Origin of the sequence: Lentzea sp. NPDC051208, from assembly GCF_040682435.1 — a bacterium.
In the GTDB taxonomy this organism is placed as follows: Bacteria; Actinomycetota; Actinomycetes; order Mycobacteriales; family Pseudonocardiaceae; genus Lentzea; species Lentzea kristufekii.
In genome coordinates, this window is the sequence record NZ_JBFBAW010000005.1 from 170171 (window position 1) to 225308 (window position 55138).

A 55138-nucleotide genomic window follows, 5' to 3' on the forward strand; every position below is an offset into this window, starting at 1 on the left:
GCCAGGTCGTCACGTCGTCCAGCTACATGCAGGAACCGTCGATGTGGAAGCGGTACCGCGGCGGCACGGCGGGCAAGCTGTGGGTCGACGCCGACGGCTCCGGTGACTTCACCCGGATCCTGTCCGAGCTCAAGTCGACGCTGTCGAACCCGATGTGGGTCGACGGGCGGATCGTGTTCCTCTCCGACCACGAGGGCGTCGGCAGCGTGTACTCGGTGCTGCCGGACGGCACCGATCTGCGCCGCCACTCGGAGGGCGAGTTCTACGCGCGCAACGCCTCCACCGACGGTTCGCGGGTGATCTTCCACCAGGCCGGCGAGCTGTGGCTGCTCGACGGCCTGGAGGACCTGCGCAAGCTCGACATCAAGCTCGGCGGCCCGCGCACCGGCCTGCAACCGCGCCACGTCAAGGCTTCCGGCAACGTCGAGTCGTTCAGCGTCGACCACACCGGCCGCGCGTCGGCCGTCGAGGTCCGCGGCTCCGTGCACTGGGTGACGCATCGCGACGGCCCGGTCCGGGTGCTGGCCGACCGTTCCGACGTCCGGGCACGGCTGCCGAAGGTGCTCGGCGAGACCGGTCACGTCGTGTGGGTGACCGACGTCGAGGGCGAGGAGGCGCTGGAGATCGCGCCCGTCGGCGGCGTCGAGCCGGGCAACACCGCTCGTCGCATCGCTTCTGGTGCGTTGGGGCGCGTCATGTCGTTGGCTGCCGCGCCTGACGGTGCACGGGTCGCCGTTGCCACGCACGACGGCCGCTTGTTGTTGGTGGACATCAGTTCCGGTGAGGTGCGCGAGGTCGTCCGCGGGGCGAACGCGCACGTCACGCATCTCGCGTTCTCGCCGGACTCCGCCTGGCTGGCCTGGTCGCACCCCGGCCCGACCCCGTTGCGGCACATCAAGATGGTGAACGCGGCGGATCTGTCCGTTGTGGACGTGACGCCGCTGCGGTTCGCCGACTTCGCGCCGACGTTCACCGAGGACGGCAAGTACCTGGCGTTCCTGTCGATCCGGACGTTCGACCCGGTCTACGACGCGCACGTGTTCGACCTGTCGTTCCCGACCGGCTGCCGCCCGCACCTCGTGCCGCTGGCCGCCACCACGCCGTCGCCGTTCGCCCCGATGCACGGCGGGCGCCCGGTCGGTGACGAGGACAAGGACTCGGAGGACGACGACGACAAGGCCCCGGTGACGAAGGTCGACCTCGAAGGCCTCGCCGACCGCGTCGTGCCGGTGCCCGTCGCGGCCGCCGACTACGTGTCGTTGAAGGCGGCTCGCGGTGGTCTGCTGTGGCTGCGCCGGCCGTTGCTCGGGGTGCTGGGCGACAACCTGGCGTCACCCGAGGCGCGCCCGCCGCGGACCGTGCTGGAGCGCTACGACTTCGGCAAGCGGAAGACCGAGTGCCTGGCGGACAGCGCGGAAGCGTTTGCGGTGTCCGGCGACGGCAAGCGGATGCTCGTCGAGGACCGCGGTGACCTGCGGGTCGTGCCGACGGACAGCAAGGCCGACGAGGACTCGGCCGACTACGTGGAGATCGACCTCGCCCGCGTGCGGGTCGTCGTCGACCCCGCGCTGGAGTGGGCACAGATGTACGCCGAGAACGGGCGTCTCATGCGCGACCACTTCTGGCGCACCGACATGGGCGGCGTCGACTGGCAGGGCGAACTCGACCGCTACCGGCCGCTGGTGGCCGAGGTGGGCAGCCACGACGACCTGGTCGACCTGCTGTGGGAGGTGCAGGGCGAACTGGGCACCTCGCACGCCTACGTCTGGGGCTCGGCACCGCACGTGCCCGCGTCCCGTCGTCAGGGCCTGCTGGGCGCCGACCTGGTCCGCTCCGGTTCGGACTGGATCGTCGAGCGCGTGATTCCCGGCGAGACGTCCGACCCGCACGCCCGTTCGCCGCTGTGCGCGCCTGGCGTGGCCGTGCGCGCGGGCGATGCCCTTGTGGCCGTCGACGGTCGTCCGGTCGGTCTGGCCGGCCCCGGTCCGTTGCTGGTCGGGACCGCGGGGAAGCCCGTCGAGCTGACCGTGCGGCCCGGTGGTGGTGGCGAGCTGCGTCGGGTCGTGGTGGTGCCTCTGGCCGATGAGGAGCCCCTGCGGTACCACGACTGGGTCGCCAACCGCCGTGCGTTCACGCACGAGAAGTCCGGCGGCCGTGTGGGCTACCTGCACGTGCCCGACATGATGGGCGCCGGCTGGGCGCAGCTGCACCGCGACCTGCGCGTCGAGCTGACTCGCGAGGCACTGGTCCTGGACGTCCGCGAGAACGGCGGCGGCCACACCTCGCAGCTGGTGATCGAGAAGCTCGGCCGCAAGGTCATCGGCTGGTCGGTCGCCCGCGGGTACACGGCGTCCGAGTCCTACCCGCAGGACGCGCCGCGCGGCCCTGTCGTGGCGGTGGCCGACGAGTACGCCGGTTCCGACGGCGACATCGTCAACGTGGCCATCAAGGAGCTCGGGATCGGCCCCGTCGTGGGAATGCGCACGTGGGGCGGCGTCATCGGCATCGACATGATGTACTCGCTGGTCGACGGCACGATGGTTACCCAGCCGAGGTACGCGTCGTACTTCAAGGGCCACGGGTGGGCCGTCGAGAACTACGGCGTCGACCCCGACATCGAGGTCGTCATGACGCCTGCCGACCGCGTGTCCGGCCGCGACCCGCAGCTGGAGAAAGCCGTGTCGCTGGCCCTGGAAACACTTTCATCTTCGCCAGCCGCTCACGCTCCGGAGTTGCCGCCGCTGGCATGAACACCCCATCGTGTGACTAAAGAACTGTGACGGACTGTTCCATGTGGACGATTGACCAAGTGGAACAGTTCTCACCGTTCGGGGGTGTGCTGGAGATGAGTCATCGTGAAGAGCCGCGCAGTGGCCGTGGATGCTTCGGGGCCGTGGTCGTCGTGCCGTTCCTGGCGCTGGGCGGCATGTTCGCGTTGATCGCGCTGACGGGATCGCCTTCGGAGGCGCCGCTGGCCGCGCCTCCGCCTTCCCGGCCTACTTCTCAGTGGTGGACTGAGCCTTTCGAGACTGGGGCTGCGTTGTCCACGGTTACTGAGACCGTGGTGGTGCAGGGGGCGGCTCGGGAGGTTCGGACTGCTCGTACGGCCACGCAGACTCGGGTGGTCGGGACTACCGTCACGGAGACTGTTCGGGTTTCTGCCAAGCCTGGGGCTGTTGGGCGGAATGAGCCTGGGGGGCCTGGGGAGCCTGGCGCGGAAGAGCCTGTGTTGCCTTCTGGTTCGGCTTCTTCGCCTGTGGTTACGAGTTCTGCTGTTGTGTCCAGTGTGGAGCCTGCTCCTCCCGCTGAGTCGACTGTCGAGGCTCCGCCTGCGTCTGCGCCTCGGGCTGAGGATCCGGTTCCGCCTGTTGTCACGCCGCCGGTTTCCTCGCCGGCTGAGCCTCCTGTTGAGCGGTCGTTGCCTGGCTCTGAGCGGGGCGAGGTTCTGGTTTCGGTTTCGTTGGTTTCTCCTGTTTTGAGTTCGTAGGTGGTTGGGCTGCGGGCGTTCGGTTGCGTTGCTTTGAGAGTGGCGGTGGTGGGGTGGTCACGAGCCGAGCCGAGAGCGGGCCATACAGCAGGAGCTATGGCGCGACTCGTGACGGGACCACCCCCACCCTGACCGCATGGTAAGGACGGCTCGCCTTCGGCATCGCATGCGATCGGCCGTCACTGGGTGCGCTATTGCGGGATGCTTGCCCGTGCGTAGGCGTCGGCGCCGCTGAACACGTTTTGGCCGTACTCCACCGAGTTGTTGTACGCGAGTACGGCCGCCCACCAGCCCTGGCCGGTGCCCAGGTCTCGCGCTCCGCCGCCGCAGAGGTAGCGGGCCGCTGTCAGGGCGGCGTCGTCGATGTTCTGCGGGTCTGCCGGTAGGCCGTCGCCTGCCGCTCGTTTCGCCCAGCGGTTCCAGGTGCCCGGGATGAACTGCATCGGGCCCACCGCGCGATCCCAGGTGGTGTCGCCGTCCAGGCGGCCGCCGTCGGTGTCCCTGATTGCTTTCACGCCTGGGCCGCCGTCCAGGGGGATGCCGATGATCGGGCGGGACGGCAGGCCGTTTTCCTGCAGGCGGGCGCCGTTGATGTTGCCGTGGTGCGACTCGATCCGGCCGATGCCCGCGAGCGTTGCCCAGCTGATGCGGCAGGCCGGGGCCTCTTGTTGCATCGTCAGGTCCGCTTGTGCGTAGGCGTGCAGGGCTCGGGGTGGGATGTCGGTCTTCGACGCCACTCGCGTTGCCCATTCGGCCAGCGGGTTGGCGGTTGCCGTGGTGCCTGGGGAGGCGGCGCTGCCCGGGGCCGCTGCGCCCGGTTCTACCTGCTGTAGCGGGACCGGGAACGGGGGTGGGCTCAAGGGGGCCGCGTCCCTGCGGTTCAGGGCGCCCAGGCCCCAGGCGCCTGCTGCGACCACGACTATCAGCAGCAGCACCAGGACGATGCGGCCGAAGATGTTGCCGGAGCGGTTGCGGCGGGCGGGTTCCTGGACTGCGGGCGGCGGGACCACGGAACCCAGGCTACGTGCTTCGCGCCAGTGGCGACCGGGTTAAGCGTGATGGAACCCGATGATGGTGCCTGGAAGGTCGAGTGAGCTTTATGGTGAACAAGACTGCCTGATTCGTCGAGGTAGGCAGAAGATATGCGCCCGGATCGGTTCAGCAGTTGATTTCGTCATCGGAATGAATCTGACTGTGGAGGGCGGGTGTTGTGCACAAAGGATCAGACGATGGAGTACGTGCGGCACAACCGATTCGGGCACTTCGCGGTGCCGTCGGGACGGAGTAGGCGGGATTCCGTTCCGGTGATCAGTTTCCCAGGGCGAGCCGGGCTTTGACCTCTCCGAGCGCTTCCTGGTACTCCGGTGACGGGTTCATCGCGACCGCCATCCGGAGCTGGGCGAGCGCCTCGGGGAGGCGGTTCTGCCGTTGCAGCGTCCTGCCGAGCGCGAAACGCGCGTAGTGATCGCTCGGATCGAGGTCGAGGACCTTGCGGAACGCCTCTTCGGCCCTGTTGAGCTGCGCGGACCCGAGGTAGGCGCGGCCGGCCAGCAGCTGCACGGACGGCGCCTCGCCGGCCTCGTCCAGCACCTGCTTCAGTTCACGCAGCGCGTCGAGAGGCCTGCGCTGTGCCATCAACGCCTCGGCCTTCCGAAATGCTTCGAAGGTGCCGTCCGTCATTCGATCAACGTTACCTACCGTCTGCCGGTTCTTCGACTGCCGTCCGGGCGACAGAACTCGAATGAGTGGCCGTGCCGCGCCGAACCCGGGCACAGACGCCGACGAGCAGCAGGTCGGCGGCCTGCACAGGTCCAATTCGGACACGGAACACCCACTACCAGCCGGACGGTCGCGGAGCGGGCTTTTCGTGCCATGCCTCGGTCATCCGGTGGACGGCCTCGGTGATGATCTCCGGCGAGGTCGCCAGGTTCATCCGGACGAAACCGGCGCCGCCGGTGCCGAACGGGATCCCGGAGTTCAGCGCGACCCTGCCCCGCTTGAGGAACGTCCTGGCCGGGTCGTCACCGAGTTCGCGGCAGTCCAGCCAGGCGAGGTAGGTGCCCTGGCCGGGGGAGTAGCGGACGGCGGGGAGGTGCTCGGCGAGCAGGCCGGTGAGCAGTTCCCGGTTCTCCCGCAGGCCCTCCAGCAGGGCGTCCAGCCAGTCGACGCTCTCGGCGTACGCGGCGGTGTGGGCGAGGATCCCGACGTGGCTCGGGCCGTGGCCCACCTCTTCGGGCAGCCTCTTCAGGTCGTCGGCGGAGTCGGGCCCGGCGATGGCGAGCGCGGCCTTGAGGCCGGCGAGGTTCCACGCCTTCGACGCGGACATCAACGACAGCCCGTCGTCCGCGACGCTGAGGTACGGCACGAAGCCCGCGGTCGTGAGGGGTGCGTGGATCTCGTCCGCCACCACGCGGATGCCGTGCACTCGGGACAGCCGCGCGACCTCTTCCAGTTCGGCGGCGGTGTGCACGGTGCCGGTCGGGTTCTGCGGGTTGCACAGCAGGTACACCGCGCCCCGGCCCGCCCGCACGAACGCCGCTTCGAGCGCGGCGAAGTCGATCCGCGCGTCCGCGCCCAGCGGCGCCTCGACCGCCTGGCGTCCCAGCGACTCGACGAACTGGTAGAAGGGCGGGTAGACCGGGCAGTTGACGACGACGGGCGCGTCCCGGTGCGAGACCAGCCGGAACATCTCGACCACGCCCAGCATCACGTCCGGCACGATCGCCGTGCGTTCGACGGCGGGCTCCCAGCCCCAACGCCGCTTCGCGAACCCGGCCAGCGCCTCGGCGTAGGCGGTTCCGTTGGGATAGCCGGTGTCGCCCCGCCGCACGGCGTCGATGATCGCCTCGGCGACGGGTTCGGCGAGCGGGACGTCCATCTCGGCCACCCACACGGGCAGCACGTCCTCGGGGTAGTACCGCCATTTCATGCTGGTGCGGCGCCTCAGTTGGTCCAGGGTCAGCTGACGTAACGGATTCGCGCTGCTCATGGGGCAAAAGCTAGGGGAACCCACGGGCAAGGTGTTTGCGTTCTTTGCTCATGGACGCCGTGGACCGCAAGATTCTTGCTGAACTGCAGCGCGACGGACGGATCACCGTCACCGACCTGGCACAGCGCGTGCAACTCAGCATCTCGCGCTGCCAGCGCCGCCTGCGCGAGCTGGAACGCGACGGCGTCATCCGCGGCTACCGGGCGGTGGTGGACGCGGCGGCGCTCGGGTTCGGTTTCGAGGCCCTCGTCTTCGCCAAGGTGCGCCTGGACGCCATGGCCGAGTTCGACCGCGCCCTGGTCGACGTGCCGAACGTCGTGGAGGCGCAACGGTTGTTCGGCAGCCCCGACTACCTGCTGCGCGTGGTCACCGCGGATCTCGCGTCGTACCAGCGGCTGTACGAGGAGACGCTCGCGAAGCTGCCCGGAGTGCGCGGGCTGACCTCGACGATCGTGATGAAGCAGGTGATCGAGCCGCGCCCGTTGCCGACCAGTTCGTGAGACGGGAAGCGAGGAATGCCCGCGGGCGTTGTCACGTTGCATGAGCCTGCGCTTCTCACTGATGGGTCCGGTACGAGCCTGGCGCGACGACGAGGAGATCGATCTGGGCCCGCGGCAACAACGGGCGGTCCTGGCGGCTCTGCTGCTGAACAACGGCATCCGGCTGAGCAACGACCAGCTGATCGGCATGGTCTGGGACGACCCGACGCCGAGCGCGGTCATGGCGCTGCGGACGTACATGTACAAGATCCGCAAGCTGCTGCCCGAACTGGACCTCAAGTCCAAGGACGGTGGCTACACGCTGCGGGCCGAGATCTTCGACGACTGCCGTGACGAGCCGCTCGAGGGCCTGACCAGCACCTACTTCGAGGCTCAGCGGGTCAGGATCGGCAACGAGCGGTTGCAGTGCCGCGAAGCCCTGCTCGAACGCGAGATGGACGTCCTCGAGCTGCAGAAGCACGTCGCCGCCTTCCCGCTCCGGGAACGGACGCGCGCTCTGCTCATGCAGGCCCTCTACCGCGACGGCAGGCAGGCCGACGCGTTGGAGCAGTTCCATCAGGCCCGCGCCCTCCTGAACGAGCAGCTCGGCCTCGAACCGGGGCCCGAGCTGCGCGAGGTGCACGCGCAGATCCTCCGGGGCGAGCTGAACCTGACGCGCCGGCCCGAGCAGCTGCCGCCCGGCCTGCCCGACTTCACCGGCCGCACGGACGAGATCGCGCTGGCGCTGCGGACCCTCCCGCGCACCGTCGGCATCACCGGCATGCACGGCAGCGGCAAGACCGCGCTGGCCACCCACGTCGCGCATCTCGCCAAGCACGGCTACCCCGACGGGCAGATCTTCGTCCGGGGCAAGGACGTCGCCAACGAGTTGCTGCGCGCGGTCGGCGTCGAGAACCCCCACGGCGACAAAGCCGCGCTGTGGCGGGAGAAGGCGCGCGGCAGGCGGTTCCTGATCGTCGTCGACGACGTCCACGACCCCGCCCAGATCGCGGAGCTCCACACGCCCGGCTCTGCCATGATCCTGACGAGCGTGCGCAGGTGGAACGAGCTGCCCAGCGTGACCTGGGTGAAGGTCGCCGGACTGACCGAGGCCGATGCGAACCAGCTCTTCCGCAAGGTCCTCGACCCCGCCAGGGTCGACGCCGAGGCGGACGTCACGAACGAGGTGCTGTCGCGCATCTCCTACCTGCCGAACCCCATCCGCGTGCTGGGCGGCAAGCTCACCGGCCGCCCGAACTGGACCGTGGGGATGCTGCTGTCCCAGATGAAGCGCGAGACGCGGCTCGGCGACGCCATCCCGTCGGACTGCATGGCCGTGCTGGCGCCGATGATCAAGGCGGAGCAGCAGCTCACCGAGCAGGAACGCCACCTGCTGCGGTGCTTCGCCGGCCGCGACGCGGACGTGATCGACGTGTGCGAGGCGGCGGAGATGTCCGGCGCCGACCCCGGCGCGATCGAGTACGCGCTGGAGTCGCTCGCCGACGTGCACCTGATCGAACCGCTGGTGCTCGGCCGGTACCGGTTGCCGCGGTTCGTGCGGATGTACTTCGGGTGGCGGACACCAGTGCTGACCAGCTGATTCATCCGGAATTTATGGTCTGACGATCCGGCGTCGGCAAGTTGGAAGACATGTCAACCAAGGAACTCGCAGGCAAGAAGGCACTCGTCACCGGCGCCACCTCCGGCATCGGCCGCTCCATCGCGGTCAAGCTCGCGGAGGCGGGGGCCACCGTCTACCTCACCGGTCGCCGCGCGGAGCTCGGCAAGGAGACCGTCGCGCTGATCGAGCAGGCCGGCGGCACCGGGCACTTCATCGTCTCGGACGTCGCCAGCGTCGACGACGTCCGCAAGCTCGCCGAGGAGGTCGGCGAGGTCGACGTGCTCGTGAACAACGCCGGCATCTTCCCGTTCTCGCCGACGCCCGAGCAGTCCGTCGACGGCTTCCAGCAGGTGTTCGACGTCAACGTCCGCGGCACCTACTTCCTCACCGCCGCCCTCGCCCCGGCGATGGTCGCCAAGGGCAAGGGCTCGATCGTCAACGTCTCGTCGATCGCCGCCGTGGTCGGTACGCCGGTCGGCTCCGTCTACAACGCCTCCAAGGCCGCGATGGACGCGCTGACCCGCTCGTGGGCCGTCGAGTTCGGCCCCGCCGGCGTCCGCGTGAACTCCGTGGCGCCCGGCCCGGTCGCCACCGACAAGGCCCTGGCGGAAGCCGGTGAGGTGTTCGACGCGATCGCGAAGGACCTCCCCCTCCAGCGCGTCGGCCAGCCCGACGAGATCGCCGAGGCCGTGCTGTTCCTGGCCTCCGAGAAGGCCAGCTTCATCACGGGCTCGGTGATCACGGCCGACGGCGGCTACGTCGCGGGCTGAGCCAGCACGGCCTGCAGGGACGAGGGCGACTCGACGTGCACGTTGTGGCCCGCGCCGGGGAACATCACCGGCTCGGGCACCAGCTCCCGCAGGTGCTCCTGGGGGCTCATCGGGTCGTTCTCACCCGCCGCCAGCACGACGTGGGCCTGCGCGGCCATGATCAGTCCGGCCATGTCCGGCCGGCCCACGCCGAAGGCCCTCATGTCCAGCGAAGGTGTCCATCCGCCGTCCACTTCGGACACGCCGTGCGCCAGTCGCACGCCCGCCATCTTCGACGCCCGCTCGACCGCCTCCTCCTCGGTGCCGAAGACCTTCCCGGGCTTGGCGGCGAGCGCGGCCGCCTTCTGCAGCTCCTCGTCGGTCCACCGCACCTTGATCCCGACGCCGACGCACGTGGTCACCTCGACCCCGAACCACCCGCTCGCCAGCGCCAGCCCGACCACGCCGCCCAGCGAGTGCCCGATGACCGTCACCGGCTCACGCGGGATCTCCTCCGCCACGGCGGCCGCGAACGAGCCGAACGAGTACCGGTCGATCCGCGCGCTCCGCCCGTGACCAGGAAGATCGGGCACCAGCCAGCTGCCGGGCCAGTCCTGCACGACGTCGTGCCACACCTCGCCGGTAGCGCCCAGCCCGTGCAGCAGCACCAGCAACGGCCCGTTCCCACCACGTTCGACATGAAGCACGTCAGAATCCGTTCTATGCCCAGGACCGATGCCGACCTCATCGTCGACCCGGACACGTATACCTCGGGAGTCCCGCACGACGCACTAAGCCGGCTGCGTGAGAAGGACGTGGTGCGCATCGACGACTTCTGGGCGATCTTCCGCCACGAGGACGTCCGAACGGTGCTGAAGACACCTTCCGTCTTCTCCTCGCACCGCGGCGCCACCCAGATCCGCGACCCGCGGCCGGACGACCTGAAGTACGTCCAGCGCATGATGCTCAACCAGGACCCTCCTGAGCACTCGCGGTTGCGCCGCATGCTGACCAGGGCTTTCACGCCCCGCGCCGTCGCCCGGCTGGAAGACCGCATCCGCGCGAACGCCCGCGAGATCGTCGCCGGCCTGTCCGGTGACTTCGCGGCCGACGTCGCAGACCTCCCGCTGCTGACCCTGGCCGACGTCTTCGGCGTTCCGCGCCAGGACAGAGCGCTGCTCTACGACTGGAGCAACCGCGTGATCGGCTTCCAGGACCCCGACTACGCCCTGTCGTCCAGCTCCACCGCCGGCATGACCGACATGGCCCTCGCCGCGCTGGAGCTCCGCCCCGACGACGGCCGCGATCCACGCGCCCGCGACGGCATGCCCGACCTCTACGCCTACGCGCACGCGCTGGGGGCGTACAAGCGCGATCACCCCTCCGAAGACGTCCTGAGCAATCTCATGCGGGAGGACATCTCGCTGGAGGAGTTCGAGAACCTCTTCTGGCTGTTCTCCGTGGCAGGCAACGAAACCCTCCGCAACGGCATCCCCGGCGGCATGATCGCCCTCCTTGAACACCCGGACCAGTACGAGCGCCTGCGCGCCGACCGTTCGCTGCTTCCCGTTGCGGTGGAAGAGATGTTGCGCTGGTGGACGCCCGTCATGCACTTCCGCCGCACGTGCGTGCAGGACACTTCGTTGTCAGGACAGGAGATCAGGGCGGGGGACAAGGTCGTCGTGTGGTTCTCCTCCGCCAACCGGGACGAGCGCGTGTTCACCGAGCCGCACCGGTTCGACGTGGGACGGCGGGAGGCCGACCACCTGAGCTTCGGGCACGGACCGCACTTCTGCCTGGGTGCGCAGCTGGCGCGGACGCAGATGCGGGCCGTGTTCGACGCGGTGCTGGACCTGCCGGGGGTGCTGGAGCTCGACGGGGAGGTCAGCCGGTTGCGGTCGAACTTCCAGAACGGCGTGAAGCACCTGCCGGTTCGTCTAGCCTGAGCGTTCCTGGGGGAACGAGACCGATGAGATTTCTGATTGCCGTGTGCGCGATCGCGCTGACGGCCTGCACGCCCACCGCGACCGACCCGGTGCTCACGGTGCCCTTCTCGCCGCCGGTTTCGACGCCGGAACTGGTGAAGACGATCGACGTGAAGGTGAAAGCGGCCCTGGTGCCGCCGGAGACCTTCGACGACATCGGTGGCCGGTTCGAGTCGGACAAGCCGAAGTTCACCGCCGAGCCCGTCGCCACCGACGGCGATCTCAGCCGGGTGTGTCAGGGGGTGAAGGTCGACTCCGGTGTCACCACCTCGCGCGTCCGGACGTGGTCGGGGCCCGTGATCATCAATCAGATCGTGTCGGGGCTGGTGGGTGTCGATGCGCAGCACGTCCTGGGCGCGGTGCGGGACAAGGCTCGATCCTGCCGGACGTGGGTCGACGGGATCGGCAAGCCGGAGCGAGAGGTCAAGGCCGACGTCGAACTGCCCGAGCTCGAGGGCGTCGAAGGCTCGTACGCGTTCTGCTCCAGCTTCACCGAGATCTCGCCCCCCGTGTGGGGTTGTGAGGCCTTCCTCGTGCGCGGGGACCTCGTCGTCGGGCTCCGGGTCGCGTCCGGCGACGAGCCGACGGCGAGGCAGCACCTGCCTGAGGTGGCGCGGCGCGCGGCGAGGACTGGCCGAGGTCGGCTGAGCGCTATAGGCAGCACGTAGAGCGTCTGGCACGATTCAGTAGACAGGCGTGGCGGGCCCACTGTGATCTGACGGTGTCGAGCCCCGGCCGGTCACCTGGCCCAAGTAGGCTCGTCGCGAGACGAGACGCAGGAGAAACAGGGAGCGCAAGTGGCGGTCATCGAACAGGTCGGAGCACGCGAGATCCTGGACTCGCGCGGCAACCCCACCGTCGAGGTCGAGGTGGCGCTGGACGACGGCACGCTGGAGCGTGCGGCTGTTCCGTCGGGTGCTTCGACCGGTGAGCACGAGGCGGTGGAGCTGCGGGACGGCGACGCCAAGCGGTACCTGGGCAAGGGCGTCGAGCGCGCGGTCACCGCGGTGCTCGACGAGATCGGTCCCGAGCTGGTCGGCATCGAGGCCGTCGAGCAGCGCATCGTGGACCAGAAGCTCGTGGACCTGGACGGCACGCCGGACAAGGGGCGTCTCGGCGCCAACGCGATCCTCGGCGTGAGCCTCGCGGTCGCGAAGGCGGCGGCGACGAGCTCCGGCCTGGAGCTGTTCCGCTACATCGGCGGGCCGAACGCGCACGTGCTGCCGGTGCCGATGCTGAACATCCTTAACGGTGGCTCGCACGCCGACACCGAGGTGGACATCCAGGAGTTCATGATCGCGCCGATCGGCGCGGAGACGTTCCGCGAGGGTCTGCGCTGGGGCACCGAGGTCTACCACGCGCTGAAGTCCGTGCTGAAGAGCAAGGGTCTCGCGACGGGTCTGGGTGACGAGGGTGGCTTCGCGCCGTCCCTCGGCAGCAACCGCGACGCGCTCGACCTGATCCTCGAGGCCATCGAGAAGGCCGGTTACCGGGCGGGCCGCGACATCGCGCTCGCGCTCGACGTGGCCGCCACGGAGTTCTTCTCCGACGGTGCCTACACGTTCGAGAAGAACAAGCGGTCCGCCGAGCAGATGATCGGCTACTACTCCGAGCTGGTCCGCGACTACCCGATGGTGTCCATCGAGGACCCGCTGTCCGAGGACGACTGGGACGGCTGGGTCCAGATGACCGCCGAGTTGGGCGAGAAGGTCCAGATCGTCGGCGACGACCTGTTCGTCACGAACCCGGAGCGCCTGGAGGAGGGCATCTCCCGCCGCGCCGCGAACGCGCTGCTGGTGAAGGTCAACCAGATCGGCACGCTGTCCGAGACGCTCGACGCGGTCTCGCTGGCCACGTCGTACGGCTACAAGTCGATGATGTCGCACCGCTCGGGCGAGACCGAGGACACGACCATCGCCGACCTCGCCGTCGCGACCGGCGCCGGCCAGATCAAGACCGGTGCCCCGGCCCGTGGTGAGCGCACCGCGAAGTACAACCAGCTCCTGCGCATCGAGGAGAGCCTCGGCGACGCGGCGCGTTACGCGGGCGAGCTCGCGTTCCCGCGCTACACGCCGGAGAGCTGAGAGGCTGTAAGGCATGGCCGAGCGCGCGCGTCGTCCCCGCCGCCCCCGCGAAGAGCGGGAGGCGAGGCCCGCACGCGCGCGCAAGCCACCCCGTCCCAAGGCGCCGTCGCGGCGCAGTGAGGGCACGGGTGGCGCGTTCGGGATGACCGGTACGCGACGGGCCGCGATGTTCGCGATGGTGCTGTGCGCACTGGCGCTGAGCATCGCGGTCCCGTTGCGGACCTACCTCTCGCAGCGCGACGAGTTGCGTGACGTGGGCGCCGAGCAGCAGAAGTTGCGCGAGACGGTCGCCGCGCTGGAGAAGCGCAAGTCGGAGCTGCAGGACCCGGCGTACGTGGAGATCGAGGCGCGCAAGCGGCTGCACTGGGTGCGGCCCGGCGAGACGCCCTACATCGTGCAACTGCCGGGTGACGAGAGTCGCAACACGGAGACGGAGAGGCCGTCGGGCAAGCAGGCGGCAGAAGGGTCCTGGTACGAGGAACTGTGGGAATCGGTGACGCACAAGTAAGTGCTGCTGACCTGGAAACGGTCGCTCAGCAGCTCGGCCGCACGCCGCGCGGGACACGTGCGATCGCCTCGCGGTGCCCCAGCGGGCACCCGAACGTCGTGCAGACGGCGCCGCGGCTGCCCGACGGGACGCCGTTCCCGACGCTGTACTACCTGACCTGCCCCAAGCTGAACTCCCTGGTCAGCACGCTCGAAGGCGGCGGGCTGATGAAGGAGCAGCAGGAGCGCCTGGCCACGGACGCGGAACTCGCGGCCGCCTACCAGCGCGCGCACGAGTCGTACCTCGCGGAGCGCGACGCCATCGAGTCGCTGGGCACCCAGGTCACCGCGGGCGGCATGCCGGTCCGCGTCAAGTGCCTGCACGTGCACGTCGCGCACGCCCTCGCGAAGGGGCCCGGGGTCAACCCCATGGGCGACGAGGCGCTGGCGATCTTGGGCGAGCAGGGCCTGTGGCCCGCAGGTGAATGTTCGGCCAGTTAACGGTCAACGGAACCGAACACACGCTTCACTCCGTCTTGGGTACACCTAGGCTTCGTTGTGGGGCAGGGTGGAACAGGTCACCGACTGGGGCATTCGCCGTAATGGCAGGACGGCGAGCCGCGATGACACACGAGAGGTGAGTATTCGTGGCAATGGCCAAACTGCGTGGTCCGTCGGCGTTGAGTCCTAGGCAAAAGGGCTTCGCCGTCGCCGCGCTGGCTGCGATGCTCGCCCCCGCGATGATCGTCGGCACCAAGCTCGTCGACTGGGTCAACCTCGCGAAGCACGATGACATCGCTGTCTCGTTAGGCCCCGCCGACGTCTTCGGCGCCCTGCACCGCGACCCGTCCGAGCTGGGCGCCACCGGCCGCCTGCCGCTGTCCGAGGAACTGAGCGCCGCGCTGCTCGCCGACATCGAGGACGGCGAACTCGACGACGGCGAGTTCGACGACGACGGCAGCCTGCTCGACGACGTCCCCGGCGTCCATGACATCCCGGGCGTGATGGTGGAGGCCTACCTCCGCGCCGAGGACAAGATGGCCGAACTCGTTCCGGGCTGCAACCTCGACTGGGCGTTGCTCGCGGGCATCGGCAAGGTCGAGTCGAACCACGCCAGCAACGGCCGCGTGAACGCCGTCGGCGACGCCACCCCCAAGATCCTCGGCCCGGTCCTCAACGGCGCCCCTGGCATGGCCGCGATCCGCGACACCGACGGCGGCCGCCTGGACGGCGACACGACCTGGGACCGAGCGGTCGGCCCGATGCAGTTCATCCCAGCGACGTGGGCGAGCTTCGGCGGCGACCTGAACGACGACGGCAACGTCAACCCGAACAACATCTACGACGCCGCCCTGGGCGCCGGCCGCTACCTCTGCTCGGGTGGCGGCGACCTGACCAAGCAGGCAGACCGGGCGAAGGCCGTCTTCCGCTACAACAACTCCCAGGCGTACGTGGCGAAGGTCCTGCAGTGGGCCAAGAACTACAGCGAGAACGTCGACACGCTGCCCCTGCTGCCGGACAACGGCAACAACCAGCAGAACCCGCAGCCGGGCAACCCGAACACCGGTAACCCGCCGAACAACGGCAACGGGAACACCGGCAACCCGACCACGGACCCGACGACGACCACCACCAGCACGACCACCACGACGACGCCTCCGGCGAACTGCCCGACCACGACGACGGGCACCACCTCGTCCACCACGTCGACGACCACGACGACGACGCCGCCGTCCTCGTGCACGACGACGACCACGACGCCGCCGACGACCACCACCACGACCACGACGACCACGACCACGACGACCACGGTGACCAACCCGCCGCAGACGGAGCCGTCGACTCCGCCGCAGCAGTCGTCGTCCTCGACCGGCAGCGGCAGCAGCAGCGCCAGCAGCCCGGCCGCCCCCACGTCGCAGAGCTTGGTCACGAGTACGGCGAGCTAGCCCGGCGTGTCGGGTTGGAACGATTCCAACTCGTACTTCGTTCGGGGCGATTCGGGCAGAAACGTTGGAGTGAAGGGGAGTTCGTCTCCTAGCTTCGTCCGCATGCCGAAGCGCAACTCGAGCGTGGTGGGCCGGGAGTTCGGTCAGGGCGTCCGCGACGCCATCGAACAGAGCGGCATGACCCAACGCAGACTCGCCGAACTGCTGGACTGGCAGGAAGCCAAGATGTCCGACGCGGTGAACGGCAAGGGCGGCATCACCGAGGTCGAGCTGATCCGGCTGCTCTCCTACTGCCGCGTCCCCTACACGGAGGTCGACCGCCTGGTCACGCTCTACCGGGAGTCGCGCGAGAAGGGCTGGTTGCTGTTCCCCGAGGACGGCGTACCGGACCAGGTGCACTCGCTCATCACTCAGGAACGCCTCTCCAGCAAGATCACCGTGTGGTCGATGAACCTCGTGCCCGGCCACCTCCAGATCGCGAGTTACATCCGAGCGGCGAGCGAGAAGTCGGCCAAGATCAAGCCTGCCGACATCGATGCGCTGATCCGGGCGAAGCTCGATCGGCAGTCGATCCTGAGGCCGGGCCGGGAATTCGTCTACTACGTCCACGAGCAAGCGCTTCGGCTGCCTGTCGGCGGTCAGGAGGTGATGCGGGCACAGCTCACGCACATCCACGTGATGCTGGTGCGGCAGTACATCACCTTCCGGATCGTGCCGATCGCCATCGGCGCGCACGCGGGCATGTCCGGCTCGTTCACCCAGCTCAACTTCGACAGGTTCGAGCCTGTCGTCTTCATCGAGAGCCAGAACTCAGGACTCTTCCTCGAGGACAAGGAATCGCTGGACAGCTACTCCGACGTGTTGAAGCGGTTGGATCAGGAGGCCTTGGGTGCGGAAGAATCAAGGAGGTTGATCACAACCTTGCTTGTCTGAGGAGGCGTGCCGAATGTCCGAGTGGCGTAAGAGCAGCTACAGCCCCGAGGCGAGCGACTGCGTGGAGATCGGGCACGGCATCGGCATCCGCGACAGCAAGGCCCCGGCCACCCGCCTCCCCGTGTCGAGGCAGGCGTGGTTGGCGTTCCTCAACCTCGTCAAAAAGACCTTCGAATAAGTCCGGCGGGTTGTCCGATCGGGTCGCCGGCGTTCGTAGCAGGGGTGAGGGTCGCTCACGAGGGGCGGCGCCAAGGCACGAGGAGCCCCGATCATGAAGCTGACGACCGTGACCCACGTGACCATCGACGGCGTGATGCAGGGAAACGGCGGCGCGTCGGAGGAAGACCGCAGGAACGGTTTCGAGCGCGGCGGGTGGACGTTGGGCAGGGGTGACGCCGACACCGTGGCGTTCATCAACGAGGTCTACCGGCGCGCCGACGCGTTCCTGTTCGGGCGGCGGACCTACGAGCTGTTCCTCGAATCGTGGGGTTCGTGGTCGGAGCGGGACGTTCCTGGCTGGGAGCCCGTCCACCAGGCGCTGAACTCGCGACCCAAGTACGTGGCGTCGACGACGTTGACCGATCCGGCTTGGCCGGGCACCAGCGTTCTGCCCGGCGACCTCGCCGCCGCCGTCGCGGAGCTGAAGGCCAAGCCCGGTGGCGAACTGCAGGTGCACGGCAGCGGCACCCTGGTGCGCCGGCTGCTGGAGCACGGGCTGGTCGACGAGATGATCCTGACCGTCGTTCCCGTGGTGCTCGGCCAGGGCGAGCGGTTGTTCCCGCGGAACGGCCCGGACCTGCTGCTCGAACTGGTCGAGTCGCGAGTGGACTCGAAGGGCGTGACGAACCAGGTCTTCCGAACGGCCGGGCGCCCGCAGTACCCGGGAAACTGACGCACGGGGAGATGAGCCACACGATGCAGTACCTGGTTTCCGTGATCTTCGACGGTCCCACCGAGGCCACTCCCGAGGAGCACGCGGCGATCGACGTGTTCAACGAACGGCTCCAGAGCGAGGGGCACTGGGTCTTCGCCGGCGGCCTCGCTTCTCCTGCCGCGGCCACCGTCATCGACAACCGCGGCGGCGAATCGATGATCACCGACGGACCCTTCCTGGAGTCGAAGGAGTACCTCGGCGGCTTCTGGATCATCGAGGCGGCCGATCTCGACGTGGCGCTCGCTCTCGCCGCGGAGGGGTCGAGGAGCTGCAACCGCAAGGTCGAGGTGCGGCCGTTCCGGTGAGCAGCGTCGACGAGGTCGTCACCCGTGTCCACCGCGAGGAGTGGGCACGGGTCGTCGCTGCCCTGACCAGGCGGTTCGGTGATCTCGACATCGCTGAGGAGGCGGCCGCCGAGGCGTTCGCGACCGCCGTCGAGCGGTGGCCTGCCGACGGCGTGCCGCCCAGCCCCGGCGCCTGGCTGACCACCACCGCCACCCGCAAGGCCATCGACCGGATCCGGCGCGAGAACAAGCGCGACTACAAGCACGAGGAGGCTCGGATGGTGTTCGACGACGACCCGCCAGAGCTTCTCGGCGCCATCGACGACGACCGGCTGCGGCTGATCTTCACCTGCTGCCACCCCGCGCTGGCGGTGGAAGCCCGCGTGGCCCTGACGCTCCGCATGGTCGGCGGCCTGACCGTGCCCGAGATCGCCCGCGGCTTCCTGGTGGCGGAAAGTGCCCTGGGCCGGCGCATCACCCGCGCGAAGGCCAAGATCAAGGCGGCCCGCATCCCGTACCGGGTACCGGCCGCGGCCGATCTCCCGGCGCGCGTCTCCGGCGTGCTCGCCGTCCTCTACCTCGTGTTCAACGAGGGCTACCTGGCGACCGGCCCCGACACGGACCCCATCCGATCGGACCTGACCGCCGAGGCGATCCGGCTGACCCGCCTGATCCGCACACTCCTGCCGGACGACGGTGAGGTGGCCGGCCTGCTGGCGCTGATGCTCCTGACCGAGGCCCGCCGTCCCGCACGGGTCGCGGCCGGTGAGCTCGTCGCGCTGGCCCACCAGGACCGGGGAGCCTGGGACACGGCACTGATCGCCGAAGGCCACCGGCTCGTGCGCGAACGCCTCGCCGCAGGGGAGGCCCCTGGCCGCTACCAGATCCTCGCCGCGATCAACGCCGTGCACACCTCGGCCCGCCACATGCACGACACCGACTGGTCCCAGGTCCTCGCCCTCTACGACCAGCTGGTCCACGTCGACCCGTCCCCGGTCGTCCTGCTCAACCGGGCCATCGCGCTCGCGGAGCTGGACGGACCGGACGTGGCACTGGCAGCCGTGAACCGCCTGGAGGACGCGCTGGCCGGCTACCACGCGTTCCACGTCACCCGCGCCGACCTGCTGCGCCGGCTCGGCCGCGGCCAGGAGTCGCGCGACGCCTACGACAGGGCCATCGCACTGGCGGGCAACACCGCGGAGATCGCCTACCTGACCCGCCGCCGCGACCAGCAGCCGTAAATCGGGTGGCACGGCGCGCGTTCCTTGGCAGGGTGCGCGTGTGCGTCTCGACTACCCGATCATGACCAGCCGGCTGCTCCTGCGCCCCTTCCAGCCGAGCGACCTCGACGACTTCTACGCCTACCGCTCGCGCCCGGACGTCTTCCGCTACCTCTACGGCGAGTCCGTCAGCCGCGAGGAGTGCGCGGAACTGCTCGACAAGCTCGTGCAGGACAACGAGCTCACCTCCGAGGGACAACGCCTCGCGCTGGCCGTGCACCTGCCGGAAGCGGGCAGGGTCATCGGCAGCGCCGTCCTCAAGTGGCGCAGCGAGTCCGACCGGCAGGGCGAGATCGGCTACAGCCTCAACCCCGAGTTCCACGGCCACGGCTACGCGACCGAGGGCGCGCGCAAGATGCTCGAACTCGGCTTCAACGGCCTCGGCCTGCACCGCATCGTCGCCGAGTGCGACCCGCGCAACGTTCCGTCGTGGCGGCTGATGGAACGGCTGGGCATGAGACGCGAAGCCCACTTCCGGGAGCTGGAGATCTTCAAGGGCGAGTGGGGCGACCTGTTCGTCTACGCACTCCTGGAAGAGGAGTACGCGCGTGCTCAGGCCTGACTACCCGATCACGACTGCCCGCCTGCTGCTGCGCCCCTTCCAGCCGGGCGATCTCGACGACGTCGTCGCCTACCGAGGCCTTCCCGAGGTCAACCGCTACCTCTTCAGCGAGCCGTACACCCGCGCGGAGGCCGAGGAGAACCTGGCGAAGTGGATCGCCCTGCGCGAGATCACCGAAGACGGCCAGTGGCTGACCACCGCTGTCACGCTCGACGGCCGCGTCATCGGCGAGGTCGACTTCAGCCTGCGGAGCGAGGAGCACCGGCAGGGCGAGATCGGCTACATCTTCCACCCGGCCTTCCGGGGCAGGGGCTACGCGCGCGAGGCCACCGAGGCGATGCTCAAGATCGGCTTCGAGGAGTTCGGCCTGCACCGGATCGTCGCCGAGTGCGATGTGCGCAACGAGCCGTCGTGGCGGTTGATGGAACGCCTGGGCATGCGCAGGGAGGCGCACCTGCGGCACCACACGATCTTCAAGGGCGAGTGGGCCGACTGCTTCGTGTACGCGATGCTTGCCGGGGAACACCGGAACCACTGAGGAGTGATCATGTCGCGCGTAGCGGCCATCGACTGCGGAACCAACTCGATCCGGCTGCTGATCGCCGACGTGACCAAGCGCGACGACGGCACGGCGTGGCTGCGGGACGTCCACCGCGAGATGAAGATCGTCCGGCTCGGGCAGGGCGTGGACGCGACCGGGCGGCTGCACCCCGACGCCATCGAACGCACCCGGCAGGCCCTCCTCGACTACGCGCGCACGATGCAACGCAAGGGCGTGGAGGTCGCACGGATGGTCGCCACGAGTGCGACGCGTGACGCGAGCAACCGCGACGAGTTCTTCGGCATGACCGAGCAGATCCTCGGCGCGCCCGCCGAGGTGATCACCGGGGACGAGGAGGCGAGGCTCTCCTACCTCGGCGCGGTGGCCGACCTCGACCCGGACGAGGGACCCTTCCTCGTCACCGATCTGGGTGGTGGCAGCACCGAGTTCGTCCTCGGGACGGGATCGGACGTGGAGGCCGCGAGGTCGATGGACATCGGCTGCGTGCGGCTGACGGAGCGGTTCATCAAGTCCGATCCGCCCACCGAGGACGAAATCGCACAGGCGGAAGCGTTTGCGCGTGCGGCGATCAAAGAAGCATTCGAAGTCGTTCCAGTGGAGAAGACGAAGACGTGGATCGGCGTCGCCGGCACCGTTACGACATTGTCAGCCCTGGTCCAGGGGCTGGAGGTGTACAACAGCGACGATATTCACCTCAGCCGCATCACACTTGACAATGTTCGTGAAATCACCGACCGTATCCTCTCCATGACGCATGATGAGCGTGCCTCGCTGGGACCCATGCACCCCGGTCGAGTGGATGTGATCTGCGGTGGAGCGGTGGTACTGCGTGCGATTGCCGACGAACTGGAGAATCGCGCGGGAATTCGCACGCTCGTGTGCAGCGAGCACGACATCCTCGACGGCATCGCGTTTTCGCTGGTCTAACGCCGAATTAAGGTGCGCTTGAGGTGATCGTGACGACTTTGTGACCGATTTCAGTGCGCGTACTGCTGGACGCCCCGGTTAACGTCCTCTCACGTTTTGGGAGGTGGACGAGACCTCCCGGGGAGGCGCGCGCACGCAATATCTGCGGAGCGGCGCCGGGGAAAGGCGGGAGAGACTGATGTCGCGATCACGGGTTGCGTGGGTGGTACTTCCCACCGCGCTCGCCATGACGCTCAGCGCATGCGGCGGCGGTGGCGGCGGTGGCACCAACGCCACCGATGGCAAGGACAACCCGGACGGCACGGTGTCCATCTACGGCACCGAGCCCAAGAGCACCTTGTTCCCGGCCAACACGACCGAGGCCGGCGGTGGCAAGGTCACCGACTCGCTGTTCTCGCGGCTGGTCGGTTACAAGACCGAAGACGGCGCGCCCTACAACTTGATGGCCGACTCGATCACGACCAGTGACGCGAAGGTCTACACGATCAAGCTGAAGCAGGGCTGGAAGTTCCACGACGGCACCGAGGTCAAGGCGAAGAACTTCGTCGACGCCTGGAACTGGGCCGCGTACGCGCCGAACGCGCAGCAGGCGGCATCGTTCTTCTCCCCGATCGCGGGCTTCGAGGACGTCCACCCGGCCGACGAGAACGCCAAGCCGGCCAAGGACAAGATGTCCGGTCTCGAGCTGGTGGGCGACTACGAGTTCAAGGTCACCCTCAACGGCCCGACCTCGGTCTTCACGACGATGATCGGCTACACGCCGTTCTCGCCGATGGCCGACTCGTTCTTCGCGGACCCGAAGGCCGCCGAGGCCAAGCCGATCGGCAACGGCCCGCTCAAGTTCGTCTCCCGCACGCCGAACGCGCTGATCAAGATGGAGCGCTTCGACGACTACAAGGGCGAGGACAAGGTCCACTTCAAGACCTTGGACTACAAGATCTACTCCTCCCAGGAGACCGCGTACCAGGACCTGGTCGCGGGCAAGCTGGACTTCATGGAGGCCCTGCCCCCGTCGGCCAAGGTCGGCGAGAAGTACAAGGCCGACCTCGGTGACGCCGTGGTGAACGCCAACCTGCTCGGCCAGAGCGCGATCGCGTTCCCGCAGTACATCCCGGAGTTCAAGAACGTCAAGCTGCGCCAGGCCGTCTCGATGGCCATCAACCGGGAGCAGATCACGAAGACCGTGCTGGCCGGCTCGTACGTGCCGTCCACCAGCTTCGTCTCGCCCGGCATCAAGGGCTACCGCCCCGACACCTGCGGCGAGTACTGCAAGTACAACCCGGAGAAGGCCAAGCAGCTGTTCCAGGAGTCGGGCTTCACCGGCAAGAAGCTGACCATCCAGTCCAACCAGGACGGTGGCCGCAAGGAGCCTCTCGAGGCGGCGTGCAACAGCATCAAGCAGGCGCTCGGCATTGACTGCGAGTTCGTCGGTGCCACCAACTTCGGTGCGTTCCGCCAGATCGTCGACGGCAAGCAGCTGACCGGCATGAGCCGTTCGGACTGGTCGGCCGACTACCCGTCGATCGAGAACTTCCTCAACCCGCTGTACCGCACCGGTGGTTCGTCGAACGACTCGAACTACTCGAACCCCGAGGTCGACGCCCTTCTGAAGAAGGCCGACGAGACGGCGAACGAGGACGAGGCGATCAAGATCTACCAGCAGGCGGAGGACCTGATCGCGAAGGACCTGCCCTCCATGCCGACCTGGAACGAGAAGGGCATCGGCGGCCGGTCCAAGAACCTGCTCGCCGCCAAGATGTCGTTCAAGCGTCAGGGCGCTCTGGAGTCGTTCCGCGTCAAGGCCTGATTGCCTAACACCTGAGTTCTGATCAACCGTCCGGCCCCGCGTCCCTCGAGCGTTACGGGCGCGGGGCCGGAGCGGTGTTCAGGACCTCGGGCGCCCCCCACCACGCAAGGAGCCGACCTCATGGGTCGCTATGTGCTGCGCCGTCTGCTGCAGCTGATACCGGTCTTCCTGGGGACCACTTTTCTGATCTACGCCCTGGTCTGGGCGATTCCGCAGGACCCCTTCGCGGGCAAGTGCGGCCAGCGGCCGTGTGATCCGGCCTACATCGCCGAGATGAGCCAGAAGCTCAATCTCAACGACCCGTTGGTGATCCAGTACTTCAAGTACCTGGGCAACCTGCTCGTCGGTGACTTCGGCACCACCTTCAACGGCGTCTCCGTCGGTGAGCAGATCGCCACCTCGTGGCCGATCACGCTCAAGATGGGCATCATCGCGCTGATCATCGAGGCCGTCATCGGCATCGTCGCCGGCATCCTCACCGGTCTGCGCAAGCAGGGCTTCCTGGACAACTTGGTCCTGGTCTCGACCCTGTTCCTGATCTCGCTGCCGGTCTTCGTCACCGGTTTCGTGCTGCGGCTCTACCTCGGCCCGCAGGGCTTCGACCTGATGGACACCTCGGTCAGCTCCGATCCGACGTTCGGCGAGCTGATCCTGCCCGGCTTCGTGCTCGGCAGTCTCTCGATGGCCTACGTGGCCCGGCTGACCCGCTCGAGCATCGTCGAGAACCGGCGCGCGGACTACGTGCGCACGGCCATCGCCAAGGGCCAGCCGCAGAGCCGCGTCGTCGGCATCCACCTGCTGCGCAACTCCCTGATCCCGGTGATCACGTTCCTCGGCACCGACCTCGGCGCCCTCATGGGCGGTGCGATCGTCACCGAGGGCGTCTTCAACATCAACGGCATCGGCGGTCTGATCTTCCGCGGCATCCAGGAGAAGGAAGGCATCATGGTCACGGGCATCGTGACCCTGCTGGTCCTCGTCTACCTGCTGATGAGCCTGATCGTCGACCTCCTGTACGCCGTTCTCGACCCGAGGATTCGCTATGAGTGACCCAGGATCCGTGTCCGGCGGAACCGGACTCGAGGCGTCCGCGGCGGCAGGAGTCGACCAGCTCAGCCATGTCGACGACTCGTCGCAGAAGCAGAAGAAGCCGCGCTCGCTCTGGAGCGACGCGTGGGGCGACCTCCGCACCAAGCCCACGTTCATCGTCTCGCTGGTGATCATCGCGATCATCGTCCTGATGGCGATCTGGCCGACGCTGTTCACGTCGGTCGACCCGCGTGCGGCCGACCTCGACAAGTCGCTGCAGTCGCCTTCGGGCGACGCGTGGTTCGGCTACGACCTGCAGGGCTACGACGTCTACGCCCGTGCGATGCACGGTGCTCGCGCCTCGCTGCTGGTCGGCATCTTCGCGACGCTGCTGACGGTGCTGATCGGGTCGACCGTCGGCATCATCGCCGGCTACGCGAAGACCTGGATCGACAGCCTGCTGTCGCGGTTCAGCGACATCTTCGCCGGCATCCCGTTCGTGCTCGGTGCGATCGTCATCCTGACGACGCTCAACGCGCCCACGGAGAACCCCGGCGTCTTCCGGATCATCACCCAGGTGGTGCTCTCGATCGCCGTGCTGTCGTGGCCGGTGGCCATGCGCATCATGCGTTCGGCCACCCTGGTCGCGAAGCAGCAGGACTACGTCAAGGCCGCCCGCGGGCTCGGCGCGTCCCCGCTGCGGATCGTGTTCCGGCACCTGCTGCCGAACACCGTGGCGCCCGTGCTGGTGTACGCGACGATCGCCCTGGGTGCCTTCATCGGCGCCGAGGCGACGCTGGCGTTCCTCGGCATCGGCCTGCGTCCGCCGGTGGTGTCGTGGGGCGTGATGATCTCGGAGTCGCGCGACTACTTCCAGTCGGCTCCGCACATGCTGCTGTTCCCCGCGGGCTTCGTCACGATCACCGTGCTGGCCTTCGTCATGCTGGGCGACGCCGTGCGCGACGCCCTCGACCCCAAGTCCCGATAGGGGAATCCTGTGACTCAGCCACTGCTGGAGGTCGAGGATCTCCACGTGGAATTCCGCACCCGCGACGGTGTCGCGAAGGTGCTCAACGGAGTTTCGTACCACGTCTCGGCGGGCGAAACCCTTGCCGTGCTGGGCGAATCCGGTTCCGGCAAGTCCGTGACCGCCCAGACGATCATGGGCATCCTGGACACGCCGCCGGGGTTCATCACCAACGGTTCGATCAAGTTCCGCGGTGAGGACCTGCTGACCCAGTCGGCGGAAGAGCGCCGCCAGGTTCGTGGCGAGGGCATCGCCATGATCTTCCAGGACGCTCTGTCGGCTCTGAACCCCGTCTTCACCATCGGGTTCCAGATCGAGGAGCAGCTCAAGGTCCGCCGCGGGATGTCCAAAGCGGACGCTCGCAAGCGGGCGATCGAGCTCCTGGACCAGGTGAAGATCCCGAACGCGAAGGGTCGCGTCTCGGACTACCCGCACCAGTTCTCCGGCGGTATGCGGCAGCGCGCGATGATCGCGATGTCGCTGGCGCTCGACCCGGAGCTGCTGATCGCGGACGAGCCCACGACCGCGCTGGACGTCACCGTGCAGGCCCAGATCATGGACCTGCTGGCGGAGATCCAGAAGGAACGCGAGATGGGCATGATCCTGATCACCCACGACCTCGGCGTCGTCGCCGACGTCGCGGACCGGATCTCGGTCATGTACGCGGGCCGCATCGTCGAGCACGCCGACGTCTACGAGCTGTTCCGCGCGCCGGGACACCCGTACACCGAGTCGCTGCTCGAGTCCCTGCCCCGCGTGGACCTGCGCGGCCAGGAGCTCAAGACGATCAAGGGCCTGCCGCCGTCGCTGACCAACATCCCGTCGGGATGCCCGTTCCACCCGCGCTGCCCGCGGGCGTTCGACCGTTGCCCCACCGAGGTCCCTGCCGTGCACAACCTCGGCATGGGCCGCACCAGCCGGTGCCACATCGCGGAGGAGGTGGTCGCTCGTGGCTGAGCCCATCCTCGAGGTCGAGAACCTCGTCAAGCACTTCCCGGTCCGCGTCGGCGTGCTGTTCAAGCGCACCGTGGGCCACGTCAAGGCCGTCGACGGCGTCTCGTTCTCGCTGAACAAGGGCGAGACCCTGGGCGTCGTGGGCGAATCGGGTTGCGGCAAGTCCACGCTGGCCCAGGTGCTGATGCGCCTGGAACCGCCGACGTCGGGCATGGCGCGCTTCGAGGGCCGCGACATGTTCGCGATGAAGGGCGCGGAGCTGCGCAAGCTGCGCCGCGACATCCAGATCGTGCTGCAGGACCCGTACACGTCGCTGAACCCGCGCATGACGGTCGGCGACATCGTCGGTGAGCCCTACGAGATCCACACCGAGGTCGCGCCCAAGGGCGACCGGCAGCGCAAGGTCCAGGAGCTGCTGGAGATCGTCGGCCTGAACCCGGAGCACATCAACCGGTACCCGCACCAGTTCTCCGGCGGTCAGCGCCAGCGCATCGGCATCGCCCGCGCGCTCGCGCTCAAGCCCAAGGTGATCGTGTGCGACGAGCCGGTGTCCGCTCTGGACGTCTCGATCCAGGCGCAGGTCATGAACCTGCTGGGCGACCTGCAGTCCGAGATGGGTCTCTCGTACGTCTTCATCGCGCACGACCTGTCGGTGGTCCGCCACCTGTCGGACCGCGTCGCGGTGATGTACCTCGGCAAGATCGTGGAGATCGGCACCGAGGAAGAGATCTACGAGCACCCGATGCACCCGTACACGCAGGCACTGCTGTCCGCCGTGCCGGTGCCGGACCCGACCCAGCGCGGCCGGCGCGACGTCATCCGCCTGACGGGTGACGTGCCTTCGCCGATCGACCCGCCGTCGGGCTGCCGGTTCCGCACGCGGTGCTGGAAGGCGCAGGACATCTGCGCGACCGAGGTTCCCGAGCTCGTGGTGCGGGGCGGCGGTCACCCCGCCGCGTGCCACTTCGCGGAGGAGCGCGCGGTCGTCTGATCGCTTGTCCGTGGGAGGGGCCGTGCCTTCGGGTGCGGCCCTTTTCGTTCGCCCGTGCGGGTGTGCGCGCCGGTGCTAGCTTGGTCGCGGCGTCGACGATCTACCCACGGAGCCGGCATGACCGAGCCTGAGAACGTCCCCAAGCCTCCTGCCGAGTACGACGTGCCCGCCGAGGAGTACGACTACGACGACGACGCGCCTGGGCATCCCTGGAAGCCGCCGTTCGAGTTCCACGACGCGGAAGATCGCCTGCCGCCTCCCGTCTCGGGCAGCATCGACTAGTGGTTCCGCAGACCATCGGGGCGCTGGCCTCGTTCCTCGCCCTGGTCGCGCCCGGCATCGTCTTCGAGCTGCTGCGGGAACAGCGGCGGGCGGGTGCCAAGGAGACGGTCTTCCGCGAGGCCTCGCGGGTCGCTCTGAGCAGTCTCGCCTTCACCGTGGCCTCGACCGCGAGCCTGCTCGGCGTCCACGCCGGGGCCTCTAAGTGGTTCGGCTGGAGGCTGTTCGCCGACCTGACGGCGCTGGTGGCCAAGCCCGACTACGTGAAGCAGAACGTGGCGCTCATCGGCTACAGCGCGGTCGCGGAACTCGCGCTGGCGTGCGCGCTGGCGGTGGTGTTCGACCTCGTGCTGGCCCGGCGTCGCCGCCAGCAGCGGTCACTGGGCAAGCAGTCGGCGTGGGTCAAGGTGTTCCGCGAGGACCGGCCGGACAACGCGCTGTGCTGGGTGCACGTGATGCTGGAGGACGGGAACTCGTTCTTCGGGTTCCTGCGGTCCTACGACGCGGCCGGCGATCCGGACACCCGCGAGATCGTCCTGGAGGGCACGAAGCTGACCTACGTCGGCGAGCCCGTCACCGGCGGCGACGAGAAGAAGACGACGGTCATCGGCCGGGATTGGGAACGCGTCGTCATCCCGGGCTCGCGCATCAGGTTCCTGCGCGTGCAGTACCTCGACGCCGAGACGGGCGTGCGCGTCGACTCGGCCCGGCGGCCCGTCAGCGAAGACGCAACGCCTCGAACGCCCGCGGTGGCCGCGCCAGAGACTCCTTGATCGCCAGCGCGCACTCGCGCGGGCTGTGCACGCTCGTGTCGACCTCGAAGTCGTAAAGCCCGTGCTGGTGGACGCTGTGCAGCTGCGCGGCGGCGTGCCCCGGCACCCGGTCGCCCCGGGCCCGTTCGCGCCTCTCCAGCTCGTCTGGAGGGCAGTGCACGCCCACGAGGAAGACGTCCAGGCCGTCGAGCACCTCCAGGCAGTCCTGGAGGCGCCACGGCTCGCTCAGGACGTGGTCGACGACGACGTCGTTGCCGGCCTGCGCCATTCCCGCCACGGCCCGGTGGAAGCCCGCCCTGGTGCGGCGCAGGACCTCGGCCTGCGCCGGGCCGTCGAGCTCCAGCGTCCGCTCGACGGCGCGCATGGCGCCGAAGGCGTCGACGCCCAGGTGGAAGTACGGGGTGTCCAGCACCTGCAACAGCTGCTCGGCGATGCTCGACTTGCCGGAGCTGGACGTCCCGTTGAGAAAGATGATCATCGGCTCAGGTCGGTGAGCGACACGCCCGGAGCGACCTCGCGCGTGCCGGTCTCCACGAACCCCCGCCTGCGGTACAGGGCGAGCGCGGGCTCGTTCTTCGTGCCCGTGCTGACGACCTGCGGCCCGTCCGGCAGCGCGTCGAGCAACTTCGACGCGATGCCGCGGCGGTGTGCCCGCGGGTGCACGACGAGCCGGCAGATGTCCACAGTGGACCCGTCGAGCCGGTAGGACACCGCGCCCGCGAGACCCTCCTCGTCGTAGAGCCCGAGGAAGGTCTCGTCGCAGGCACGGAGTTCGTCGAGCGACTCGTGCAGCGGCGGGATGCCGTCGAAGCCGATGAGCTCGGCCTCGACGGCGTACGCCAGTCGTTGCACCGTCCAGAGCTCGTGCAGGACGGTGTCGTCGGACAGGTCGAGGATCACGTGTTCGAGGAGTTCCGCACGAACGCCGCCAGGTCCTCGGACTGCTGGATCCTGCTGGGCTCGTGGACGTACATCATGTGGCCGGCCGGGTAGTAGGCCGACTCGATGTTCGCCGTGAGCTCCTTGGGGATCTGCAGGTGCGCGATGAGGTGCTCGGCCGCGAAGTACGGCGTGGCGCCGTCGTACCAGCCGAACGCGACGTGGACCTTGAGGTGCGGGTTCGCCCGCATCGCCGCCGAGAGCTTGCCCGCCGTCGTGACGTGGCGGCCCTCGAACTCCTTGTAGGACCACTGCTCGATGACCCGCGCGAGCACCTCGTACGGCAGGTCGCTGGAGTAACCGAGCTCGGCGTGCACGTAGTGGTTGAGCACCGCCGAGTACGGGCCGAGGATCGCGTCGATGGACGGGTCCGCGGAGATGCCCTCGCGGCCGTAGTCGGTGTCCCAGCCGGTGAAGCGGGCGTCGATGCGGCCGACGGTCTTGCGGTCGCGGCGGAGCAGCTCGGTGAAGAACCGGATGTGCTCGATGCGCAGGTCGACCGCGTCCACGTACTCCTCGGACAGGCCGGTGAGCCGGGCGAGCTTCTCGATCGTCGCGGCGCGCTCGACGTCGGTGAGCCGGTTGCCGCGGGCGAGGGCGTAGGGGTAGTCGCGGACCGCGAACTCCTCGGCCTCGGCGAGCACCTCCTCGAGCGGGCGGTCGCCGTGCAGGCCGTGGTAGTTGGCGATGGCCGCGTACGTCGGCAGGAAGAGCGTGTAGGCGAGGTCGTGGCCCTCGTTGAACTCCAGCGTCGCGAAGTCCAGCACCGAGGAGATCAGCATGAGGCCGTTGAGGTACATGCCGTACTTCTTCTGCAGGTGCTCGGCGAGACCGGCCGCGCGGAGCGTGCCGTACGACTCGCCGCAGAGGAACTTCGGCGACATCCAGCGGCCGTTGCGCGAGGTCCAGAGCCTGATGATCTCGGCGATGGACTCGATGTCGGGCTGGTAGCCGTGGTAGTTGCCGGGCTTCTCGCCCTCGGCGGCCCGGGAGTACCCGGTCGACACCGGGTCGATGAACACGAGGTCGCTCTCGGCGAGCAGGCTCTCCTCGTTGTCCGCGATGCCGTACGGCGGGGCGGTGAGGTCGCCGACGTCGCCACTGAGGACCCTGCGCGGCCCGAGGAGCCCCATGTGCAGCCACACGCTCGCGGAACCCGGTCCGCCGTTGAACGCGAACGTCACGGGCCGCTTCAGCGGGTCCGCGCCGTCGAGCGTGTAGGTGGTCACGAACACCTCGGCCTTGGGCTTGTGGCCCTCGAACACGCCGTCCTTGAGCACTTCTTCCTTGAGCACGATCCGCCCGGTGGTGGCGGTGTAGTTCAGCTCGCGGCCCTTGACGGTGATGGTGTGCTGGGTGGTGACCAGATCATCAGTCGGAGACGCGGGCTTCTCTTCGGTCTTCTCCTCGGACATGGGAGCAACACTACGGAACTCGACGATCGAATAACGGCCTGCCGAGCGTGCCCGCGCCTGGTCGCGTGGCGCGAGACAGCGGCGTCGGTGAAGCGCGCGGCGTTCATGGATTGGGACTACTGGGGCAAACCCGTCCCGGGCTTCGGTCCGATGGACGCCTCGCTGCTCATCGTGGGCCTCGCACCCGCCGCGCACGGCGGCAACCGCACCGGGCGGATGTTCACCGGCGACGCCTCGGGTGACTTCCTCTACCGGGCGTTGTACGAGGTCGGCCTGGCCTCACAGCCCACCGCGTGGGCCCGGGACGACGGCATGGAGCTGTACGGCGTGCGGATGGCCTCGCCCGTGCGGTGCGCACCGCCGGAGAACAAGCCGACCGCCGAGGAACGGGACAGGTGCTCGCCTTTCCTGCGCGAGGAGATCTCGCTGATGCCGAACCTGCGGTCCGTCGTGGTGCTCGGCGGGTTCGGGTGGAAGGCGTTCCTGCCGTTGCTCGGGCCCGAGCGGCCGAAGTTCGGGCACGGGGTGGAGGTCGAGCTGGGCGGGCTGCGGGTGTTCGGGTGCTACCACGTGTCGCCGCACAACACGTACACCGGCAGGCTGACCCAGGAGATGCTGCAGGACGTGCTGAAACGGGCCTCTGCCTAGGATGCATGCCATGGGGGACGAGGTCGTCGAAGGCGCAGGCTGGAGCCTGGTGCGCCGGGCCGGACAGGCGCCTCGGCCTGTGGGCGTGGCCTGGCTCGGCTCGTACTTGAGCATGAAGAACGTCTACGGGTCCGCGGACGGCGGCCCGTACACCTGCCCGTGTTGCGGCCACCTGACCCTGGCCACGCGTGCCACCTGCGAGATCTGCCGCGAGTGCGGCTGGGAGGACGATGGTCAGGACGACCACGACAGCTCTGTCGTCCGAGGCGGCCCGAACGGCCCTGTCAGCCTCGACGACGAGCGCGCCAACTACGTGGCGGAGGGTGGCGTTCGCGGTGTCCACGTGCCGCCCGGTCCGGCCGTCTGATCTGCCTGGGATGTGCCGCGTGCAGTTCTGGGTCGAGGACAGCTACGGCATGCAGGCGCCGCTCACCGACGAGGCAGTTCGCGAGGCGGAGGCGTTGCTGGGCGTGCGGCTGCCGGACGCGCTGCTGGAGCTGCTGCGCGTGCAGAACGGCGGCAGCGTCGTGGGCGAGCGGTCCGCGTTCCCGACGAGCGAGCCGACCTCGTGGGCGCCGGACCACGCGCCGTTCGACAGCCTGATGGGCATCGGGACCGCGGAGCGCACGACATCGTTGCTCGACACCCCCTACCTGGTCGAGGAGTGGGGGCTGCCGTCCCCCGTCGTGCTGCTGACCGGGGACGGCCACTGGTGGATCGCCCTGGACTACCGCGAGTGCGGTCCGGCCGGTGAGCCGTCGGTCGTGTGGCTCGACGCCGACGACGAGTGGGAGATCCCGCTGGCCCCCGATCTCCGGACGTTCCTCGACGGCCTGGTGCCCGCCGAGTCGTTCGACTAGCGAGTTGGCCGAAGGATCGTTCCAACTCCGCTGACCCGTGTAAGGCTGGCCGCCATGAAGTGGTGGCGGGCAGGGGTGGCGGTGGCGGCGTTGCTGATCGTCGTCGTCGCGGCCAGTGGCACCTCGCCGGTCACGTTCGTCAACCGCCTGGACGACCGCCCGCCGCCGCAGGACACCGTGCCTCGGGTGGACGTTCCGCTGCCGACCGAGCTGCCGGACGTGTTCGCGATACCGCTCACCGCGTACCTGGTGGTGCTCGCCGGCCTCGTCCTGTTCGGACTGATCGGGATCGTCCTGGCGTTCGAGCTGCCCCGGTGGCGTCGTCGTGGAGGTGTGCGCGGTGTGGAGATCGAGGGCGCCGAGATCGGGGGGTCCGCGGTGGTGAAGCGCGTCGAGAAGGCGTTGCAGGAGTTCACCGGGCACCCGAACCGGCCGCCGCGCGACGCCGTGATCGCCGCCTGGCTCGCGCTCGAGGCCGCCGAGGAACGCCTGCCGCACCAGACGCCCACCGAGTTCACCGAGAAGCTCGGAGTGGACGCCGTGGTGCTCAAGGACCTCTACCAGCGTGCGCGGTTCGGGCACGAGGACGTGACGGCCGCGCAAGCCGAGCAGGCACGACAAGAGTTGAGCCGCATCGTCCGGGAGCTCGCATGAAGATCGTGCTGGCACTGCTGGTCGGGGTGATCATCGGCGTGGTGATCTGGTGGCTCGGCGCGTCGCCCGCGTGGGCCGCGGCGCTGGCCGTGCCGCCCACCGCGTTCGGCGTGCTGGTCACCAGGTTGCCGCAGGCCACCGACATCGTCTGGAGCTCGGCACCGCCGCCGCCCGGTTCGATCAGCACCGCGCTCGCCAGCACGCTCGCGAGCAGGCTCACCGAGGCGGCGGAGGACCCGAGGCGCTACCAGGAGCGGTTCCGCGCCCGGCTCGCACGACTGGGGATCGAGGCGTCCGAGATGCCGGATCCGAAGCAACTCGCGGAGAGGCTCAGGAGGGTCGAGTGACCATAACGCTTGAGGCCAAGGCGGTCCTCGACGAGATCGGGCAGGTCGTCGTCGGACGCACCCGCACGCTGCGGCTCGCGCTCGCGGCCGTGCTGGCGGGCGGGCACGTGCTGCTGGAGGACGTGCCGGGCCTGGGCAAGACGCTGATCGCGCGGTCGCTCGCGCAGGCCCTCAGCCTCGACTTCCGGCGCCTGCAGTGCACGCCCGACCTGCTGCCCGCGGACGTCACCGGGTCGTTCCTCTACGACCCCGGCAGCCGTGAGTTCGAGTTCCACCAGGGGCCGGTGTTCGCCGGGCTGCTGCTCGCCGACGAGATCAACCGCACGCCGCCGAAGACCCAGTCCGCGTTGCTGGAGGCCATGCAGGAGCGGCAGGTGACGGTCGAGGGGCGCACCTTCCCCCTGCCCAGGCCGTTCCACGTGCTCGCGACCTCGAACCCCGTCGAGTACGAGGGCACCTACCCGTTGCCCGAGGCGCAGCTCGACCGGTTCCTCGTGAGGCTCGACATCGGGTACCCGCCGCCGGAGGAGGAGGTCGAGGTCCTGCGCCGCCGGCTCGCGCGGCAGCGGGAGGAGGCCGAGGTGGCGCCGGTGCTCGCCCCCGGCAGGCTCGCCGAGCTGCAGACCGAGCTCGAACGGACCACAGTGGACGACGATCTCCTGCGGTACTGCGTCGATCTGGCGGTGGCCACGCGCAACCACTCCTCGGTCGAGGTGGGCGCGTCACCCCGTGGCGCGCAGGGACTTGTGCTCGTCGCCCGCGCACTCGCCACTTTGGAGGACCGCGCGTACGTGACGCCCGAGGACGTCAAGGAGTGCGCTGTCGCCGTGCTGGCGCACCGGCTCGTGATGAAGCCCGAGACGTGGACGTCCGGCGTGAACGGGGTGCAGGTCGTCACCGAACTGCTCGGCAAGGTTCCGGGCCCGCCCAGCTCATGAGCAGAGCGGACAAGATCAGGGAGGCGTTCGCCCAGTCGCACGGCGCGCACTGGCATCCGACGGACGCGTACGCGCGCGCCGTCTGGCTGGGCGTCGGGCTCGTCGTGGGCGGGATGTTCCTGCACCAGGTCGAACTGGTGCTGTTCGGCGTGCCGCTGGTCCTGTCCGTGCTGCTCACCCACAAGCCTCGTGGCACACCGACGGTCGACGTCCGTCCCGTGCCGCGCGCGGCGGGTCTGGGCGTCGTGCACACCGTCGCGCACCTCGACGGCGCGGACGCGGAGATCGCGGTGGTCAAGCTGCCGGGCGGCGCTCGCGCGGTACCGGCGCACTCGCCCGACCTGCCGGTCGAGATCAGGCGCGACGCGTGGGGTCCCGGCGTCGACCTGCGGCTGGACCACCTGTTCGCCGGGCCGGACGGCATGCACGTCTACGGGCCGATCGTCGGGGTCGAGCACGTCCGCACGATCCTGCCGCCGGTCGAGCACCACCCGTCGGGACCGATGCCGCCCAGGCCGGCCGGGCTGGTGGGCATCCACCGCTCGCCGCGCGCCGGCGACTCGACCGAACTGCGCGACATCAGGGCGTTCCAGCCGGGGGACAGGCTCAAGCGCATCGACTGGCGCGTCACCACCCGCACCGGCACCGTGCACGTCCGCGAGCGCCACGCCGAGGCCGACGCGGAGATCGTGCTGGCCCTGGACACGCGCGCGGACGTCGGCGTGGACGTGGCGGACTGGGCCTCTCCCCACCACGGGGCGACGACGCGGCCCGGCGGCAGCCTGGACCGGGCGGTGCGGCAGGCGGCGTCGATGGCCGCGGGCTACCTGCGGCAGGGCGACCGGGTGGCGCTGATGGACCTGTCACGGCCCCAGCTCAACGTGCGGTCCGGCGTCGGGCGGCGGCACCTGATGCGCATCCGCACGCAGCTCGTCGTGTGCGTGCAGGCCGCCGGGTGGTCGTCGCGGGTCGCGTTGCGCAAGCTGCCGCACGGGAGCGTGGTCGTGCTGCTGTCGCCGTTCCTCGACGACGACGTCGCGGAGCTGGCCGTGCAGACGCGCAAGCACGGGCACGTCGTGCTGGCGATCAACACGCTGCAGTTGCCGTTGGTACCCGACGCGGAGACGCCGTGGGGCGAGGTCGCGGCCGAGATGATCGCCGCGGAACACCGGCTGCGGCTGCGGCGCATGGCCGAGCACGGGGTGGCGGTGACGCGCGAATGCTGATGCGTCTGGCGATCGTGCTCGCGGCGTTGCCCGTGGCACTGGTCCTGCACCTGGAGTCCACGACGATCGCGCCACTGCTGATCGTCGTCGTGCTGACGGCGCTCACCGCGCTGATGCCGGGAAGCGCGGGGCCGGCGTTGCTGATCGGCTACGCGGCGCTGGCGACGGCGTTCGCCGACGGGCACCCGTTGCGGCTCGGAGTGCTGATCATGATTCCGGCGCTGCACCTCATTCACGTGACGTCCGCGCTCGCGGCGGTCGTTCCGATGAAAACGAAAATCGAGCCCGCTGCGCTGAAAGCACCAGCACGCCGGTTCGCCATTGTCCAAGCGATCACATTTGTCGTCGCGGCCTTCGCCGCGTTCGTCCCATCGGGTGCCGGCGTCGGGCTCGTGGAGGTGCTCGGACTGGGCGCTCTGACGGTCGTGATCGGGGTCGTCGCGCTGAGGATCTGAATCGACTCTCTCAGGCAGAACGTCTCGACTTCCGCTGGAGGCGCAGGTCAGCCGCGATCGTGTCCCGCATCACCCGGCGACGGTAGTCACAACGGCCCCTCCGGACGCGCGAAAAAGGGGGTTCTGGTGCGACCATGTGTGTATGGCTGCTGTGAAGTCGCACCCCACTCGGATTGTCATTGTCGGCGGTGGGTACGTCGGGATGTACACGGCTCTCGGACTGCAGAAGAAACTGCGCTCCGGTGAGGCGTCCGTGACGGTAATCGACCCGCAGCCGCACATGACCTACCAGCCCTTCCTGCCTGAGGCGGCGGCCGGCTCGATCGAGCCGCGCCACGTCGTCGCTCCACTGCGCAAGGTGCTCAAGCGCTGCCACGTCGTCACCGGCCGCGTCACCAAGATCGAGCACTCGCGCAAGATCGTGACCGCCGAGCTGTCGGACGGTCACGTCGAGGAGATCGAGTACGACGTGCTCGTCTCCGCGCTGGGTGCGATCTCACGCACGCTTCCGATCCCCGGCCTGGCCGAGGTCGGCATCGGCATGAAGACGATCGGCGAGGCGATCTACGTCCGCAACCACGTGCTGTCGCGCCTGGACCAGGCAGCGAGCACGAACAACGCGGACCTGCGCAAGAAGCTTCTCAGCTTCGTCGTCATCGGTGGTGGCTTCGCGGGCATCGAGACGCTCGCCGAGCTCGAGGACATGACGCGGTATGCGCTTCGGTACTACGAGGGCATCAAGCCCGAAGAGATGAACTGGGTCCTGGTCGAGGCCGCCGGGCGGATCATGCCCGAGGTGTCCGCCAAGCTCGGCGCGTGGACCGTCGAGGCGCTGGAGAAGCGCGGCATGAAGATCTACCTCGACACCCGCGTGAAGTCCCTCGAGGGCGGCCACGTCATCCTCGACGACGGCACCGAGTTCGACTCGGACACGATCATCTGGACCGCCGGCATGAAGGCGAACCCGGTGCTGCGCAACACGGACCTCCCGCTCGACGAGCGCGGCCGCGTCCGGTGCACCGCCGCCATGCAGGTCCAGGGCCTCGAAGGCGTGTGGGCCGCCGGTGACTGCTCCGCGGTACCGGACCTCTCGCGCACCGAGGAGGACCCGACGGCGACGTGCGTGCCGAACGCGCAGCACGCCATCCGTCAGTCGAAGCTGCTGGCGAAGAACATCGTCGCGTCGCTGCGCGGCCAGCAGCCGAAGGACTACTTCCACAAGTACCTCGGCTCGGTCGCGGGCCTCGGCCTCTACAAGGGCGTCGCCGACGTGTTCGGGCTGCGCTTCAAGGGCCTGCCCGCGTGGTTCATGCACCGCAGCTACCACGTGATGTTCATGCCGACCGTGAACCGCAAGCTCCGCGTGCTGATGGACTGGACGCAGGCGCTGTTCTACGGCCGCGAGGTCGTGGCCCTGGGCCAGATCAACGACCCGAAGTCGGACTTCGATCGCGCAGTGCAGTCCTAATTTTAACTGTCTGTGAGTGACGTCGTGCCCCGGACGATCTCCTCGTTCGGGGCACTCGTCTGACCTCAGGGCGGAACTTGAGCGCCCGATCGGAGTAAGCTCCGAGGGTCGTCTTGACATTGCGTTACGTGTTTCGGAAACTACGGCTGGTGCATCACCTGAATGCGTGATTCGCCATGTGGGGAAAGAGGTGATCCCGATGTCTCTCGAGGAGCTGGCCGCACAGCTTCGTCGCGGCGAGATCGAGGACCCCGCTTTGGCGCAGTACGCCGCAGAGTACGCGCAGGCGGGGCAAGTTTTCCGCAGCAAGAAGGACGATTGAGCAGGTCGGCTGACGGGCGGGTGCCAGGTGCCCCGTCCGAGGCTGCCAGACCCCTTCTGCTCCAGGGTCAGGAATACCTCTTCCGCTCACCGCCCAAGTGCCTGGACTTCCAGGAACAGGTCCACCGCCTCGGCATGGTCGACGAGGGCGACGGCAACCCCGAACCCTGCGTGCTCGTGCTGGCCCGCGCCGCCGACATGGAGATGAACGAACTCTCCATCGCCCTGGCCGAGCGCGGCATCCGGATGGCGAGGATCGACGCCGACCGCTGCGTGGACCTGCCGCTCTCCGTCTACACCGACCAGCCCTTGCTCGAGCTGGACCGCTGGCTCCTGCGCCCCCTGCTGGTCTGGCGCCGCCACTTCGAACTCTCCGCGGTCCCGGTGGAGCCAGGAACCCTGGCCGGCGCCTACGCGGTCGACCAATGGGCCTCAGTGGCCAACTGGCTGTCCTCACGCTCCGACTGGGCTCACGTGAACCCGTCACGCTTCTCGACGCACCTGGACCGTCTGACGCAGCTTTCCGACGCGTCCGCCTTCGGCTTGCGTGTGCCGCGCACGGCCGTGACAACCCGCCCGGGCCGAACGCGCCCAGGCGGCGGCGCCTGCATCGTCAAAACGGCGGGCAGACACCTCCTGGAACCACGCCCAGGCGTACAACACGGCCTGTTCCCGCGCCCGCTGGAAACCTCCCGCGCCTCCGACGCCCCCGAACCGGCACCCGTGATCGTCCAGGAGTACGTGCCGTCCGAGACCGAGCTCCGCGTGTTCGTCGTGGGCGAGCAGTGCCTGGCCTACCAGGTCGACAAGCTGGACCCCGCCCAACTCTGGGTGGATCCCGACGCCGTCCGCGTCACGCCCACCACGGTCCCCGCGTCCCTCTCGGACAAACTCCTGGCGCTGGCCCGGCACTGGCGCGTCCAGGTGGCGGCGTTCGACCTGCTCGTGACCGGCGGTGACCACGTGTTCCTGGAGATCAACGTCAACTGCGACTGGCGCTGGTTCGAGCACAGGGCAGGCGACAACAACGTCTCCACGGCCGTGCACGACTGGGTGGCGCTGCGGTTCAAGGAACTGCTCGGTGCAGGAAGGGCACGCTGATGTCCGGGGCCGATCGACGCTTAGCCGGATGCTCGCTCTAGTCCAATTCGCTGGGCCGCTCGGGCGAGAAACGACCATCCGCTCACACAAGCCGACGATCAACGCCTAGGCTCACCGCGCCCCCGTAGCCCAATCGGTAGAGGCAGGTCCCTTAAAAGGATCACAGTACGGGTTCGAATCCCGTCGGGGGCACCATCTGGATCCGCATCAGGATCAGGTGCCTGATCAGGCGTTTCATGCTCTGCGGCCACCGCTTCGACGATCCGTTCGGCCGTATCCGCTACCTCCGAAAGATGCGCGGAGGGGAGCCGGAGAGTAACCAGAAGTTGATCATGGTCATCGTTCAGGCGGACGCCGAGCTGGGTGATCTTGAACAGCTGTCGTAGCAGCACGTCAGGAGCCTTGCTCAGGTTCGTGACCAGGTGTGGAAGCGCATCGAGTAGCGCGATGTCTGCATCTGCCGGCCCGATTGGCACTGTTGTACCAATCGATGTGGTGTTCGTCACGAGCGTCTGCTTCTGCTCGTCCAGTTCGTTGTAGGTCTGCCGCAGTTCGCGGCTGAACGCGTCGTCGCTGTCCTGGGCCTGGCGGAGGATGGCTGTCTGCCGCCGCTCGATGCCGGTGAGTGAGTGTCCGTTCGTCCCGTTCCGCTTCAACGCGTCGCTGCACGGCCTCATGATCGTCGACACGTACGCCGTGCCGAGCACAACCAGTCCGCTGCAGGTGGACCGGTGTCCTGACCGATCAGCAGCTGTGGTCTTCGTCACCGGGTCGACAACCCTTGCGTGACAAGCTACCGTGTGTGGCGTGAGTGACGAGCCGGTCACAACGGCACTACTGCGCGGCACGCTCGAATACTGCGTCCTCGCCCTCGTGGCGGAGGAGGAGCTGTACAGCACGGAGCTGCTTCGCCGGATCAGCGACGAGTTGCAGCTGACGGCCAGTGAGGGCGCGATGTATCCGCTGCTTTCCCGGCTTCGAAAGTCCGGGAAGATCGCAAGCGGCTGGCGCGAGTCGGCCAGCGGTCCGCCGCGCCGCTACTACACGCTGACTCCCGAGGGTGCGTTGGTGCTCAACCAGTTCCGTGAGCGCTGGGCGACCTTCCGCTCCGGGGTGGATCGGATCTTGGGAACGGAGAGCGCATGACCGAGCGCAACGACTCGTTGGTCGCCGAGTACCTCGCGCGCGTGTCGCGGGCGACGGCGGGTCTGCCCGCGGATCGGCGCGAGGAGCTGGTCGGCGACCTTCGCGAGCACATCGAGACGAGCCGGGCCGACCTGTCGGCCGAGACGGAAGCCGAGGTGCGCGGAATCCTCGACCGGCTCGGTGATCCCGCGGTCATCGCCAGGGCCGCGGCGGAGGACGCCGGACTGCCGGCGGCGCCGGGTGGGGTCTCGGACGTCGTCGACGGTCGTTCGCCTGCGGGTCCGTCCCGCAGGCGCCGCGTCTGGCTCGTCGTGGCGATCTTGGGGGGCATCGCGTTGCTGCTCTTGGTCGTGGCCGCGCTCTTCTTCGCGCACAATTCTGAGGGCGGTGCGGCGATGGCGCTGATCACGGGTGCTATTCCTGGTGGATGAGTTCGTTGTACGGCGATTTGATCAAAACAGTTCGAATTGGAGCATTTTTCGGTTGAAATGTTCCATTGTGGAGTGCGCTGTTCAAGTGCGTCTTGACGGTCGCTCGACCGTCTCGCTAGCTTTCTGCTGCTTTGGCAGGGGGTAAACATTGCTCTCTGTTGTTTGTCTATCCTGGGGAGAATAGATGAAAAAGCAGTTGGCAACTGTGTTCGGTCTGGCCGTCGTCGCTGGTTCCGTGCTCAGCGGTACGGCGGCGGCGGCGCCGGTGGTGGCCCAGGGGCCAGTGCCGAGTTGTGTCGCCACGGACGCGTGGGACGACTTTCCTTGGACGTACGCCAAGGCGACCAACAACTGCGGTAACTCGCAGCGGTTCTACTTCCTGTGGGACCGTGCGGTCGATGGGGGTTGCATCACCCTGAACTCGGGCTACTGGCGTTCGGAAGGCCGCGCGTACCAGGCTCGTTTCGCCGGCCTGGACAGCTGCTGATCGACGGTTGGCCCGGCCCCTTCGCGGGGCCGGGCCGCTGTCCGCCCAACCCTTCGAGAAATGGCGGGCAAATGACTGTTCCAATTCTTGAGGTAAGCGCCCTGGACGTTCGGTACGGCAGCCGGCACGCCATTCGGCAGGTGTCGTTCCGCATCGGCGCCGGCGTGACGGGGCTGCTCGGACCCAACGGTGCCGGCAAGTCGAGCCTCCTGCGCTCCGTGGCTACCGCGCAGCGACCGGACGGCGGCTCGGTGCGGATCAGCGGGGTGGAGGCGGCCGAGCCCCGGCACCACCGGGCGGTTCGCCGCCGGATCGGCTACCTGCCGCAGACACCCGGTTTCTACCCGGGGTTCACCGTGCGGGACTTCGTGCTGCACATCGCGATCCTCAAGGAGATCAGCGGTCGCCGGGCCCGTCTCGAGGAACTCGACAGGGTGCTCACGGCGGTGGAGCTGAACGACCGCCGTCGTGATCGGATCAAGTCGCTCTCCGGCGGCATGCGGCAGCGGCTCGCGCTCGCCTGCGCCATGCTCGCCGACCCCGAGCTGCTCGTCCTCGACGAGCCCACGGTGGGCCTGGATCCCGAGCAACGGCTGCGTTTCCGAGGCCTGATCACCGACCTCGGACGGGACCGATCGGTGCTGCTCTCCACGCACCAGACCGACGACGTGGCCGCGCTGTGCTCTCGCGTGATCGTGCTCAACGGCGGTGAGGTTCGCCTCGACGACACTCCGCACGCGGTCGCCGAGGCGGCCAGGGGACGGGTGTGGGAGAGCTCCGGGCGTGACGGCACCGCGCTGGCCTCGTGGTCGACCGGCGACGGCAGGCACCGCAACATCGGTGACCCACCAGCCGGTGCCCACCTGCTCGAACCGGCCTTGGACGACGGATACCTGGTGCTGATGAACTCCAGCCGGAGCAACGTCACCAGTGGCGGTCGCCGATGACCGCCACACTGGACGTTCCGCAGGAGGCTCGGCCCGCTCCGCGCGGGATCTGGCGGGCGCTCGTGCTCGGCGAGATGCGCGGGCTGACGACCCACCCGGCCGTGCTCGTGTCGCTCGCCGCGATCCTCGCGCTCTGGCTGGTCCCGCTCGCGGTCAACCCGGCCGGCGCGAGATTTCCTTACCTGACAGCACTTTCGGTCACCCTTCAGTACCCGCTGCTGCTGCTCGCAGGCGGTACGTTCATCGCGGCCAACATGATCGCGCTGCGCCCGCACCGCCATCAGACATACGAGTTCGAGTCCGCGCTGAGCGTGCCGTGGTGGCGGCGGACCGCGGCTCTGGCCGTCGCGACGCTCGCACCGGCGACGATCGGGCTGCTCGTCGCGGGCGCGCAGCTCGCGGTGCAGGTCTCGGCACCCGGTGCCGCCGGGGTCGTGCGGCCGGGGGAGCTCCTCGCCGTGCCCGCGGCCACCGTGCTCGCCGGGCTGCTCGGCATCCTGGTGGCCGTGGCGTCGCGGAACACCGCGGCGGGGTTCATCTCGATCGTGGTGCTCGCGATCGTCACGTTCTTCGGACTGGCCTCCGGGAGCCGGGGTCGGTGGCTGACCTTCGTCGCCGGTCAGAACCCGTTCGAGGAGCCGCCGATGCCCGCCGCGCTGCTCGACCGTCCGCAGTGGTGGCACCTCGCCTGGTTGCTGGCGCTGTCCGCGGTGGTGGCCGGCGTGACGCTGTGGCTCTCCGGGCTGCGCCGCCGGATCGTCCCGGTGGCGACCGCGCTGTCGTTGGCGGTGGCCGCGCTCGCCGCGACCATGCAGCTGGTCCCGCCGTCCGACGAGCTGGACGAACGGCTCGCACAGGCCCAGAACGCGCCTGCGGGACAGCAGGAATGTGTCGTCCGCGGCAAGGCCACGTACTGCGCGTTCCCGGAGTTCCGCAGCCGGGTCGACGCGTGGTCGGAGATCGTGGACGGGCAGCTCGCCGTGGTGCCGGAGGATCAGGCACCTGCGGCGCTCTTCGTCCGGCAGCATCTGCCGATCGCGACCGGGGACGAGGGAGCCGGACTGCCGCTTCCGCTGGACAAGTGGTCGGCGGACGACGCGGCGGCCGGAACACCGGACGCCATCCCCGTGTCCACGCGCTGGACGGAAGGCGGCACCGACTCGTTCGACGAGACCGAGGTGATCGGCTTCTCCGCGTGGGTGGCGGCGGTGCTGGTCACCCGCGGACCGCTCGGGGCGAACGGGACCGAGCTGTGCGGAGGCCGTGGTGCCCTGGCGCTGTGGCTCGCGACGAGCGCGACCCCGGAAACCGCCAAGGCACTGGCCACGATCGACTCGCACCGCTCCGGTGGCGGTGGCGTGGTCTCCCTGACCTCGCTCAACTCCTACGCCGGGGTGATCGTCGGCCCACGGGAGGCGGCCCTCGCCAGGACGCTGCTCGCGAGCGACCCGGCAACCGTGCGGGCCGCGGTGACGGCGAACTGGAACGAGCTGACGGCGCCGGGCACCGACGTCTCCCGTGCCGCGAAGCTGCTCGGGAGGTCGGAACCAGGACCCGCCGCGCCCGGCATCGGGATCTGCGGGTGAACGCGGACGTCCTCGCGACCATCGTTCGCACCAGCAGGACCGGCCCGCTCGCGTGCAGCGCGGCACTGAGCGTGCTGGTCCTGCTGGTGCCGATCGTGCTCGGCGCCGAGCTGGACTTCCTGGACGCGACGCTCACGCTGCACCTCGCGATGGTGGCGATGCTGATCGGCACGGCGTTCGTGCTGGACGATCCCGCCCAGCCGTTGACCGAGGTGCTGCCCTACTCCGCCAGGTACGTCAGGGCGGTCCGCATGGCCCTGACCCTGGTGCCGGTCACGGCGTGCTGGGCGGTGCTGCTGTTGCTCGCGCCGATGACCGTGACCAGCGCGGCCGCCTTCCCGCGGGCAGGCCTCGTGGTGGAGCCGTACGCACTGCTGGCCTGGACGTGGGCGTGCGCCGTTTTCGCCGGCGCACGTCGCGGGGGACGTGGCAGCACGCTCGCGGCCCCCGCGTTGCTCGTGCTGAGCGTGGTGCCCGCGTTGTTGCCGGATCCCGTCGCGTTCTACGTGTCACCGGGTGCGCCCGCCTACGAGGAGTCGAGGCTGCGCTGGGCGGTGCTCCTCGTCCTGGGGCTGGTCGCGCTGCTGGTCGTCGTGGCGCGGTGGAGGCCGGTCGCGGGTGGTCGGTGACGTGTCCGAGGACGAAGACGTGATCGGAACGGTGGCAGACATCTGCAGTTCACAGCAGGTGCGCGCCCGTCAGCCGGTGTGGTCTTCGTCACCGCTCGCGGCTACCAGGTAGGGCGGGCCGTCACGCCGCCGTCGACCACGAGGTCGTGCCCGGTGATCCACGAGGACAGGTCCGAAGCGAGGAACACGCACGCGTCACCGATGTCCTTCGGCGTGCCGAGCCGGCTCAACGGCGCCGCTGCCTGCCACCGCGCGACGCCCTCCGGCCACTGCTCTTCGATACCCGGACGGAAGATCAGCCCCGGCGAGACCGTGTTCACGCGGATGCCGCGCGGACCGTATTCCAACGCCGCCGCACGCGCGTGCATGATCAGGCCCGCCTTCGAGGCGGCGTAGTGGGCGTGGCCCGGTGCGGGGTGCCTGCCCTCGATCGACGCGATGTGCGTGACCGAGCCGCCGGGCGGCAGGTGGCGGACCGCGGCCTGGGTGACGGCGAATGGGCCCAGCAAGTTGGTGTCCACAACAGACTGCCATTGCGCGGCGTTCATGTCCGGCAAGGGTTCGACGGGCTGGATGCCGGCGTTGTTCACGACCGCGTCGAGCCTGCCGTGCTGAGCGAAAGCGTCGTCGACGACGCGTTGAGCTGAGGTGCGGAGGTCGCCGTCCTCAAGACCTCGGTGGCGGACGACGGAGGCGCCCGCGTCGGAGAACCGCAGCGCGATGCCGTTGCCGATCGTGCCGGAAGTGCCGGTCACCAGCACCACCTTGCCGCTGAGATCGATCACGTGACGATGCCTTCCACTCGTGAGGCCAGCCAGTCGACGATCTCACCCCGGCCGGCGACGAAGGCGTTCGCGGCCACCGAACGGAACTCGCCGCCGGCCTCGCGGACCAGCACCGCGCCCGCGGCGACGTCCCACGGGAACACGCCGATGTTCGCCGCGGCATCGGCCCGGCCCGCCGCCACCCAGGCGAGCGAGAGGGCCGTCGAGTAGATGCGGCGGACATCGGCCAGAGCCAGCAGGTCGGTCAGCAGGTCCGTCTCGCCGGTGTACGGGCTGCCGGGCAGTGGGATGTCGGTCAGCACCAACGGCCGCGGGCTCGTTCCGGGAGTGATCACCAGACCAGTCGACCGAACGCTGAACGGCACGCCCGAAGCCGCCGTGAAGAGCTCGTCGCGGAACGGGTCGAGCACGCAGCCCGCGACCAGGACACCGTCCACGGCCGCGGCGACCGAGATGCACGAGAGAGGGATACCGCGCACGAAGTTGCGGGTGCCGTCGATCGGGTCGACGTACCAGGTCACGGAGGCCGTCGCCGAGCCCAACTCCTCGCCGACCACCGCCGAGCCGGGCGCGCCCGCGGTCAAAGCGCCGCGCAGGAACGACTCCAGCTCGACATCGGCTGAGCTCACCTGGTCGAACGCGCCCTTCGGCGCGACGTCGACGTGGATGTCGCGCAGCAGGGCAGCGGCGTCCACGCAGGACTGCACGGCCAGCGAGAGGAGATCGGAAGGAGTCACGGGGCCCATTGTGATCGGTCACAAACACGACCGGATGACTCTGGGCAACGTCCCACGCGCCCCAGTGACCTGAGCCACCACGATGAGCTGACCTGACAACGACGTTGGAGGATCGGAATGCGAATCGTGGCCGGGTTGGCTGTCGTGGCGATGTTGGTCGCCGGAACAAGCGCCGCACAGGCGGACACGCTCGACTACGTGGCGTTGGGGGACTCGGCGGCGGCCGGTCCGCTGATCCCGAACCAGGACCCGGCGCTGTGGTGCCTGCGCAGCGGCAACAACAACTACCCGCAGGTCGCGGCCAAGATCCTCGGCGCGACGCTCACCGACGCGACGTGCTCGGGGGCGAAGACCGACGACTTCGCCGGGCGGCAGTTCGGGTTCGTGAAGCCGCAGTACGAGGCGCTGAAGTCCACCACCGACCTCGTGTCGATCACGATCGGCGGCAACGACGTGGGGCTCGTGCAGACCGCGCTCGGCTGCATCAACCTCCTGCCGGAACCCGCCGGGCTCTCCTGCAAGGCACGGCTCACGGCCGGTGGTGACCAGGTCGCCGCCGCCATCGCCGCGTGGGCGCCGGAGTTCGGCGCGGCCCTCGACGAGGTCAAGCGGCGGGCGCCGCACGCGAAGATCGTCGTCACCGGCTACGGCACCTACATCCGGCCCGGCGGCTGCTACCCGGTCCAGCCGATCTGGGCGCGCGACGCCGACTACCTGCAGGGTTCGGTGAACCTGCTCAGCGCGACGGCCAGGGCTGAGGCCGAGAAGCGCGGCGCGACCTACGTGGACCTCGCGGCGGTCAGCGTCGGGCACGACACGTGCGCCAGGCCGTCCGAGCGGTACCTGGAAGGGCTGATTCCGACGACGATCGCGGCGCCGCTGCACCCGAACGCGGCCGGGATGGAGGCCTTCGGCAAGGCAGTCGCACAGGCTGTGCGTTGATCGGCTTGTTGCTCGTGGCGGGGCTCGTCGCGACGGCCCCGCTGCCGGTCACCTACAACTCGTTGCCGGCCGTGGCGGTGACGATCTCGGACCCCGGCGCCGCGCCTCCGGGAGCCAACGAGTGGAGCTGTCACAGCACGAAGAGGCCGGTCGTGCTGCTGCACGGCACACACGTGAACATGACGCTCAACTGGAACGCCCTGTCGCCGTTGCTGAAGAACGACGGCTACTGCGTCTTCGCGCTGAACTACGGCGGTCTGCGGTTCGGCCAGGTCGGCGGCACCGAGCCGATCGAGGAGTCGGGGCTCGAACTCGCCGAGTTCGTCGAGCGGGTGCGGATGGCGGCCGGAGCGTCCGAAGTGGACCTGGTCGGTCACTCGCAGGGCGGTCTGCTCGCGCAGTACTACGTGAAGTTCCTCGGTGGCGCGGTGAAGGTGCACGACGTCGTCGGGCTCGCGCCGACGAGCCACGGGTCGGACGCCGCGGGCTTCGACCGGTGGATCTGGTCGCTGCTGCAGGTGTTCCCGGCGCTGCGCGGGCTGGTGGACGCCACCGATCCCGCCGCGCTGCAACAACTGCGCGGCTCGCCGTTCATGAACCTGATGAACAGCACTCCCGACACCGTGCCCGGCGTCCGGTACACGACGATCGTCACCCGGTACGACGGCATCGTCACGCCGTACCGGTCGCAGTTCCTCGACGGCGGGCGCAACATCGTGGTGCAGGACCTGTGCGCCAACGACTTCGTCGACCACCTGGCGCTGGCGTTCGACCACGTGGCGTTGCGGGAGGTGCTCAACGCGCTCGATCCGCCGAGCGCGCGGGCCCCGGACTGCTCAACCCCGGTCCTGCCGCTGGTCGGTGGCTGACCTGGCCGCCAGAGCGGCGGTGAGCAGGGTGACGTGCTCGATCCTGGTGGGGTCGAGCCCGGTCAGCTCGGCCACGCGCCGCAGCCGGTAGTCCACGGTGTTCGGGTGCACGTGCAGCTCGGTCGCGGCAGGGCGCCGTGACCCCCGCCGGAGGTAGACCTCCAGCGTCTGCACCAGTTCCTCGGTCAGCGGCGCCACGATCTCCGCGAGCGGACCGAGTGCCGCGCTCGGCCGGGACAGCTGGTACTCCAGCAGCACGTCGGTGAGCCGGTACAGGCCCGGACCCGACCGCACTGCGACGTCGAGCACCTCACGCGCGAGCCTGGCGGCGGCCGCGACCCCGGCGGGAGGGGCCGCGACCGCTGCCACGGTCAACGCCACCCCGGTCGCCCTCGTCACGTCCGACACGATCTGCTCCACGCGGGAGTCGTCGCCCGGCACCAGCGCGAGACCACCGGCAGGGGTGAGCGAGGACAGCACGGGCTCACGGCTGTGCCGCTCCAGTTCGGTCCGCAGCCTCCGGAGCTTGCGCCGTCCGGCGACGGCGGCGTCCACACCGTCGGTGAGCTCGTCGGGGTGCGGCGGCACGTGCATGGCCAGCGCGACCACCGGCCAGTCCGCGTCGCGCGTGCCGTCGAGCAGCGCGGTCAGCAGCGTGTGCCGGGCGGACCGCTCGTCGTCGAACATCGTCTGCCGCTCGTCGAGGTAACCGGCGCTCACGACCGGCGTCACGGCCTGCAGGTAGCGCATGGCCAGCGCGTTGAGCGCCAGCACCTCGCCGACCTCCTCCGGCCGCGCCTCGGGCACCAGCACGTCCCAGACCACCTGGATGCCCACGTGGTACGCCGTCAGCACGACGTCGATGGGCACGCCTTCCTCGGCCCGTCGTGCCGCCGACTCGCGCAGGAACCTCAGCTCTTCCGGCGCCGGCAGCTCGCGGGTGCGCAGCACCTCCGCGAACGCCCGCAGCGTCCCCTCGATCACGCGGGCGATGTCGCCGGACAACTCCTCGGCAGGCAGTTGCCGGTAGGCGGGCACCCGTTCGGTGATCTTCGCGAGCACGAGCCGCACGAAGGACGGCAGCTCCGCCACGATCCGCTCGTTCAGCGGACGACCACCGATGATGAAGGACATCCGGTGATTGTGGCCGATCTACAGCTCGATCACAGTGCCGTCGAGCGGGACTTCGACGCCTGCCCCGCGCAGCTCGGCCGACTCGGGAGACGACGGGTCGAGCACCGGGTTGGTGTTGTTGAGGTGGGTGTAGATCCGCCGCACCCCCGGAAAACGCCGCAGCTCGGGCAGGCTCGCGGTGATCGGCAGGTGACCCATGGCGGCCTGCCCGGACGAGCTGCCGGTCGCCGAACCCATCTCCGAGGCCGCGTAGAACGTGCCGTCCAGCAGCAGGCAGTCGGCCCCGGCCACCACCTCGTCGAAACCGTCGGGCCACGACGCCAGGCAGGGCGCGTAGACCAGCACGCCGCGCGAAACGGGATCGAAGAACCGGTAGGCGACCACCCAATGGCCGTCCACAGTGGACGAACGGGCGTACTTGGGGCGCTTGCCGCTGATCGGGATCGCCGAGACCTGCAGCCCGCCGACCTCGAACGGCTGGTCGACCTGACGCCACTCCACCGGCGCGTAGCCGTCGATCACGGTGCGCAGGTCGAACTGGTCCTTCAACGCGTGCAGGACCGTGCCCGGCGCCCAGACTGTCAGGCCCGCGCCGCCTCGCAACGTCAGTAGCCCCAGCGTGTGGTCGAGCTCGGCGTCCGTGAACAGGGCACCGCGCAACGGCGTGTCGCGCGCTCCAGGACCAGGGTCCAGCAACGAACACGAAACGATCTGCGTCCGGATGTCCGGCGAAGCGTTGACCAGCCACCAGTCGGTGCCGTTGCCGCTGATCGCCAGGCAGTCCTGGGAACGCGAGGGCAATGCTCCGGAACGAGCGCGCACGCACAGGGGGCACGCGCAGTTCCACTGCGGGAACCCGCCCCCTGCCGTCGTGCCGAGCAGGACCGCCTTCACCGCATCTTCCTCATCGCCATCGCGGGGACCTCGGACGGCGCCATCTCGGTCTCCAGGATCAGGTCCACAGTGGACCGAGCGGGTGACAGGGAACAGACGGGATCGGTCGCGGCGGCGTCACCGGTCAGCTGGAACGCCTGGCAGCGGCACCCGCCGAAGTCGATCTCCTTGCGCGGGCACGAGCGGCAGGGGTCCTGCATCCACTCGAAGCCGCGGAAGGCGTTGAACGACGACGAGTGGTGCCAGATGTCGTGCAACGAGGAGTCGCGCACGTTCTCGATCTCCAGCGACGAGATCACCGTGGCGGCGGGACAGGGGAGCACGTCGCCGTTCGGCGCCACGGTCAGCTGCCGGGCGCCCCACCCGTACATGCAGGGTTTCGGGTGGGCCTCGTGGTAGTCCGCGATGACGTAGACGATCTCCATCCGGCCGCGCAGCCGTTCCTGCGCCGCGGCCACGACCGGGTCGGCGACGGCGAGCTGGGCACGGGTCGGCAGCAGCACCGCGCGGTTGCGCAGCGCCCAGCCGTAGTACTGGGTGTTGGCGAGCTCCAGGCGCTCGGCACCCATCTGTTCCGCCATCGCGATGATGCCGGCGATGTTGTCGAGGTTCTGCCGGTGCAGCACCGTGTTCACCGTCAGCGGCAGGCCCTCGTCGAGCACGTGGGCCGCGGCCTCCACCTTGCGGTCGAACGCCTTGATGCCCGCGATCCGGTCGTTGCCCTCCCGCGTCGCGTCCTGCAGGGAGAGCTGCACGTGGTCGACGCCCACGGAGGCCAGCGAACGCAGCCGGTCCCGCGAGAGGCCGACCCCCGACGTGACCAGGTTGACGTAGCAGCCGAGGCTGTTCGCGTGCGCCACGAGCTCGGGCAGATCGGGGCGCAGCAACGGTTCGCCGCCGGACAGGTGGATCTGCAACGCGCCCAGGGAACGGGCCTGGTCGAACACGCGCCGCCAGTCCTCGGTCGGCAGCTCGGCGTCGCGGCGGACCAGCTCCAGCGGGTTCGAGCAGTAACCGCACTGCAACGGACACCGGTGCGTCAGCTCGGCCAGCAGGCCGAAAGGCGCCTCAGCCATCGACGTCCACCACCCTTCGTTCGACCATGCGGGCGATCAGCGAGGCCACGTCCCCCGGTTCGACACCGGCGTACTCGTCGGCCAGCGCCACGGCGATGTCGCCGACGGAGCGAACGCCGTCACAAAGCGCCACGACGGAGGCCGCGGTCTCGTTCAGCACCAGCACGCCCTCGGGGAACAGCACCACGTGCGCGGAACGGATCTGGTCGTAGGTGCACTTCACGCCGCGCCGGATCCGCGGCACGGCGTCCAGCGCGACGGCCGTCGTCACGGCCTGCCCCTGCCCGAGTAGTAGTCGACGGCGTCCAGCACGGCCCGCAGCACGTCGCACTTGAACGACAGCGCGGCCACGGCCGCCAGCTGCTGCTCACGGGTGACGGAGTGCTCGACCACGATGTCCACAGTGGCCTGTCCCTCGCCGGCGACCGCCTGGATGCGGTTCGTGAAGTAGGCGAAGCCCTCCTCGGCGATCCACGGGTACTGCCCCCGCAACGCCGCCAAGCGCTTGCGCATCAACGCACCCGAGAACATCTCGGTGAGGCCGGAGGCGATGGCCTCGACCCACGGTTTGGTGCGCGCGAAGTTCACGTAGGCGTCGACGGCGAAGCGCGTGCCGGGCAGCACGTGCCGTTCGTCGAGCACCTCCTCCCGCGTCAGCCCGACGGCCTCCGCGAGGCGGATCCAGTTCTCCGCGCCACCCTCGCCCGGCCGCGTGCCGTCGTGCCAGACGATCCGCTCGCGCCACTGGCGCCGGATTTCCGGCGACGGGCAGTTGGAGAGGATCGCGGCGTCCTTCTGGGCGATGCAACGCTGGTAGTACCAGCGGTTCGCGGCCCACGCCTGCAGCTCGTGCTTGCTCAGCTGCCCGGCGTGCATGCGCAGGTGGAACGGGTGGCTGTCCCAGTACCGGGGTGCGAGGGCGCGGAGCTCGGCGACGAACTCCGCGGGGGCAACGGCAGTCATGGACGGGAACTCCTCCAGGAACGCGCGCGGGGGCCGGGATCCCCGGCAGCCTGCCAGGGATCCCGGCGCGATGCCTGACGTCAGCTGCGGGCCGCGTAGGCGGTGACCTCCATCGGAGTGTCGAAGTCGCGGAAGTCGGGCTTGACCCACTCGCGCTTGACCTCGGGCAGCTTCGTCTCGCTGGTGGTGACGGCAACGTTCATGGCGCAACTCCTCGGGTGTCCGGCCCGCATGCCCGAGTGGGCGTGCAAGCGCTTTCCGTTGGGGCGCGGCGGCGACCCACACGGTATGTCTTCCGGGTCGTCAAGGTCCAGACCGTCCACGAAGTTACCCGGAATCATCGGAGGGAAATCGTCTTGTTTCGCCCCAGTGGCGGCCGGGCATTCCGGAACCTCCGACCACTGTTGCGGGGCACTGCGATCTGTGATTGCGTAAACACGCCCTGCAACGCCGCCGCCGCAGACCCTCACGAGCGGACCGAAGGAGAGCACACATGCGTGCTCGTCGTATCGCAGCAGCGGCAGCCTGTACTGCCATGGCCGCGACCCTCTGCGTGATGCCCGCCTCGGCGCAGGACGATCCCTCCGTCCTGGCCGAACGGACACTCGCCACGAAGCTGGACATCCCGTGGGACATCGAGTTCCTGCCGGACGGCAGCGGCATCTTCACCGAGCGGGACACCAGGAAGATCAAGAAGATCACGGGCACCACCGTGACGGAACTCGACACGGTGGAACAGGCCCAGCTGACCGGCGGTGAGGGCGGCCTGCTCGGCCTCGCCGTGTCGAAGTCCTTCGCGACCGACAACTCGGTCTTCATCTACTACTCGACGGCCAGTGACAACCGCGTCGCCAAGCTCCAGCTCGGCGGCACGCCGCAGCCGATCGTCACCGGGATCCCCAAGAACCGCTACCACAACGGCGGCGGCCTCGAATGGGGTCCGGACGGCTTCCTGTGGGCCACCACGGGCGACGGCCAGAACACCGCCACCGCGCAGAACTGGAACTCGCTGGGCGGCAAGGTCCTGCGCTTCGACGAGACGGGCAAGCCCGCTGCCGGCAACCCTCGCGCCGGCAGCGTCGTCTACTCGATCGGGCACCGCAACGTCCAGGGCATCACGTGGATCGGCAACACCGCGTACGCCACGGAGTTCGGCAACAGCAGGACCGACGAGGTCAACCGGATCGAGGCCGGCAAGAACTACGGCTGGCCGACGTGTGAAGGCAACTGCAACACCGCGGGCATGACCAACCCGGTCAAGACGTGGTCGACCAGCCAGGCCGGTCCGACCGGCATCGCCTTCTACAAGAACGCCCTGTACGTCGGCGCGGTCACCGGCAAGCGCGTGTGGAAGATCCCGGTGAACGGCACGACGCTCGGCACCCCGCAGGCGGTGTTCACGGGCTACGGCCGCGTGCGCGCGGTGGCGCCGGCGCCGGACGGCACGCTCTGGCTGGGCACCTCCAACCAGGACGCCAACGGCTCACCGGGCGCGAACGACGACCGGATCATCTCCACTGACGGTTAGGACCAGTTGCGAGCAGCGGGCATCCGGCGGAGCTGGTCCAGCACCGCCGGATCCTGCAGCTGCATCCACTGGATCACCTCGGTGTAGGTGGCGCACACCGTTTCCGGCTTGTCGCACACGTACTCCATGAACTGCTCCATCGCCGTCGAGAACGCAGACCCGTTCCACTCGTTGAAGTGGTTGCCGACGACGATCGGCGCGCGGTTGCCGTTCAGCGCGGCCTGGTGCACCGACTTGTAGGTGTCGAGGACGATCTGGGCGAAGTCGCCCGCGCGCCACGGTTCGTCCTTCGCCTGGTTGAGCGAGTACCAGAGGTTGAAGTCCATCATGACGACCTGCTTGCCCAGCGCGGGAACGCGGACCTCGGGCATCGGGAACTCATACAGTCCGTTCTGGACGGTCGGCCACTGCACGCCCAGCGCGACCTTGCTGGTGTCGTAGACGAGCCCGTTTGCGGCCATCGCAGGGAAAGCCTGGTCCCAGTTGCCTTCCAGGCACGGCGTCCGTCCACCCCGGACGGCGTCGGCGGGCAGGTTGAGCCCGGCGGCGCGGGACCTGTCGACGATCTGCTTGAACTGGGCGAGTTCCGCGTTCCAGGCCGCGGTGTCCCACTTGTCGACCGACGGCTGGGTCCCGTTCGAGCAGAAGTGGCCGTTGTAGTGCGTGCCGATCTCGTGGCCGTCGGCGATCACCTGGTTCAGGTAGCCGATCCGCGAGGCGACGTCCTGCCTGGTGCCGCCGAAGTCGATGTCGGACAGGCCGCGCTTGAGGCCCGCCGGCGGCTGGTACTGGTTCTTGTCCGGGTCCGCCAGCATGTAGACGCCGGACAGCAGCCCCGTCACGTGCGCGTTCTTGGCCTTCGCGATCGGCAGGACCTTGTCCCAGTGCTGCTTGGAGACGGCGCCGTCGAACGAGAAGAGCACGAACTGCGGTGGCTTCTCACCCGGCGTGAGCTTGTGCATCCACGGCTGCTTCCGCACCTGCTCGGGCGTGGCCGCCGGCACCGTCGGCGTCGGTCCCGCGTCCTTGGGAGCGGGCAGCCTCGGGGCCATCGGCAACGGGCCGGAGTCCGCCTGGTTCGCCGGGTCCTCGTGCGCCCCCAGCGTCATCACCACTGCCAGAACCAGCCCCAGAGCAAGGCCAGTGGTCAACCATCCCCACCGTTTCACACCTTAGGAGACGACTGATTACCCGAACGGGTTGCGCGAGGTGCTCGATTGGTCACTGAACGGGTTCGGCGATGACCACTCGGTTGGCTTCGTACCCCTGCTGACCACCGACCCACGTGCCGCCGCAGGTGACCAGCACCAGGCGGTGCGGTCCGCGCGGACCGAAGAACTCGACGGCGCGTGCCGGCAGCTCCTCCTTGCGGATGGTCTCGATCTGCTTGATGCGGAACCTGAACTCCTTGCCCGCGCTGTCGGCGACCACGACCTCACGGCCGTTCTGCGCCTGCCACAGCTCCGCGAACGGGCCCTTCGCGCCCTTCCAGTCGACGTGCCCGGCCAGCACCGTCGCGCCTTCGGCCGCCGCGAGCTCGGTGCCCCACCAGGTCGCCTCGCCGATGCCCTCGGGCACCGGCAGCACGCCGTCCTCGACCTCCTTGCGCACCAGCGTCGCCGAACCGCCCGCGGGCAGCCGGACCGAACCCGGACCGGTCTTGGGCGGCGCGGGCTGCTGTTGCTGCTGCGGGGTGGGGTCGGCGGGCTTGGCGTTGGCCGTGTTCGCACCGCCGATCAAGCCGGTGAGGTCGGGACCGCGGCCGGTGCTCAGGCTGTCCGCGACCGGCCCCGGTCCCACCACCGGGATCTCGTCCGCGACCGGGCGTCCGGGGAGGACCTCGGTCTCGGACGTGGTGACCAGCACGCTGGCGGCGGCCACACCCGCCACCAGCGCACCGGTCAGAAAAGCCTTGGGACTCACTGCCTGCGCCACACCAGGAAGCCTGCCAGCGCCGCACCGAGCAGCACCAGGCCACCCACCGCGAGCATCAGTCCCGGCCGCAGCTGCAGGTCGAACGACGCGGTGGCGACCGGCGTCTGGCCGTCCGCACCGGCGGGAATCGTGCTCGGCACGACCGGCTTGTTCGGCTTGTTCACCAGTTCGAGCGCGAGCGTCTGACCCGCCGCGAGCGTGCCGCACGCGGACGGCGGCGCCTTCGGGTCGAAGAACTCCTCATAACCCTTGGGGGCGGCCACCTCGACGAGGCAGATCTCCTGCGGGGTGCGCAGGTCCGGGATCTCGACCGTGCCGTCGGGGCCGGTCTGCAGCACCAGCGGCTTGCCGTCCGTGCCGACCAGGTCGGTGTCGTCCTGCTTCTTCGCCGCCTTCGCCTGGTCCTTGGCGGTGACGCGCAGCGCGACGCCCGGGATGGCCTTCTTCGTCTCGGAGTCGATCTTCGTGATCTTCACGGCGCCGGGAGCGGTCTTGGCCTGGCCGTTCGC

Annotated in this window: 63 protein-coding genes and 1 tRNA gene (2 of these 64 cut by a window edge); 46 read left to right on the top strand and 18 right to left on the bottom strand. The window is 69.0% G+C overall.

Features of this window, described 5'->3' with window-relative positions:
- Nucleotides 1-2750, top strand: partial view of a S41 family peptidase gene (locus tag AB0M48_RS13640; RefSeq protein ID WP_363840416.1) — the 3' portion only. Its footprint begins 421 nt before the window's first position; the window shows 2750 of its 3171 coding nt (coding positions 422-3171); the start codon falls outside the window, past its left edge; its stop codon occupies nt 2748-2750.
- A gap of 928 nt (nt 2751-3678) precedes the next feature.
- Here the strand turns inward: AB0M48_RS13640 and AB0M48_RS13645 are convergent.
- From AB0M48_RS13645 to AB0M48_RS13655, 3 genes are all read right to left on the bottom strand, one after another.
- Nucleotides 3679-4497: a lytic murein transglycosylase gene (locus AB0M48_RS13645; protein ID WP_363840420.1), complete on the bottom strand. Its 819-nt coding sequence runs from the start codon at nt 4495-4497 to the stop codon at nt 3679-3681.
- A 298-nt stretch (nt 4498-4795) separates the two neighbouring features.
- Entirely contained in the window at nt 4796-5167 is a 372-nt protein-coding gene (locus tag AB0M48_RS13650; RefSeq protein WP_319989523.1) for a tetratricopeptide repeat protein, read from the bottom strand.
- Nucleotides 5168-5321: 154 nt separating this feature from the next.
- Nucleotides 5322-6476 (bottom strand): MalY/PatB family protein, encoded by a 1155-nt coding sequence (locus AB0M48_RS13655; protein ID WP_363840424.1) that lies wholly within the window; start codon nt 6474-6476, stop codon nt 5322-5324.
- Nucleotides 6477-6511: 35 nt separating this feature from the next.
- On the opposite strand from AB0M48_RS13655, the gene AB0M48_RS13660 reads away from it, so the two are divergent.
- From AB0M48_RS13660 to AB0M48_RS13670, 3 genes are all read left to right on the top strand, one after another.
- Complete coding sequence (locus AB0M48_RS13660; protein ID WP_363840427.1) at nt 6512-6976, top strand: Lrp/AsnC family transcriptional regulator; 465 nt, start codon at nt 6512-6514, stop codon at nt 6974-6976.
- Nucleotides 6977-7037: 61 nt separating this feature from the next.
- Nucleotides 7038-8555 carry a BTAD domain-containing putative transcriptional regulator gene (locus AB0M48_RS13665; protein WP_363840430.1) on the top strand — a complete coding sequence of 506 codons (1518 nt, stop codon included), beginning with the start codon at nt 7038-7040 and terminating at the stop codon, nt 8553-8555.
- A 50-nt stretch (nt 8556-8605) separates the two neighbouring features.
- On the top strand, nt 8606-9346 hold the full coding sequence (locus tag AB0M48_RS13670; RefSeq protein ID WP_363840433.1) for an SDR family oxidoreductase: 741 nt from the start codon (nt 8606-8608) through the stop codon (nt 9344-9346).
- Here the strand turns inward: AB0M48_RS13670 and AB0M48_RS13675 are convergent.
- Nucleotides 9331-10032 (bottom strand): alpha/beta hydrolase, encoded by a 702-nt coding sequence (locus tag AB0M48_RS13675; RefSeq protein ID WP_363840436.1) that lies wholly within the window; start codon nt 10030-10032, stop codon nt 9331-9333. The genes AB0M48_RS13670 and AB0M48_RS13675 overlap by 16 nt on opposite strands.
- A 15-nt stretch (nt 10033-10047) precedes the next feature.
- On the opposite strand from AB0M48_RS13675, the gene AB0M48_RS13680 reads away from it, so the two are divergent.
- From AB0M48_RS13680 to AB0M48_RS13780, 21 genes are all read left to right on the top strand, one after another.
- Nucleotides 10048-11271 (top strand): cytochrome P450, encoded by a 1224-nt coding sequence (locus tag AB0M48_RS13680; RefSeq protein ID WP_363840439.1) that lies wholly within the window; start codon nt 10048-10050, stop codon nt 11269-11271.
- A 23-nt stretch (nt 11272-11294) separates the two neighbouring features.
- Nucleotides 11295-11978, top strand: coding sequence for a hypothetical protein (locus AB0M48_RS13685; protein WP_363840442.1), 684 nt, complete (start codon nt 11295-11297; stop codon nt 11976-11978).
- A 129-nt stretch (nt 11979-12107) separates the two neighbouring features.
- Nucleotides 12108-13394: a phosphopyruvate hydratase gene (gene eno / locus AB0M48_RS13690; RefSeq protein ID WP_030482071.1), complete on the top strand. Its 1287-nt coding sequence runs from the start codon at nt 12108-12110 to the stop codon at nt 13392-13394.
- A gap of 13 nt (nt 13395-13407) precedes the next feature.
- Entirely contained in the window at nt 13408-13902 is a 495-nt protein-coding gene (locus tag AB0M48_RS13695; RefSeq protein ID WP_319989515.1) for a septum formation initiator family protein, read from the top strand.
- A complete protein-coding gene (locus AB0M48_RS13700) occupies nt 13884-14381 on the top strand; it encodes a DUF501 domain-containing protein (protein ID WP_030482069.1) in 498 nt (165 codons plus the stop codon). The genes AB0M48_RS13695 and AB0M48_RS13700 overlap by 19 nt, the downstream gene beginning before the upstream one ends.
- Before the next feature lie 152 nt (nt 14382-14533).
- On the top strand, nt 14534-15826 hold the full coding sequence (locus AB0M48_RS13705; RefSeq protein ID WP_363841306.1) for a lytic transglycosylase domain-containing protein: 1293 nt from the start codon (nt 14534-14536) through the stop codon (nt 15824-15826).
- Nucleotides 15827-15928: 102 nt separating this feature from the next.
- Nucleotides 15929-16759, top strand: a complete 831-nt coding sequence (locus AB0M48_RS13710; RefSeq protein WP_363840447.1) for a helix-turn-helix transcriptional regulator — start codon at nt 15929-15931, stop codon at nt 16757-16759.
- Between the two features lie 13 nt (nt 16760-16772).
- Complete coding sequence (locus AB0M48_RS13715; protein WP_363840450.1) at nt 16773-16937, top strand: DUF397 domain-containing protein; 165 nt, start codon at nt 16773-16775, stop codon at nt 16935-16937.
- A 93-nt stretch (nt 16938-17030) separates the two neighbouring features.
- Complete coding sequence (locus AB0M48_RS13720) at nt 17031-17651, top strand: dihydrofolate reductase family protein (protein ID WP_363840453.1); 621 nt, start codon at nt 17031-17033, stop codon at nt 17649-17651.
- 23 nt (nt 17652-17674) lie between these two features.
- Nucleotides 17675-17998, top strand: a complete 324-nt coding sequence (locus AB0M48_RS13725; protein ID WP_363840456.1) for a YciI family protein — start codon at nt 17675-17677, stop codon at nt 17996-17998.
- Nucleotides 17995-19218: a DUF6596 domain-containing protein gene (locus AB0M48_RS13730; RefSeq protein ID WP_363840459.1), complete on the top strand. Its 1224-nt coding sequence runs from the start codon at nt 17995-17997 to the stop codon at nt 19216-19218. The genes AB0M48_RS13725 and AB0M48_RS13730 overlap by 4 nt, the downstream gene beginning before the upstream one ends.
- Before the next feature lie 40 nt (nt 19219-19258).
- Nucleotides 19259-19819, top strand: a complete 561-nt coding sequence (locus AB0M48_RS13735) for a GNAT family N-acetyltransferase (RefSeq protein WP_363840462.1) — start codon at nt 19259-19261, stop codon at nt 19817-19819.
- Entirely contained in the window at nt 19806-20357 is a 552-nt protein-coding gene (locus AB0M48_RS13740) for a GNAT family N-acetyltransferase (RefSeq protein ID WP_363840465.1), read from the top strand. The genes AB0M48_RS13735 and AB0M48_RS13740 overlap by 14 nt, the downstream gene beginning before the upstream one ends.
- A gap of 9 nt (nt 20358-20366) precedes the next feature.
- Complete coding sequence (locus AB0M48_RS13745; protein WP_363840468.1) at nt 20367-21308, top strand: Ppx/GppA phosphatase family protein; 942 nt, start codon at nt 20367-20369, stop codon at nt 21306-21308.
- 226 nt (nt 21309-21534) lie between these two features.
- Nucleotides 21535-23115, top strand: coding sequence for an ABC transporter substrate-binding protein (locus AB0M48_RS13750; protein ID WP_363840472.1), 1581 nt, complete (start codon nt 21535-21537; stop codon nt 23113-23115).
- Between the two features lie 120 nt (nt 23116-23235).
- Nucleotides 23236-24165: an ABC transporter permease gene (locus AB0M48_RS13755; protein ID WP_363840475.1), complete on the top strand. Its 930-nt coding sequence runs from the start codon at nt 23236-23238 to the stop codon at nt 24163-24165.
- Entirely contained in the window at nt 24158-25132 is a 975-nt protein-coding gene (locus tag AB0M48_RS13760; RefSeq protein ID WP_363840478.1) for an ABC transporter permease, read from the top strand. The genes AB0M48_RS13755 and AB0M48_RS13760 overlap by 8 nt, the downstream gene beginning before the upstream one ends.
- Before the next feature lie 9 nt (nt 25133-25141).
- Entirely contained in the window at nt 25142-26128 is a 987-nt protein-coding gene (locus AB0M48_RS13765) for an ABC transporter ATP-binding protein (protein WP_363840481.1), read from the top strand.
- Entirely contained in the window at nt 26121-27116 is a 996-nt protein-coding gene (locus AB0M48_RS13770; protein WP_363840484.1) for a dipeptide ABC transporter ATP-binding protein, read from the top strand. Before AB0M48_RS13765 ends, AB0M48_RS13770 begins: the two co-directional genes overlap by 8 nt.
- A gap of 117 nt (nt 27117-27233) precedes the next feature.
- On the top strand, nt 27234-27398 hold the full coding sequence (locus AB0M48_RS13775; protein WP_363840486.1) for a hypothetical protein: 165 nt from the start codon (nt 27234-27236) through the stop codon (nt 27396-27398).
- On the top strand, nt 27398-28168 hold the full coding sequence (locus tag AB0M48_RS13780) for a DUF6338 family protein (RefSeq protein ID WP_363840489.1): 771 nt from the start codon (nt 27398-27400) through the stop codon (nt 28166-28168). Before AB0M48_RS13775 ends, AB0M48_RS13780 begins: the two co-directional genes overlap by 1 nt.
- On the opposite strand, the gene AB0M48_RS13785 is transcribed toward AB0M48_RS13780, so the two are convergent.
- From AB0M48_RS13785 to AB0M48_RS13795, 3 genes are read right to left on the bottom strand one after another with little or no spacing between them, the layout of a single operon-like run.
- The gene (locus tag AB0M48_RS13785) at nt 28113-28646 is read right to left on the bottom strand and encodes an AAA family ATPase (RefSeq protein ID WP_363840492.1); all 534 of its coding nucleotides are present in this window, start codon (nt 28644-28646) and stop codon (nt 28113-28115) included. The two genes, AB0M48_RS13780 and AB0M48_RS13785, sit on opposite strands and share 56 nt — an antisense overlap.
- On the bottom strand, nt 28643-29068 hold the full coding sequence (locus AB0M48_RS13790; protein WP_363840495.1) for a GNAT family N-acetyltransferase: 426 nt from the start codon (nt 29066-29068) through the stop codon (nt 28643-28645). The genes AB0M48_RS13785 and AB0M48_RS13790 overlap by 4 nt, the downstream gene beginning before the upstream one ends.
- Nucleotides 29065-30522, bottom strand: coding sequence for a peptidase S10 (locus AB0M48_RS13795; RefSeq protein ID WP_363840498.1), 1458 nt, complete (start codon nt 30520-30522; stop codon nt 29065-29067). Before AB0M48_RS13795 ends, AB0M48_RS13790 begins: the two co-directional genes overlap by 4 nt.
- Between AB0M48_RS13795 and AB0M48_RS13800 the strand changes: the two genes are divergently transcribed.
- The 18 genes from AB0M48_RS13800 (at nt 30478) to AB0M48_RS13885 (ending at nt 43766) form a co-directional block, all read left to right on the top strand.
- Nucleotides 30478-31170: a uracil-DNA glycosylase gene (locus AB0M48_RS13800; RefSeq protein ID WP_363841309.1), complete on the top strand. Its 693-nt coding sequence runs from the start codon at nt 30478-30480 to the stop codon at nt 31168-31170. The genes AB0M48_RS13795 and AB0M48_RS13800 overlap by 45 nt on opposite strands.
- Before the next feature lie 10 nt (nt 31171-31180).
- Nucleotides 31181-31537, top strand: coding sequence for a CPCC family cysteine-rich protein (locus AB0M48_RS13805; protein WP_363840501.1), 357 nt, complete (start codon nt 31181-31183; stop codon nt 31535-31537).
- Between the two features lie 19 nt (nt 31538-31556).
- The gene (locus AB0M48_RS13810) at nt 31557-32030 is read left to right on the top strand and encodes an SMI1/KNR4 family protein (RefSeq protein ID WP_363840504.1); all 474 of its coding nucleotides are present in this window, start codon (nt 31557-31559) and stop codon (nt 32028-32030) included.
- A 54-nt stretch (nt 32031-32084) separates the two neighbouring features.
- A complete protein-coding gene (locus tag AB0M48_RS13815; protein ID WP_363840507.1) occupies nt 32085-32684 on the top strand; it encodes a DUF4129 domain-containing protein in 600 nt (199 codons plus the stop codon).
- Complete coding sequence (locus AB0M48_RS13820) at nt 32681-33031, top strand: hypothetical protein (RefSeq protein WP_363840510.1); 351 nt, start codon at nt 32681-32683, stop codon at nt 33029-33031. The genes AB0M48_RS13815 and AB0M48_RS13820 overlap by 4 nt, the downstream gene beginning before the upstream one ends.
- Entirely contained in the window at nt 33028-33969 is a 942-nt protein-coding gene (locus tag AB0M48_RS13825; RefSeq protein WP_363840513.1) for a MoxR family ATPase, read from the top strand. The genes AB0M48_RS13820 and AB0M48_RS13825 overlap by 4 nt, the downstream gene beginning before the upstream one ends.
- Nucleotides 33966-35195 carry a DUF58 domain-containing protein gene (locus AB0M48_RS13830; RefSeq protein ID WP_363840516.1) on the top strand — a complete coding sequence of 410 codons (1230 nt, stop codon included), beginning with the start codon at nt 33966-33968 and terminating at the stop codon, nt 35193-35195. The genes AB0M48_RS13825 and AB0M48_RS13830 overlap by 4 nt, the downstream gene beginning before the upstream one ends.
- Nucleotides 35189-35650 carry a hypothetical protein gene (locus tag AB0M48_RS13835; RefSeq protein ID WP_363840519.1) on the top strand — a complete coding sequence of 154 codons (462 nt, stop codon included), beginning with the start codon at nt 35189-35191 and terminating at the stop codon, nt 35648-35650. The genes AB0M48_RS13830 and AB0M48_RS13835 overlap by 7 nt, the downstream gene beginning before the upstream one ends.
- Nucleotides 35651-35792: 142 nt before the next feature.
- Nucleotides 35793-37118, top strand: a complete 1326-nt coding sequence (locus AB0M48_RS13840) for an NAD(P)/FAD-dependent oxidoreductase (protein ID WP_363840522.1) — start codon at nt 35793-35795, stop codon at nt 37116-37118.
- Nucleotides 37119-37317: 199 nt separating this feature from the next.
- Nucleotides 37318-37440 carry a hypothetical protein gene (locus AB0M48_RS13845; RefSeq protein ID WP_256238980.1) on the top strand — a complete coding sequence of 41 codons (123 nt, stop codon included), beginning with the start codon at nt 37318-37320 and terminating at the stop codon, nt 37438-37440.
- Nucleotides 37437-38540 carry a hypothetical protein gene (locus tag AB0M48_RS13850; protein ID WP_363840526.1) on the top strand — a complete coding sequence of 368 codons (1104 nt, stop codon included), beginning with the start codon at nt 37437-37439 and terminating at the stop codon, nt 38538-38540. The genes AB0M48_RS13845 and AB0M48_RS13850 overlap by 4 nt, the downstream gene beginning before the upstream one ends.
- A 118-nt stretch (nt 38541-38658) precedes the next feature.
- Nucleotides 38659-38735 (top strand) — tRNA-Leu (locus tag AB0M48_RS13855).
- A gap of 612 nt (nt 38736-39347) precedes the next feature.
- On the top strand, nt 39348-39686 hold the full coding sequence (locus AB0M48_RS13860; protein ID WP_363840529.1) for a PadR family transcriptional regulator: 339 nt from the start codon (nt 39348-39350) through the stop codon (nt 39684-39686).
- The gene (locus AB0M48_RS13865) at nt 39683-40117 is read left to right on the top strand and encodes a hypothetical protein (RefSeq protein ID WP_363840532.1); all 435 of its coding nucleotides are present in this window, start codon (nt 39683-39685) and stop codon (nt 40115-40117) included. Before AB0M48_RS13860 ends, AB0M48_RS13865 begins: the two co-directional genes overlap by 4 nt.
- Before the next feature lie 184 nt (nt 40118-40301).
- Nucleotides 40302-40604 (top strand): hypothetical protein, encoded by a 303-nt coding sequence (locus tag AB0M48_RS13870; RefSeq protein WP_363840535.1) that lies wholly within the window; start codon nt 40302-40304, stop codon nt 40602-40604.
- A 140-nt stretch (nt 40605-40744) separates the two neighbouring features.
- The gene (locus AB0M48_RS13875) at nt 40745-41551 is read left to right on the top strand and encodes an ATP-binding cassette domain-containing protein (protein WP_363840538.1); all 807 of its coding nucleotides are present in this window, start codon (nt 40745-40747) and stop codon (nt 41549-41551) included.
- Entirely contained in the window at nt 41548-43137 is a 1590-nt protein-coding gene (locus AB0M48_RS13880; protein ID WP_363840541.1) for a hypothetical protein, read from the top strand. The genes AB0M48_RS13875 and AB0M48_RS13880 overlap by 4 nt, the downstream gene beginning before the upstream one ends.
- Nucleotides 43134-43766: a hypothetical protein gene (locus tag AB0M48_RS13885; RefSeq protein WP_363840544.1), complete on the top strand. Its 633-nt coding sequence runs from the start codon at nt 43134-43136 to the stop codon at nt 43764-43766. The genes AB0M48_RS13880 and AB0M48_RS13885 overlap by 4 nt, the downstream gene beginning before the upstream one ends.
- A 101-nt stretch (nt 43767-43867) precedes the next feature.
- Here AB0M48_RS13885 and AB0M48_RS13890 read toward each other — a convergent pair whose 3' ends face one another.
- Both AB0M48_RS13890 and AB0M48_RS13895 read right to left on the bottom strand, forming a co-directional pair.
- Entirely contained in the window at nt 43868-44551 is a 684-nt protein-coding gene (locus tag AB0M48_RS13890) for an SDR family NAD(P)-dependent oxidoreductase (protein WP_363840547.1), read from the bottom strand.
- The gene (locus AB0M48_RS13895; protein ID WP_363840549.1) at nt 44548-45288 is read right to left on the bottom strand and encodes an inositol monophosphatase family protein; all 741 of its coding nucleotides are present in this window, start codon (nt 45286-45288) and stop codon (nt 44548-44550) included. Before AB0M48_RS13895 ends, AB0M48_RS13890 begins: the two co-directional genes overlap by 4 nt.
- 117 nt (nt 45289-45405) lie before the next feature.
- Here AB0M48_RS13895 and AB0M48_RS13900 point away from each other — a divergent pair, with 117 nt between their 5' ends.
- Together AB0M48_RS13900 and AB0M48_RS13905 are read left to right on the top strand one after the other, a co-directional pair.
- Nucleotides 45406-46230: an SGNH/GDSL hydrolase family protein gene (locus tag AB0M48_RS13900; RefSeq protein ID WP_363840552.1), complete on the top strand. Its 825-nt coding sequence runs from the start codon at nt 45406-45408 to the stop codon at nt 46228-46230.
- Entirely contained in the window at nt 46227-47099 is an 873-nt protein-coding gene (locus AB0M48_RS13905; RefSeq protein ID WP_363840556.1) for an alpha/beta fold hydrolase, read from the top strand. The genes AB0M48_RS13900 and AB0M48_RS13905 overlap by 4 nt, the downstream gene beginning before the upstream one ends.
- Here AB0M48_RS13905 and AB0M48_RS13910 read toward each other — a convergent pair.
- From AB0M48_RS13910 to pqqA, 6 genes are all read right to left on the bottom strand, one after another.
- Nucleotides 47067-48233 carry a helix-turn-helix domain-containing protein gene (locus tag AB0M48_RS13910; protein ID WP_363840559.1) on the bottom strand — a complete coding sequence of 389 codons (1167 nt, stop codon included), beginning with the start codon at nt 48231-48233 and terminating at the stop codon, nt 47067-47069. The genes AB0M48_RS13905 and AB0M48_RS13910 overlap by 33 nt on opposite strands.
- Before the next feature lie 18 nt (nt 48234-48251).
- Nucleotides 48252-49127 carry a pyrroloquinoline quinone biosynthesis protein PqqB gene (pqqB, locus tag AB0M48_RS13915; RefSeq protein WP_363840563.1) on the bottom strand — a complete coding sequence of 292 codons (876 nt, stop codon included), beginning with the start codon at nt 49125-49127 and terminating at the stop codon, nt 48252-48254.
- Nucleotides 49124-50203: a pyrroloquinoline quinone biosynthesis protein PqqE gene (gene pqqE, locus AB0M48_RS13920; protein WP_363840566.1), complete on the bottom strand. Its 1080-nt coding sequence runs from the start codon at nt 50201-50203 to the stop codon at nt 49124-49126. The genes pqqB and pqqE overlap by 4 nt, the downstream gene beginning before the upstream one ends.
- Nucleotides 50196-50474, bottom strand: coding sequence for a pyrroloquinoline quinone biosynthesis peptide chaperone PqqD (gene pqqD, locus AB0M48_RS13925; protein WP_363840569.1), 279 nt, complete (start codon nt 50472-50474; stop codon nt 50196-50198). The genes pqqE and pqqD overlap by 8 nt, the downstream gene beginning before the upstream one ends.
- Nucleotides 50471-51166: a pyrroloquinoline-quinone synthase PqqC gene (pqqC, locus tag AB0M48_RS13930; RefSeq protein ID WP_363840572.1), complete on the bottom strand. Its 696-nt coding sequence runs from the start codon at nt 51164-51166 to the stop codon at nt 50471-50473. The genes pqqD and pqqC overlap by 4 nt, the downstream gene beginning before the upstream one ends.
- 80 nt (nt 51167-51246) lie before the next feature.
- Complete coding sequence (gene pqqA, locus AB0M48_RS13935) at nt 51247-51369, bottom strand: pyrroloquinoline quinone precursor peptide PqqA (RefSeq protein WP_363840575.1); 123 nt, start codon at nt 51367-51369, stop codon at nt 51247-51249.
- Nucleotides 51370-51701: 332 nt separating this feature from the next.
- On the opposite strand from pqqA, the gene AB0M48_RS13940 reads away from it, so the two are divergent.
- A complete protein-coding gene (locus AB0M48_RS13940) occupies nt 51702-52694 on the top strand; it encodes a PQQ-dependent sugar dehydrogenase (protein ID WP_363840578.1) in 993 nt (330 codons plus the stop codon).
- Here AB0M48_RS13940 and AB0M48_RS13945 read toward each other — a convergent pair.
- From AB0M48_RS13945 to AB0M48_RS13955, 3 genes are all read right to left on the bottom strand, one after another.
- Nucleotides 52691-53845 carry a polysaccharide deacetylase gene (locus tag AB0M48_RS13945; protein WP_363840582.1) on the bottom strand — a complete coding sequence of 385 codons (1155 nt, stop codon included), beginning with the start codon at nt 53843-53845 and terminating at the stop codon, nt 52691-52693. The genes AB0M48_RS13940 and AB0M48_RS13945 overlap by 4 nt on opposite strands.
- Nucleotides 53846-53915: 70 nt before the next feature.
- Nucleotides 53916-54629 (bottom strand): class F sortase, encoded by a 714-nt coding sequence (locus AB0M48_RS13950; RefSeq protein ID WP_363840585.1) that lies wholly within the window; start codon nt 54627-54629, stop codon nt 53916-53918.
- Nucleotides 54614-55138, bottom strand: the 3' end of a protein-coding gene (locus tag AB0M48_RS13955) for a hypothetical protein (RefSeq protein ID WP_363840588.1). The gene runs 864 nt beyond the window's last position; the window shows 525 of its 1389 coding nt (coding positions 865-1389); its start codon lies off the right edge, out of view — the gene reads right to left on this strand; it ends in the stop codon at nt 54614-54616. Before AB0M48_RS13955 ends, AB0M48_RS13950 begins: the two co-directional genes overlap by 16 nt.

What these genes read in the sequence shown, in the direction of transcription:
- AB0M48_RS13650 (WP_319989523.1), bottom strand. Translation starts at nt 5,167, where the DNA reads ATGACGGACGGCACCTTCGAAGCATTTCGGAAGGCCGAGGCGTTGATG.
- AB0M48_RS13655 (WP_363840424.1), bottom strand. Translation starts at nt 6,476, where the DNA reads ATGAGCAGCGCGAATCCGTTACGTCAGCTGACCCTGGACCAACTGAGG.
- AB0M48_RS13665 (WP_363840430.1), top strand. Translation starts at nt 7,038, where the DNA reads ATGGGTCCGGTACGAGCCTGGCGCGACGACGAGGAGATCGATCTGGGC.
- AB0M48_RS13670 (WP_363840433.1), top strand. Translation starts at nt 8,606, where the DNA reads ATGTCAACCAAGGAACTCGCAGGCAAGAAGGCACTCGTCACCGGCGCC.
- AB0M48_RS13680 (WP_363840439.1), top strand. Translation starts at nt 10,048, where the DNA reads ATGCCCAGGACCGATGCCGACCTCATCGTCGACCCGGACACGTATACC.
- AB0M48_RS13685 (WP_363840442.1), top strand. Translation starts at nt 11,295, where the DNA reads ATGAGATTTCTGATTGCCGTGTGCGCGATCGCGCTGACGGCCTGCACG.
- AB0M48_RS13695 (WP_319989515.1), top strand. Translation starts at nt 13,408, where the DNA reads ATGGCCGAGCGCGCGCGTCGTCCCCGCCGCCCCCGCGAAGAGCGGGAG.
- AB0M48_RS13705 (WP_363841306.1), top strand. Translation starts at nt 14,534, where the DNA reads ATGGCCAAACTGCGTGGTCCGTCGGCGTTGAGTCCTAGGCAAAAGGGC.
- AB0M48_RS13710 (WP_363840447.1), top strand. Translation starts at nt 15,929, where the DNA reads ATGCCGAAGCGCAACTCGAGCGTGGTGGGCCGGGAGTTCGGTCAGGGC.
- AB0M48_RS13715 (WP_363840450.1), top strand. Translation starts at nt 16,773, where the DNA reads ATGTCCGAGTGGCGTAAGAGCAGCTACAGCCCCGAGGCGAGCGACTGC.
- AB0M48_RS13720 (WP_363840453.1), top strand. Translation starts at nt 17,031, where the DNA reads ATGAAGCTGACGACCGTGACCCACGTGACCATCGACGGCGTGATGCAG.
- AB0M48_RS13725 (WP_363840456.1), top strand. Translation starts at nt 17,675, where the DNA reads ATGCAGTACCTGGTTTCCGTGATCTTCGACGGTCCCACCGAGGCCACT.
- AB0M48_RS13745 (WP_363840468.1), top strand. Translation starts at nt 20,367, where the DNA reads ATGTCGCGCGTAGCGGCCATCGACTGCGGAACCAACTCGATCCGGCTG.
- AB0M48_RS13750 (WP_363840472.1), top strand. Translation starts at nt 21,535, where the DNA reads ATGACGCTCAGCGCATGCGGCGGCGGTGGCGGCGGTGGCACCAACGCC.
- AB0M48_RS13755 (WP_363840475.1), top strand. Translation starts at nt 23,236, where the DNA reads ATGGGTCGCTATGTGCTGCGCCGTCTGCTGCAGCTGATACCGGTCTTC.
- AB0M48_RS13760 (WP_363840478.1), top strand. Translation starts at nt 24,158, where the DNA reads ATGAGTGACCCAGGATCCGTGTCCGGCGGAACCGGACTCGAGGCGTCC.
- AB0M48_RS13775 (WP_363840486.1), top strand. Translation starts at nt 27,234, where the DNA reads ATGACCGAGCCTGAGAACGTCCCCAAGCCTCCTGCCGAGTACGACGTG.
- AB0M48_RS13785 (WP_363840492.1), bottom strand. Translation starts at nt 28,646, where the DNA reads ATGATCATCTTTCTCAACGGGACGTCCAGCTCCGGCAAGTCGAGCATC.
- AB0M48_RS13795 (WP_363840498.1), bottom strand. Translation starts at nt 30,522, where the DNA reads ATGTCCGAGGAGAAGACCGAAGAGAAGCCCGCGTCTCCGACTGATGAT.
- AB0M48_RS13805 (WP_363840501.1), top strand. Translation starts at nt 31,181, where the DNA reads ATGGGGGACGAGGTCGTCGAAGGCGCAGGCTGGAGCCTGGTGCGCCGG.
- AB0M48_RS13815 (WP_363840507.1), top strand. Translation starts at nt 32,085, where the DNA reads ATGAAGTGGTGGCGGGCAGGGGTGGCGGTGGCGGCGTTGCTGATCGTC.
- AB0M48_RS13820 (WP_363840510.1), top strand. Translation starts at nt 32,681, where the DNA reads ATGAAGATCGTGCTGGCACTGCTGGTCGGGGTGATCATCGGCGTGGTG.
- AB0M48_RS13830 (WP_363840516.1), top strand. Translation starts at nt 33,966, where the DNA reads ATGAGCAGAGCGGACAAGATCAGGGAGGCGTTCGCCCAGTCGCACGGC.
- AB0M48_RS13835 (WP_363840519.1), top strand. Translation starts at nt 35,189, where the DNA reads ATGCTGATGCGTCTGGCGATCGTGCTCGCGGCGTTGCCCGTGGCACTG.
- AB0M48_RS13840 (WP_363840522.1), top strand. Translation starts at nt 35,793, where the DNA reads ATGGCTGCTGTGAAGTCGCACCCCACTCGGATTGTCATTGTCGGCGGT.
- AB0M48_RS13845 (WP_256238980.1), top strand. Translation starts at nt 37,318, where the DNA reads ATGTCTCTCGAGGAGCTGGCCGCACAGCTTCGTCGCGGCGAGATCGAG.
- AB0M48_RS13865 (WP_363840532.1), top strand. Translation starts at nt 39,683, where the DNA reads ATGACCGAGCGCAACGACTCGTTGGTCGCCGAGTACCTCGCGCGCGTG.
- AB0M48_RS13870 (WP_363840535.1), top strand. Translation starts at nt 40,302, where the DNA reads ATGAAAAAGCAGTTGGCAACTGTGTTCGGTCTGGCCGTCGTCGCTGGT.
- AB0M48_RS13880 (WP_363840541.1), top strand. Translation starts at nt 41,548, where the DNA reads ATGACCGCCACACTGGACGTTCCGCAGGAGGCTCGGCCCGCTCCGCGC.
- AB0M48_RS13900 (WP_363840552.1), top strand. Translation starts at nt 45,406, where the DNA reads ATGCGAATCGTGGCCGGGTTGGCTGTCGTGGCGATGTTGGTCGCCGGA.
- AB0M48_RS13910 (WP_363840559.1), bottom strand. Translation starts at nt 48,233, where the DNA reads ATGTCCTTCATCATCGGTGGTCGTCCGCTGAACGAGCGGATCGTGGCG.
- pqqE (WP_363840566.1), bottom strand. Translation starts at nt 50,203, where the DNA reads ATGGCTGAGGCGCCTTTCGGCCTGCTGGCCGAGCTGACGCACCGGTGT.
- pqqC (WP_363840572.1), bottom strand. Translation starts at nt 51,166, where the DNA reads ATGACTGCCGTTGCCCCCGCGGAGTTCGTCGCCGAGCTCCGCGCCCTC.
- pqqA (WP_363840575.1), bottom strand. Translation starts at nt 51,369, where the DNA reads ATGAACGTTGCCGTCACCACCAGCGAGACGAAGCTGCCCGAGGTCAAG.
- AB0M48_RS13940 (WP_363840578.1), top strand. Translation starts at nt 51,702, where the DNA reads ATGGCCGCGACCCTCTGCGTGATGCCCGCCTCGGCGCAGGACGATCCC.